Raw genomic sequence first — 54546 nt, forward strand, 5'->3', positions numbered from 1 at the left:
CGACTTGCATGTGTTAAGCACGCCGCCAGCGTTCGTCCTGAGCCAGGATCAAACTCTCCAACAAAAACTTGTTGAACAATCATCCTGACAACAAAATGTTGCCAAAGGAATCCCAACCAGCAAACCTCCAAAGAGGCTGCCAGTCCGGGGTATCAAACAATTTGGCACTGGCTTATCAAGCACCCTGTTGAGTTCTCAAAGAACAACCACACACCATCCAGAAATCCCGCTCAGCAGGATCCCCGTCCGGGGCATTTCGTCCAACCACACCCGCCGCTCTCGCGCCGGGCACTTTTACTACGTTACCTCACCGTCTCTGCCGTGTCAAACCGTGTGTCCCGGTCTGTCACGCTTCGTATGGGTCGGCGCCGGTGAACCCGCGCAGCGGCGAACCGCTGTGCTCGATCATCGGATTTGGCAGGACGGCCGCCGCGGTTTCCCGCTCGCTCGTCCGCATCCCTGCCGGTCGTCAACCTTAGCCGGTCGGTTCCGCTCCGCCAAATCCGCCCTGCGGCGTTTCTGGCGAGCCCCACCCGGCCCGGCTCCGTCGAGGCGTAAACCCCTGCGGCACCGGTGCCATCCGCGATCCGCGGCCTCCAGGACCTTCGTCCCGTTTGCCCCGTTCCGCGCTGGCAGAGAGAAAGTTACGCGGCCTCGGGTTTGATCGTCAAATCGAGGGGTAGCGTCCCCCGTCACATCATCATCGCCGGACTATCTTCCCTGCTCAGCGCGGTCGGCGGGCCCTGAGCCAGCCCCGGACGCCGAGCACGCCGACGGTCGTACCGATGACCAGCGAGGCCGCGATGAGCAGCGCGTGTACCCAGAGGAAGCTGGTCGGGCTGCCCTCGCCGACCGCGCCGGCCGACCACGCCCGCGGGTCGTTCCAGATGGCGACCGCAAACCTCGGCCAGATCACCCAGGTCCAGATCCCGACCCCGACCAGGAACAGCGACCAGCCACGCGACAGCACCATGGCCGGCAGTATGCCAGTGGCTCGTCGCCGCAGGTCAGAAGCGCGAGGACCGGAGCATGCGGGGGTCAGCGAACAACGGAGCGCCGGCCGGTCCGCCCCGCTGAGCGCATACCCGGAGGGGCGCTGGCTCCGCCTCGTACACCCGGTGGTTCTCTCCCGTGCCCCGCTGGCCGCAACCGGCCGGAGAACCTCGGACAGAGGCCGACGGCGGTCGACCCGAAGACGGGCGCGTCGCGGTGAGCTGGAAGCAGCCGTCGACGGTGGGGCTGACGGCGGGCCGGCGCGAAACCGGCCCGCCACGGGTGTGGTCAGAAGCAGGTGACCGCCCCGCCGATCGCCGGGTTCGCTCGATCGTGCTGGTGGACGGTGCCCGCGGGGTCGGTCATCGACCCGCCCCAGATCGCGCAGCCGGCGCCGACGTAGAGGTGGACCGGGCCGGCGGCGTAGCTCCGGTTGCCCTCGTCCACCCGGAAGGTCGTCCACTCCGGGTCCAGGTAGACGCTGGTCCTGGTGAGCGTGCCGACGTACGCGAACTTGAGGGTGACCGTGCAGCCGTACCCGGTGAGCGGGTTGCGCAGGAGGTGGACGGTGCCGAGCCGCGCGCCGGTGGCGGCGTCGCGGATCGGGTCCTGGTCCACGGCGGTGAAGCCGAGCCCGCAGAGCGCCTCCGGGGTGTACGGGTTGACCACGGCGGCCCGAGCGCCGGTGCCGGGCAGCGCCACCAGGGCGGCCGCTGCCGCCGCCGTCGCGATTCGTCGAATGACCCGCTGCATCTGTTTCCCTTTCCCTGTACCGACGGATGCGGGATCAGAATGGTGTGGCCGCCGGCCCGGTCGAATGTGCGCGCGAGCCACTCCGGCTCGGTTCCCGGTGTGCCGGCGGGCCGCGACACCTCCTGCCACCTGGGCCGGAGCCGCCGGACCAATCGGCGGACGCCGAATATGAGGTATCTCGCAGAAAGGGTGCAGAGGAATTCGGAATTGCATTCGTGTTTCCCTCATTCGCCCGTCGGGCACTGTTTCGGTGGCGACACGACGACACCGGAGGTGACACCATGCAGCCGTTCAATCCGCGGCTCTGGCGGGACCCGTCCGCGCTGGCGGGCGGCTACGACCAGACCCGCCCGGACGACGTGCCGCGGCAGCGGTCGGAGGGCGACGCCGGTCCCGACGCGCCCGGCCCGGGCACGCCGATCGACCTCACCGGCTACCGGGTCGAGGCGACCGACGGCCGGATCGGCGCGGTCGACCGGGCCAGTGAGGACGCCGGCGCGGGCTACCTGGTGGTGGACACCGGGCCGTGGATCTTCGGCCGGAAGGTGCTGCTGCCGGTCGGCACGGTGGCACGGGTCGACCACCTGGAGCGCGTCGTACACGTGGACCGGACCCGGGACCAGGTCAAGGAGTCGCCGGCCTTCGACCCGGACGACTTCGACCGCGCCGAGTACCGCGAGCAGGTCGGTGACTACTACGCCGAGAGCTACCGGCGGGACTGAGCAGGCGGGTTCCGGTCTGCGGACGTGGCTGCGGACCGGCTACCGTGTGAGGCATGGTCCGGCCGAGCACCTGCGCCCCGGAGACCCTCGACGGTCTCCCGGCGGCTGCCGCTCCGGTTCTCCCGGCCCGTGTCGATGACGGTCGGGAGCAGATCCTCGACGTCCTCCGTGCCGGTGGGCTGCGGTTCCGCGCCGGCGGGCGATGGCGGCGCTCGCACTGACGAGCCAACCCCACTGATCCGGGCACATCCCGGGTCTTCCCGCGCGCCCGCGCGTCCTCCACCGAAACAGCCACGAGAGGCGTACGACCATGTCCGCAGCACGGATGCTCACCGGTGACCGCCCGACCGGGCGGCTGCACCTGGGCCACTACGTCGGCAGCATCGCCAACCGGGTGAAGCTGCACCAGCGCTACGAGAGTTTCTTCATCATCGCCGACCTGCACATGCTCACCACGCGGAACAGCCGCGAGGACATCGAGCAGGTCTCCCGCAACGCCCGTGAGATGGTCACCGACATCCTCGCCGCCGGCGTCGAGCCGGACCGGGCCACCTTCTACCTCCAGTCGGCGATCCCCGAGGTCGGCGACCTGAACACCCTGTTCCAGAACCTGGTCACCGTGCCCCGCCTGGAACGGGTCCCGTCGCTCAAGGAGATGAGCCGGGACGCCGGCAAGGAGGAGATGCCGTACGGGCTGCTCGGCTATCCAGTCCTCCAGGCCGCCGACATCCTCTGCGTGAAGGGGCAGGTCGTGCCGGTGGGCAAGGACAACGCCGCGCACGTGGAGGTGACCCGGGAGATCGCCCGGCGCTTCAACCACCTCTACGGCGAGGTCTTCCCCGTGCCGGAAATGATCATGTCGGAGACGCCCACCCTGGTCGGCACCGACGGCGCCGGGAAGATGAGCAAGAGCCGGGGGAACGCCATCGCGCTCTCCGACGACGCGGCGACCGTGCGGCGCAAGGTCATGAGGATGTACACCGACCCGAACCGGGTCCGGGCCGACGTGCCGGGCACGGTCGAGGGGAACCCCGTCTTCGCGTACCTCGACGTGTTCCACACCGACCGGGCGAAGGTCGAGGAGCTGAAGGCGCGCTACCGGGCCGGCCGGGTCGGCGACGTCGAGGTCAAGGAGGACCTGGCGGCCGCGCTCAACCGGTTCCTCGACCCGGTCCGGGAGCGGCGGGCCCGGTTCGAGGGGCAGCCCGGCCTCGTCGACGAGCTGATCGTCGAGGGCACCGAGCGGACCCGCGCCGAGGTGCGCCGCACCCTTGTCGAGGTCCGCCGGGCGATGGGCCTGACCAGCGCGTACACCCAGGTGCGGCGGCGGGCCGAGCGCTACCGCAAGGCCGTCGGCACGCCGGCCTGACGTTCCGGGTATGTCGGCCGGCCGGCTCGGGTACGGCCTTGCGCCGCCCCCGGGCCGGCCGGTTAGGCTGCTCGCATGACCAGCTCGCACGCGTTCCCGACGGCGTCCTCCGACGTCCTGTTCGGCGCGCTGCGACGCCGGCGGTCCCGCGACCGCCTGCGCTGAGCATTCCTCACTGCGACCGGCGGATCGAGCCGCCGGTCATCGCCGATCGTCCTCGGTCCGCCCGCATCCCCGTCCGGTGATCCGCGTGTGGCGGATCCGAGCGAGATCGGCGTACCCATGGATCTGGAGAAACTGCTGACCGGCCGGCTGGCGCCGGCGTTCGCGACGGTGGCCGGCGTGCCGGTCGACCCGGTCGTGCGGCGCTCCCAGCGCGCGGACTTCCAGTCCGACGCGGCCCTGGCGCTGGCCCGGCGGCTCGGGCGGCCGCCGCGCGCCGTCGCCACCGAGGTGCTGGAGCGCGCGGAGCTGGCCGACCTGTGCAGCGCGGCGGAGGTGTCCGGTCCCGGTTTCCTCAACCTGACCGTCGCCGACGAGGCCCTGGCCGGGCTGGTCTCCGCCCTGGCCACCGACCCGCGGCTCGGGGTGCCGGCGACCACGGCGCCGGAGACCGTGGTGGTGGACTACTCGGCACCGAACGTGGCGAAGGAGATGCATGTCGGGCACCTGCGCTCGACGGTCATCGGCGACGCGGCGGCCCGGCTGCTGGAGTGGCTGGGGCACCGGGTGCTGCGGGCCAACCACCTGGGCGACTGGGGCACGCCCTTCGGGATGCTCATCGAGCACCTGGCCGACCTGGGCGAAGCCGAGGCCGCGCAGGAGCTGTCCATGGGCGACCTGGACTCGTTCTACAAGGCGGCCCGGGCCAAGTTCGACGCCGACGAGGCGTTCCGCGAGCGGTCCCGGCTGCGCGTGGTGGCGTTGCAGGGCGGCGACCCGGCGACGCTGCGGCTGTGGCGGCTGCTCGTCGAGCAGTCCGAGCGCTACTTCCTGACCGTGTACGACCTGCTGGACGTGACCCTCACCGAGGGGGACTTCCACGGTGAGAGCAGCTACAACGACCTGCTCGGCCCGGTGGTCGAGGAGCTGGACCGGCTCGGCCTGCTGCGGTCCAGCGACGGGGCGGCATGCGTGTTCCCGCCCGGCTCGGTGGGCCGGGACGGTGAGCCGCTGCCGCTGATCGTGCGCAAGTCCGACGGCGGGTACGGCTATCCGGCCACCGACCTGGCGGCCATCCGGCACCGGACCGGCACGCTGGGCGCGACCCGGCTGCTCTACGTGGTCGGGCTGCCGCAGCGGCGGCACTTCGAGATGGTCTACGCCGCCGCCGCGCAGGCCGGTTGGCTGGCCCCACCGGCCCGGGCCGAGCACGTCGGGTTCGGTTCGATCCTCGGGCCGGACGGGCGGATGCTGCGCAGCCGGGCCGGCGGCTCGGTGAAGCTGGTCGGGCTGCTGGAGGAGGCGGTCGCGCGCGCCACGGCGCTGGCGCGCGAACGGAACCCGGAGCTGGGCGAGGCGGAGGCGGCCGAAGTCGGCCGGGCGGTCGGCATCGGCGCGATCAAGTACGCCGACCTGTCCAGCGACCGGCACAAGGACTACGTGCTCGACTGGGAGCGGATGCTGGCGCTGGACGGCAACACGGCGCCCTACCTCCAGTACGCGTACTCGCGGATCCGGTCGATCTTCCGCCGGGCCGGGGTGGCGGCGCGGCCGGAGGCGGGGATCTCGCTGGCCGAGCCGGCCGAGCGGGCGCTCGCCCTGGAGCTGGTCGGCTTCGGTGCGGTCGTCGGCGAGGTCGCGGAGAACCTGGAGTTCCACCACCTGACCGGGTACCTGTCGCGGCTCGCCGCCGCGTTCAGCGCGTTCTACGAGCGTTGCCCGGTGCTGCGGGCCGACGAGCCGGTCCGGGAGAGCCGGCTGGTGCTGTGTGACCTGACCGCGCGGGTGCTCGGGCAGGGCCTGCATCTGCTCGGCATCCGCACGCCCGAGCGGCTGTGACCCGGCGAACGGGATGACCGGGTGCCGCCCCTGGGCGGCACCCGGTCCGGTGCGGTTCAGCTCGGGCGGCGCTGGAGCCGCCGGAACCCGACGCCGGCCAGCAGCCCGGCCAGCAGCAGGTAGAGGGCCGACTCCAGCCACTGGAAGGACCAGTACCGGCTGTCCGGCTGGTACGCGATCGCCACGTGCACGTCGTGCCTCGCCAGGCACACGGCGGTGTCTCCGTACGGTCCCTCGGCCGTGCCGGTCTCCGGGGCGTCGGTGAAGCACCCGTCGAAGACCTCCTCGTCCAGCGGCTCACCGGTCGTCGTGAGCAGCTCGCTGACGTCGGTGACCCAGGCGTCCGGCACGGTCAGGCCCTTGACCACGGGAGCGCCCGTGATGCTGCCCAGGCTGCGGGCCTGGTTGATGGCCTGCGCGGTCATCGGCAGCGTGCGGTGCTCCGGCGGCAGGAGGTGCGGCCGGAGCACGTTCGGCACCAGGAACTGGACGACGACGAAGGTCACGATCGTCAGCGCCATCGCCGGCACGGTCCGGCGCACCAGCAGCCCGATGATCGTCCCGAGCACGAGGGCGAAGGCCGCGTACGCGACCGGCGTGAGGTTCCGGGCGCCGAACAGAATCGTGCTGAACCGGTTGTCGGCCACCCGGTCGACGGGGCTGGCCGCCCACGTCAGCAGCAGGCTGGCGGCGCCGGTCAGCACCATGCCGGCCACCCCCACCAGGGCCAGCTTGACCGCCAGCCAGCGCCGCCGGGTCACGCTCTGGCTCCAGACCAGCCGCTGGGTGCCGGCCTCCAGCTCCCGGGCCACCAGCGGGGCGCCCCAGAACATGCCGGCCAGCCCCGGGACGAGCCCGAGCAGCGCGGCCAGGTAGAGCAGGGTGTTCTCGTAGTCGGCGGTGAACCGGCCCAACTGCGGGCCGCAGTCGGCCGGGCCGGCGCACTGCGCCCGGTAGTCGTCATAGGACTGTCGGATGTCGAACCCCAGGTGGAGAAGGTACGCGGCGATCAGGGCCAGGGTGACGACGCCGACCAGAGCCTGCCCGCGGAACTGCCGCCAGGTCATCCAGATCACCGCACGGCCTCCCCCGTCGGGGCGCCGGCCGCCCGTGTCAGGTAGGCGAGGACCATCTCCTCCAGCGGGACCGGCTCGACGGTCCACGGCGTACGCGGCAGCGCGCCGGCCACCCGTACCACGGCCTGGCTGTTCCGGTCGGTGTGCTGGAGCCGGATGACCTCGACCTCGGCCGGCAGCCGGTCCAGCTCGCCGCGCGGGGCGACCAGCCGGTGGTGCCGGGCCAGCAGGTCCGTCACCCCGCCGGCGACCTGCACCCGCGCGTCGCAGAGCACGACGAGGTGGTCGCAGACCCGTGCCACGTCGCTCAGCAGGTGTGAGGAGAGGATCGCGCTGGCGCCCAGTTCGGCGACGAACTCCATGAGGTTGCGCATGAACCCGTCGCGGGCCAGCGGATCGAGCGCGGCGGCCGGCTCGTCGAAGATCAGCAGCTCGGGGCGCTTCGCCGCGGCGATGGTCAGCGCCAGTTGGGCGCGCTGCCCGCCGGAGAGCCGGCCCGCCTTCTGCCGGGGATCGAGCCCGACCTGGCTGATCCGCCGGTCCGCCAGGGACTGGTCCCAGGACGGGTTCAGCTTCGCGCCCATCCGCAGGTGGTCCGCCACCGTGAACGCGCCGTAGACGGGGGTGTCCTGGGCGACGAACCCGACCCTGGCCAGGTGCGCGGCGTTCGCCGCCGGAGGCGCACCGAGCACCCGCAGGGTCCCCGCCGTCGGCGTGACGAGTCCGCAGGCGAGGTTCAGCAACGTGGACTTACCGGCGCCGTTCGGCCCGACCAGGCCGACGACGCGTCCCCGGGGGACGTCGAGGTCGCAGTCGGCCAGCGCGAGCCGCTTGCCGTACCGCTTCGTCAGGCCCTCGGCCTGGAGTGCGGGACAGGAATTCTCTGGCATGGCTCGATCCTGCGGATCAGGGTCTGCCCCGGCACCGGCCCAAAGGAGGGTCGGCGCGTCCGGCTGCCGTACTTTCGGCCGGTTTCCGGACGTCGTGCTCAGCCGCGGTGGCGCTGGATCCGCCACAGGCCGAAGGCGGCCAGCAGCCCTGCGAGTGCCAGATAGCACGCCGACTCGATCCACTGGAACGACCAGTAGCGGCTGTCGGGCTGGTAGGCGATCCTCACGTGCAGGTTCAGGTCGCCGAGGCAGGCCGCGGTGTCGCCGGCGGGCCGGGTCAGGCAGGTGTCGACCGTCCCGGCATCGACCGGCTGCCCGTCGGCGGTGAGCAGCCGGCTGCTGCCGGTGACCCAGGCGTCGGGTACGCGCAGACCCTTCACCGTGGCGTCGGCGCCCACCCCGCGCGTCTCGCGGAGCGCGTCGGCGGTCATCGCCCGCGTCACGGTGACCGGCGCCATCAGATGTGGCCGGACCACGGTCGGTAACAGGATCTGGAGCAGCGTGAAGGCGAAAACGGTCAACGCCATGGCCGGCACCGTCCGACGCACCAGCAGCCCGACGACCGTGCCGAGGACGACGGCCAGCGCCGCGTACGCGATCGGCGTCAGATTGCGCGCGCCGAACGCCAGCGCGGCGAACCGCTCCCCCGACACCTCGTCGTAGGGGCTCGCCGCCCAGGTCAGCAGCAGGCCGGCGAGGGCCGCCACCGCCATGCCGGCGGACCCGACGACGAGCAGCTTGACCGCCAGCCAGCGGCGCCGGGTGACACTCTGGTTCCAGGCCAGCCGCTGGGTGCCCGTCTCCACCTCCCGGGCGATGAGCGGCGCGCCCCAGAACACGCCCAGCACCGCCGGAACGGCCGCCAGCACCAGGGCGAGGAGAAGCAGCCGGGTGCGCCACTCGCCCTGGAACTGGCTCATCGCGTCCAGGCACCGGTCGGCCACCGCGCAGTGCGACCGGTAACGGTCGTACGCCTGCCGGATGTCCAGGCCGGTGAACAGGAGATACGCCGCCAGCGGCGCCAACGCGGCGACGCCGGCGAGGGCCTGGGTGCGGAACTGCCGCCAACTCATCCAGATCATCGCGGCACCTCGTCAACAGCCATGGGCACATCCTGGAGAGGCGGCCGTCCGCCAACACCGGCCCAAAGCACGGTTCGACGCGCCCCGGACCGTACTTTTGACCGGTTCGGGCGCCCCGGCGGCTGCCTAGCGTGCATCGCATGGACACTTCGGACCGGGCGGCCCGCGGGGCCGGGATGGCCTTCGACCTGGCCTTCGCCCTCACCGCGCTGCTGGGGGCGGCCTTCACCGCGTACATGATCAGCGACAGCTGGGGCGCGGGCTACGCGATCCTCGACACCGCGGTGGCCGCGGTGGTGTCCCTGCTCGCGCTGGCCCGCCGGATCAACCGGGCCTGGACGGCCGTCGGCGGCCTCGTCGTGGTCGCGGCGGCAATCCTCGTCTCGCAGGTCGCCGACCTGCCGCAGGAGCCGGGCCCGATCGCCTCGCTGGCGCTGGCCGTGCTCGTCGGCTCCGCGCTGCGGCACCTGCCGACCCGGTGGGGCTGGGGCATCACGGCCGGCGGCCTCGCCGTGGTCCTCGCCTGCTGGATCACCGGCGGCTTCCGGGCCGTCGCGGTGCTGGGCACCCTGGCCTGGCTAGCCTCCGTGGCCGTCGGCACGTCGATGCGCGGGGTCGACACGGGGCGGCGCGCCGGTGTCGAACGCCGCCGAACGGTTGAGGAGGCCGACCGGCAGTGGGATGCGACGGGGACGTTCTGACCCTGCCACTGCCGGCCGACGAGGAAGGGCGGTCCCGGTCGTCTCCCGGGACCGCCCTTCCTGCTTACCACCGGCGTCCCACCTGAGGTCTGCGATGATCGTGCGAAACATCGACCCGACTGGAGGACCGGCGACGGTGGCTCGCACGCTCTTGTACCTGGTCCGCCACGGTGAGCAGGACCCGGCGCTCGGCCATGCGCCGGACGGCGGCCTCTCCGAACGGGGCCGCTGGCAGGCGGATCGGCTCGGCCGCCGGCTGAAGGGCGTGCCGTTCTCGGCGACGCACCACAGCCCGCTGGCCCGGGCGGCCGAGACCGCCGAAATCCTCGCCGACTATCTGCCGGGGGTCCCTCGGCACGCCTGTGAGCACGCCATGGATCGGACGCCCGTGCCCTCCGCCGAACATCGGAGCGAGTACCCGGAACGCCTCCACTCCTGGCTGGACGGGGTTCCGAGCGAGGAGCGCGACGAGGACGCCGTCGGTCTGCGGGCCGCTGTCGAGCACTTCGGCAACCTCGCCGCCGAGGACCGGCATGAGCTCGTGATCACGCACAACTTCGTGATCGGCTGGTTCGTGCGGCACGTCCTGGACGCGCCGACGTGGCGCTGGATGAGCCTCAACCAGGAGAACTGCGGGCTGACCATCGTGCAGTGGGACACCGAGCGACCTCCCGCCCTGGTCGCCTTCAACGACACCGGGCACCTCTGAGCCGATCCTCGGCCGTCACGGACACGTGGCCCATGGCGCGAGTCGGCCCCTGACCGTCGAATCAACACTGGCAGGGGCCGACCTTCGAGGTCTCCCGCCCGTGGGCGGGGTAGTGCGGTCAATCCTTGGTGGCACGCTCGACCGCGGCGCGGTCGCTCGCCACGATGAGGCCGAGCAGTTCCCTGCCCAGCCCGTCCGGCGCCCGGACGCGACCGCCGCCGGTCGAGATCGCCTGTGGGCAGGTCGCGTCACCCAGCACCACCGTGACGTCGTCGAGGGCGATTCCGACCCGGCCGGGCTTCTGCAGTGTGCACGCCTCGTCGGCGGGCACAGGGTCACGCTAGGCCGCGATCAGTCCCTCCTGGGCGAGATCCTCACCCAGCCGGACGTCACCGGTCAGCAGCGCGCCGAAGCGGACGATCTCGCGGTACCGGCTGGCGACGAAGTCCTCGTAGCCGGCGGGTTCTGCTCTGCGAAGCAAGCCCATACCTGACTAAGGGTCCTGGACCCGCCCGATGGTTCCCCGGTCGAGGTATTCGGCACGCCGCATCCGGCGCTGCTGCGGAGCTGACCGGCACCCCGCCGGGCCGCGAACCGCTGTAGGGTGCGCGCCGTGGGATACCTGGTGAGGCCTTCGGGCCGGCTGAACCTCCCGCAGTCGGACGACGTCGCTGCGGTCGCCGCTGTCCAGGCCGCCATGGCTGTGCGGGACGGCTGGTTCAAGCCGGAGGTGCCTCCGACAGACGACACGTTGGCCGACCTGGCGGAGGCGGCCGGAGCATCGATCGTCCGCGACGCGGAGTGGATCGAGTTCGGTTACGACGACGAGGGCGACCCGAAGTGGTCGGACCAGGCGACCGCCTTCTACGTCGCGATCGCGCCGTTCGTTCGCTCGGGAACCGTCCAGATCGAGGGCGAGGACGGTGCCCGCTGGTCGTACACCTACGCGGACGGGCAGGTCACCCAAGAGGGCTGGAACGGCTGGGATGGATCCATCGAGCCGTTCGGCCAGCAGGTGGATTTCCCCTCCCTGGACCATCCGTAGGCTGCCGCTCGTGATCGGCCGGGCGTCGTCCGGACTGTCGGTCAACCGGGTCAGTGGGCGAGGAAGCTCTCGATTCGCCGGGCGAGAGCGCCAGGCGCTTCGAGCATGGGTAGGTGTCCGCTGTCGAATGACTCGTTCCAGTTCGTGTCGAGGTTGCGCGCGAATCGCTGTTGCAGTCCGACCGGGAACTGAGCGTCCAGGCTGGTGGAGAGGTAGCCACGACGTTCGGGGAAACCACCGCCCGCCGGCGCGTCCCGGTAGAGGCGCACCGACTCGGGGTTGAACTCCGCAACGATGCGATCGGCCGTCGCCGTGTCGACCCGACCGGCCACGCCGCGCCGGATGGCGGCAGCGGGCGGTCGGGTGCCGGCCAGCCGCATCACCAGGCTCAGCACGAGCCGGTTCGGCATCGGCATCGAGGCGACGAAGCTGCGTCCCGGCTCAGGCACGACGGCCGTGACCGCCAGGACCGCACTGACCCGATCAGGCGCGAGGGTGACGATCTCCGCTGCGACAGTTCCGCCGCTGGAGTGCGCGACGACCGCGAAACGCTCCCACGGCGCCGAATCCAGTGCCGCAGTGGCGTACTCGGTGAGCGAAGCGCGGTCGTGGCGCGGTCGTTCCGCGACCGCCGTCCGGTGCGACGGGGCCAGTTCTTCGCGCACCTGATCCCAGATCCAGGCGGGAAGGCCGGCACCGCTCAAGAACAGGATGGGCTCCTGCGACTGTGTCATGCCCCGATCCTGGCGGCACCGGATGTCACCGTTATGGCACCGTTCACGCATGAACCGCACCGACCGGCTCTACGCGATCCGGGAAGACCTCCGCCGTGCCGGACCCCGAGGCCGCACCGCCGAACAACTCGCCGCCACATTCGAGATCAGCGTCCGCACCGTCAAGCGCGACATCTCCGCTCTGCAACAGGGCGGGTTCCCCGTCTGGGCGCGCACGGGCCGGATCGGCGGATACGTGGTCGATCAAGCCGCCACCCTGCCACCGGTGAACTTCACCGCCGCCGAAGCCTCCGCACTCGCGGCGGCGATCGCAGCACACCGTGGACAGCCGTTCGACCGGCAGGCCCGAGCCGCCCTGGTGAAAGTACTGGCGGTGATGGACCCGCAGGCGCGCCGGCACGCGGACGGCTTGACCGAGCGCATCTGGATCGACCAGAGCACCACCGAGGCAGCCGATCCGCGCGGACGCGGCGCGATCGAACATGCCCTTCAGGAGCGCAAGGTCCTGGTGCTGCACTACCGCGATCGTCACGACGCGCCAACCACGCGTCGGGTGGACCCCCAACTGCTCGCGTTCACGGCCGGTCACTGGTTCCTCGTGGCGCGCTGCCACCGCCGGGAGGCGATCCGGTGGTTCCGCCTCGATCGGATCGAGCGTGCGACCCTCACCACGCAGCCTGCCCTCGACATGCCCGTCGAAGAGCTGGGGACACCTCCCTCGACGGCGGCCTCCGTACGAGTACGACTTGCGATGTGATCCCGGCGAGGGCTCGGCGGAAATGAAGGAGCCCCCGAACCTGCCGTTATGGCTGGTCGGGGGCCTTCTCCTGCTTTGTGCGCCCGAAGGGACTCGAACCCCTAACCTTCTGATCCGTAGTCAGATGCTCTATCCATTGAGCTACGGGCGCTTGCTGCTCGGCCAGTCTACACACCGGCTTTCGCGCGGAGACTCCGGGATTCGAACCCGGGAGGGGCTTTAAAACCCCAACCGCATTAGCAGTGCGGCGCCATAGACCAGACTAGGCGAAGTCTCCCTGGTGGCCCGGAGACCACCGCGCCCGAGGATACAGGCCCACACCCACCCGGAGCAAAGCGACTACCGGGAAGGCCCCACGCCCAGCGTTTTCGTCGTGTGCCAGGTCACGCTCGGGTCTACGCTCCATCGATATGCAGGAGCAGCCGCCGAGCGATCCGCCCCGTCGCGAGCCCGCCGCCCAGGCCCGGCGGAGCCGCTCCCCACGTCCGACCTTCACGCCGCCACCCACGCCCGAGCCCGCTCCGGCCGAGGTGGCGGAGGACACACCACCGCGGCCCCGGCGGGCCCGGACCGCGCCGACCGTCCTGTTCCAGCCGCCCGATCCGGCGCAGGCCACCACGCCCATCGCCGTGCCCGCAACGCCGCATCCACGCCCGCCCGCCGAGGTCACGGCCACCGGCCCGGGCACGCCGACCGGAGACGCCGCCGCCACCGACCCGGGTACGCCGGCTGCCACGCCCTCACCGGCGACCGCGCCCGCCGACGAACCCCCGGTAGGGGAGGCCCCGAAGCGGACCCGCCGTGCGCCGGCCGCCAAGAAGGCCGCCCCGGCGAAGAAGGCGGCCCCGACGAAGAAGGCCACCCCGGCGAAGCGAACACCGGCCCGCCGGGCACCCGCCGCCCCAGTCACCGTTCAGCCGGACACCACTGAGCCAGCCCTACCGCCGGGCACCCCCGAGCCCACCCTCCCGCTCGCCGCCACCGCAGGTGTCACGGAGCAGGTCCCAGCCGAGCCCACTCCCGCGCCGGCGCCGGCCGAACCCGCCCGGGAGATCGCGGGTGCGCACGCCGGCCAGCAGGAGGGGCCGGGCTGGTGGGAGGTCACGGCGCGCGTACTCGATCACCCGGGCTTCGCGCCCGAGTTGCTGGCCCTCGCCGCGGTGGACGCCCTCGGGCCGCGCGCCGCCGACTGGGTGCAGCGGACCCGCGACGCCTACCCCGACGCCGACCCCGACGGGCTGGCTCGGCTGGCGACCCGGCGGTTCGTCCGGCTGGCCGGTACGGGCGGTGCACTCGCGGCGGGCGCCGGCCTGTTCGCGCCCGTGGCGGAGCTCACGGCGATGCTCTGGACCCAGGCCAACCTGGTGCTGCACCTGGCCGCCGTCTACGGCCGGGACCCGGCGCATCCGGACCGGGTGGCCGAGCTGCTGGTGCTGACCCAGGTGCATCCGGACGCCGGCACGGCCCGCGCCGCCCTGGACGGGCTGCGCTCGGCCGGCGCTCCGGCGGAGGGTTCGCTGTCCCGGGCGGCCGAGGCGGCCTGGCGACTGGCCACTCCGCTGGTCGCGCAGGCCGCCGGCTGGCTGGGCCTGCGGCTGGCCGCGCGGCTGCTGCCCGGTGCCGCGGCGCTCGCCGCCGCGACCGGCGACGCGACCGCCGCCGAGCGCCTGGCCGCCCGCGCGACCAGCCTCTACCGCCCGCCGCGCCGTTGACCGGTGGCGGCGGGAACGCGCACGGTCAGAGCCAGCCGAACCAGGACTTCGGAAGGAGGGCGTAGCCGACGAAGGCGACCACGTCGAGCAGGGTGTGCGCCACGATGAGCGGCCCGACCCGCCGGGTGCGCAGGTAGAACAGGCCGAAGATCACGCCCATCACGGCGTTGCCGAGGAACGCGCCGAAGCCCTGGTAGAGGTGGTAGGACCCGCGCAGCACGGCACTCGCCGCGAGCACGGCGCCGAGCCGCCACTGAAGCTGCCGCAGCCGGGTGACCAGGTAGCCGACCACGATCACCTCCTCCAGCACGGCGTTCTGCACGGCCGCCAGGATGAGCACCGGCACCGCCCACCAGAGGTGCGGCAGGGCGGCCGGCACCAGGGTGGCGTTGATCCCGAGCTGGGCGGCCGCCCAGAACAGGGCCAGACCGGGCAGGCCGATCAGCGCGGCCAGCCCCGCGCCCCGGGCCAGGTCCGACCCGGGCCGGGTGAGGTCGGCGCCGAGCGCCCGCGCCGGGTCGCCGGGGTCGCGCGCCAGCAGGTGTACGGCGAGCAGCACCGGCAGCAGCGCGAAGAGGATCCCGAGGAGCTGGTACGTCAGGTCGAGGTACGGCCGGGCCGACACGGAGGTGTTCAGCGAGGCGGTCTGCTTCGACAGCCCGCCCGTGGCGGTCAGCTTGGCGACCAGCGAGACCAGGGCGTACACGGCCGACTGGCCGAGGGAGAGGCCGAGCACGAGCAGCGTCTCGGTGCCCAGGGTCCGGCGCGAGACCGGGCGGGTCAGCTCGTCAACCGTCACCGGACCACTGTGCCGCACCCGGGGGCCGGTCGGCACGTCCCGCCGGCCAGGTGAGCCGATCGCACAGTCTGTGCGACCCACCGGCACGCTCCGTGGAGATTCTGTGGGAGCCGATCCGCCCGTCCGGAGAAGGAGCGTGCCCTGTGGCGAACTTCGCGCGGTTGCTGAAGGAGAGCTGGACCCTGGTCGAAGAGGACCGGGAGCGGCTCAGCGGTCACTTCTACGCCCGGCTGTTCCTCCTCGACCCGGCGCTGCGCGGTCTCTTCCCGGTGCAGATGAACGGCCAGGGCGACCGGATCCTGGAGGCGATCGTCACCGCCACCCAGACGCTGGACGACCCGGAGAGCTTCGACGAGTACCTGCGCGCGCTGGGCCGGGACCACCGGAAGTTCCACGTCGAGGCGAGCCACTACGAGACCATGGGCGTCGCCCTGCTCGACGCGCTGCGCAGCACCGCCGGGGACGGCTGGAACCTGGAGTACGACCAGGCGTGGCGGGAGGCGTACGCGAGCATCACCGAGCGGATGCTGGCGGGCGCGGCGGCCGACGACAACCCGCCGTTCTGGCACGCCGAGGTGCTCACCCACGAGCGGCACGGCCCGGACACGGCGGTGCTGACGGTGCGCGCCCTCCAGCATCCGATGACCTGGCAGGCCGGCCAGTACGTGAGTGTCGAGGCGCCCCGGTACCACCCGCGGGTGTGGCGGACGTACTCGGTGGCGAACGCCCCCAACGAGGAGAACGTGCTGGAGTTCCACGTGCGGACGCCGGCCGGGGCGGCGGGTTGGGTCTCCGGGGCGCTGGTCCGCCGGACCAGGCCGGGCGACCTGCTGCGGGTGGCCGCGCCGATGGGGTCGATGACGCTGGACCGGGCCTCGACCCGGGACATCCTCTGCGTGGCGGGCGGGGTCGGGCTGGCGCCCGTCAAGGCCCTGGTGGAGGAGCTGACCCGGGTCAACCGGACCCGCTGGGTGCACGTCTTCTACGGGGCCCGCCGGGCGGCGGAGCTGTACGGGCTGCCCGGCCTGGAGAGGCTGGTGGCCGCTCACCCGTGGCTGTCGGTGACCACGGCGTGCAGCGACGACCCGAACTTCGACGGCGAACTCGGTGACATCTCCGAGGTGGTCACCCGGTACGGGCCGTGGACCACGCACGACTGCTACGTCTCCGGCTCGGCGGCGATGGTCCGGGCGACCCTGCGCGCGCTGGCCGCCGACGACGTCCCGCCGGCCAACATCCGCTACGACACCTTCGGCAACCTGTAGACCTTGCTCCCCCCGAGCCGGGTCGCGTGCCCCTGCTTCCTGGGGCACGCGACCCGGCCCCGTTCACCGGTGCGCGGGCCGGGCCGGCAACCGGCCCGCGCACCGGAGTTCCTGCGGGTCAGTAGCGCCAGGGGGTGCCGCTCTCCCGGTATTCCTCCACCGGCACGAGCGGCACGCCGGGAGTCATCCGGTCGGCGTAGAGGCGACCTTCCAGGTGGTCGATCTCGTGGGCGACCAGCCGCGCCATGGCGTACTCGAAAGACGTGATGACCCGGCTGCCGTCCCACAGGGCGTGCTCGACGTCGATCCGCAGCGGCCGGGGCACCAGGCCGCGGTGGTCGAAGAAGGAGAGGCAGCCCTCGTACTGCTCGTCGGTTTCCCGGGAGCTGTCCACCACCCGAGGGTTGAGCAGCACGACGGGTTCGGCGGCCCGGTCGGCGGGGCGGACCAGCGCGGCGGCCCAGCCGAGCCCGAGCTGCGGCGCCGCGATGCCGACGCCCTTGCTGAACGGGTGCAGCTCGTCGAGGCGGACCAGCAGGCCGGAGAGCCGGTCGACCACCTCCCGGGCCAGGTGCTCCTCGCGCGGCAGGGCGAACTGGCGGGCGGGTTGCCGGAGCAGGTCGTCGCCGCGCTGCACGATGCCGACGGCGCGCATCCGCTCACTGGCCCGGACGCGGACGCCGGGGGCCGGGCCGTCGGGTGGCTCGGCATCAGGGGGCTGGCTGCGGAACCGCCACTGCATCCGGTAGCGGGCGTTCAGCGGCGGGTCGTCGGTCGCCCAGTCGAAGATCGCGCGGCCGCCGTCGTCGCCGCGCTGGATCGGGGTACGCAGCGGTCCCTCCTCGGCGGAGAGGGAGGTCTCGGCGCCCCACACCTTCGGGTCGAGGTCGGCGGGCAGGTCGAGGCGGACGGCGAGGTGCCGGGTGGGCAGGCGTACGGCGCGCTGGAACCAGGGGCCCCACTTGTCCCGCCCGACCCGGTACGCGTACTCGATGGTGACCCGGTCGCCGGGGTAGAGCGGGAAGCGCCCCTCGTCGTTCTCGAAGAGCAGCCAGATCTCCTTGAACGCGTCCCGGTCGTGCTTGGCCCGCCAGTGCATCGGCTCCCGCGCGCCCCCGTCGTCCCGGTAGGCGGTGAGTTGCAGCTCGGCGAAGGTGAGCGGGTGCTCCCGGTGGTGCCGGTTGGAGCGGCCCGGATCGTTGGGGTAGCGGTCGACGGCGACCCGGACCAGGTAGCGGGTGACCGGCTCGGTTCCGGCGTTGTAGAGCTCGCGGCGGATGGCGCAGTGGTAGCCGTCGCCGGTGTGGGTGAGGGTGGCGATCTCGCGCTCGACCACCAGCCCGGTGCCGGGCGGCAGCCACTGGCCGGGTACGGGCAGGTCCCGGTGCGACCCGCTGGACCGGCCGTGCCGCAGCTCGTCGTACTCCCGGAAGCGTTGCCAGATCGCGCCGCTGGCCTCCAGGACGGCCTCGGCGCGGCGCGCGAAATCCTCGGTGGGCCGGTGCCGGCGCCCCTCGACGTGGCTGACGTAGGACGGGTCGAAGCCCATCAGCGTCGCCAACTGCTTCTTGGACAGCCCGCGGCCGGTGCGGTGCCGGGCGAGCTCGGCCGCGAACGAGTCGGCGGCGCGCTCGATGGGTGAGGTCGTCATCGGCTTCCTCGTAGCGGGAAGACCATTTTCACGTTCAGTGGCCGAACGTGTACGGAAACTGCCTCGTATTCGACATTCGCCTTGACAATTCAGCGGTGCCCGTCGATGCTTGCCCGGCCCGCCGCCCCGCTCGGCGGCGTTTTCCGCCCATCCCGCCGGGTAGTACGCGACGGGCGCCGGAGTGAGCGGGACCTCTCTTCCGAGCCCCCGGGACCACTTCCCTCCATCGGGAAGCTGTGGTTAGGCTAGCCTTAGTCCAGGCCGGCGACAGGCGGCGGCCGGCGGGGCGACCAGACAGGGGACGACCAGGTGACTGCGGTGATGCCGGGGCGGGACGTCGCCACCCCGTTCGCCCCGGTCACGGCGACCCTGCGCGCCATGTTCGGCACCGACGACCTGCCCGGGCTCGCGCCCGGCCTGCTGGTCACCGACGGCGCGCCGCACTGGGCCCCGGCCACCCGGCTGGTCGACGGCACCCTGCTCCCCGACTTCCTGCGGGCGGCGGGCCGGCGCTGGGGCGGCACCCCGCACGCCTGCGCCGCGCTGGCCTGGAAGTCCTACAGCTACTGGACGGCCCTGCCGGCCGTGCTCGGCTGGGCCTCGGCCCGGCGGGTGCCGCTGCTCGACCCGGCCGACGTGCTGGTCCACTTCGAGGACCACCACCAGCTGCTGACCCTCGGCCTGCGCAGCTCGACCACGGTCGCGGTGCTGCCCGGCGACCCGCTGGCCCTGGCCGGCGCCCGCGGCGTCCGCGTGGTCGCCGACGAGTCCGCGCTGCTCGACGCGCTGCGTGCCACGCTGCTCGACGCCCACTTCGCCCCGCTGATCGCGGCCATCCAGGGCGAGGTCCGGATCGGCACGCGTACCCTTCTCGGCTCGGTCGCCTCCGGCATCGCGCACGGCATCCTGCGTGCGTCGGACGCGCTCCCCGGCTCCTCCACGGCGACCATCACCACGCTGCTCGACGCGCTCGACCTGAGCGACCTGGTCGAGCTGGTGCCGGGCCCCGCGGGGGAGCCGACCGTGCAGCGGCGCACCTGCTGCCTGGCCTTCACCCTGCCCCGGCCGAAGATCTGCCAGGGCTGCTGCGTCCGCCAGTCCTGACCCGGCCGCCGTCACGCGCCGGTCAGCCGACCAGGGGGCGCACGTCCCAGAGCCAGACCCCGCCGGTGAATGTCGGCGCGATCCCGGTCAGCTCGGTCATCCCCCGGTACAGGGAGCCGGCCTGCCGCAGCCGCGGGTCGAGGACCACCGCGCCCGCCCGCCAGTACCGCAGGTCGTCCACGGCGGCCACCCGGTCCTGCGGCGTGATCGGCGGCACCGCGTCGGTCTTCCGGATGGTGGTGAAGAAGGTGCTGGTGGGGCGGGGCGGGGCGGTGAAGAGGGCGACCCGGCCGGCGCCGGGCCGGGTGTCCGGATAGAGGAAGTAGCCCCGGGCGAGCGGCATGTCCAGCCGGGTCTCGGCGGACCAGCGCAGCGGGACGGCGTACGTGGTGTCGGGGAGCGGGAGCGTGACGATGCTGCGCCCGCCGGCTATGTAGGGCCGCCAGGCGCCGGAGGTGACGAAGGTCGGCGTCGGGTCGACGCGTTCCGAGGGCAGCGGGGTGGGCAGGAGCGGCAGCAGCGCCATGGTGAGCACCGTGGCGGTGGCGAACCGGATCTGGCCCCGGGCGTTCGGGTGCCGCCGGGCCAGCCGCCGGACGTGTTCGGCGCCGAACGCGAGCAGGATGCCGACGATCGGGGTGAGCGCCAGCGACCACCGGGTGGGCACCACCGAGTGCAGGATCGGCAGGTGCTCCAGCGCCGCCCAGGGGCCGGGGATGCCCGTGTCCCGCCCGTCGAAGCGGATCTCCCGGCCGAGCGAGAACAGCACGAAGACCGCGCCGACGGCGGCCAGGCCGAGCACCACGACGTTGCGGCGCAGCCACCAGACCAGTGCGACCGCCAGCACGGCGAGCGGCCAGCCGAAGAACGCGTTCTCCTCGGTGGCGTTCTTGGCCAGCCAGACGCTGCTCCGCGCATCGCCGGCCAGGGACTCGCGGGACCAGGCGACGTAGGAGGCCAGGTCGGTGCGGTAACCCCGGATCAGGGTGGAGAGCCCCTGGTAGGCGCCAGGGCCGAAGAACTGCACGGAGAGCGGGTACGCCAGCAGCACCCCGGAGACCACGGCGGCCACCGCGAGCCCGGCGGCGAAGCGCCGGGTGGCCGCGCGCAGTTCGGGCCGGCCGAGTACGAGTGCCAGCACCACGACGCTCAGGCCGATGGCCGTCATCAGCAGGATCTCCAGGTTGAGGAAAGCCTGCCAGACGATCAGCACGCCGAGCAGCAGGCCGTTGCGCAGCCAGCGGCCCGGCTCGGTGAGACGCAGCGTCCGCCAGACGAGCAGCGGCACCACGAACTGGCTCACGATGTTGGGGTGCGCGTTGGCGTGCGAGACCATCGCCGGCGCGAACGCACAGAAGCCGGCGCCCAGCCAGGCCGGCCCGCGGGCACCGATGAGCACCCGGGAGAGGACGAAATACCAGGCCACTCCGGTGGCGGCCATTCCGAGGGTGAGAAAGAGCAGAAAGGACCAGCGGGGCCCGAACAGGACGGTGACCGGCGTCATTGGCAGCGAAATGGATAATACGGACGTATTCGCCATCAGATTGACGCCGTCCGGCACATTCATCCGGTCCGAGGTGAAGGGATAGGCAAAATCGGTCACGACCCGCGCACCGTGCGCCATCATCCACTCGAACTGCGCCTGATCGGTGCGGTTGTCCCGGATGCCGTTCGCCGGGTCCAGCCAGAGCCGGGCGGTGATCCAGAAGGCGAGCAGCACGAAACTGAGCACGGCGACGACGTCGACCCACCTGCCCCGCCCCGGTCGTCCGCCCTCGTCGGGCCCGTCCCCGGTGTCTCCACCCGCGGCGGCGTCCGATTCAGGAGTAGTCATGACAATTCAGAGCGTAGTCAGGGTATGGCAGGGCCGTGACATGTTTCTGGGTACTGGCGTACTATGTGCCGGGTTCGCCTACCGCCGATCACGTGCCCACCCCCGACCACAATTCGGCCACCCCCGGTGCCCCGATTCCCCCGCCGTCCATCCGGATGGTTCACTCTGTCGGTCCAGGCGCGGGTCAGTCATATCGTGAGGAATCGACGCATGGCAGAAATCACTGGGGATCAGCGCGTCCAGTCGGAGGTGCTCGAAGGCCTGGCGACGGCGGTCAACCACCGTCGCTGGTTCGTCGAGCTCGCCGTGCCCTACCTCGGTGACAACCCCATCGAGATCGGTAGCGGGCTGGGCGACTACGCCCTCGAGTGGTCTCAGCACATTCCCCGCATGACCGCCACCGAGGCGGACCCGGACCGCCTGGTCCGGCTCAAGGAGCGGCTGGCCGAGCACCCGGGCATCGAGGTCCGGCAGATGCTGCTGCCGCACTCGGAGCGCGGCGACTACAGCGCGGCCGTGTCGTACAACGTGCTGGAGCACATCGAGGACCACGTCGGCGCACTGAGCAGCATGCGCGAGCTGGTCCGCCCGGGCGGCGCCGTGATCATCATCGTGCCCGCGTTCCAGTTCGCCATGAGCCCGGCCGACATCGCCACCGGCCACGTCCGGCGCTACACGAAGAAGACCCTGGCCGCGGCGATGACCGGGGCGGGTCTCACCGTGGAGAAGATCCACTATGCGAACGCGCTCGGCCTGATCGGCTACTTCATGGCCACCAAGGTCTTCCGGCTGATGCCGAAGGAAGGGCCCATGGTGAAGGTCTACGACACCCTGGTCCTGCCGGCCACCAAGGCCGCCGAGCAGCGCGTCCGGCCGCCGTTCGGCCAGTCGGTCTTCGCGGTCGCCCGCGTCCCGGCCTGACCGGAGCGGGGCCTCCGCGGGCACGGAGGCCCCGTCAGCTCACTCCTTGATCTGGTACGTCGGCCGGATGACCGCCCGGGCCAGCGTGTGGAAGGCCAGGTTGAAGCCGACGTACGCGGGGCTGGCACCCTTGCCCACGTCGAGCCGCTCCACGTCCACCGCGTGCACCGCGAAGACGTACCGGTGGGGCCGGTCGCCGGGCGGCGGGGCGGCACCGCCGTAGCCGGTGTCGCCGTAGTCGTTGCGGATGCTGAAGGCGCCACCGAGGTCGCTCTCCGCGGCCCCGGTCGGCAGCTCGGTGACCGAGGCGGGCACGTCCACCAGCACCCAGTGCCAGAAGCCGCTGCCGGTCGGCGCGTCGGGGTCGAAGCAGGTGACCACGAAACTCCTGGTCTCGTCCGGGAAGCCCGACCAGGCCAGGTGCGGTGAGACGTTCTCGCCGCCGGCGCTGCCGTGCGCGTACCGGGCGTCCATCGGCTCACCGTTGTGCACGTCGTCGCTGGTCAGGTTGAACGACGGCACCGTCGGCAGCAGCTCGTACGGGTCCGGGGCGATCGGTCGTTCCAGGCTCATCGGGGCGGGTCCTTCCGGTGCGAGCGAGTTGTCCTGGGAACCTTCTTACCCCTCAGGGCCTCGGCACCCAACGTGGAAGGCTCATCTCGGCGCACCAGCCGGAAGCGGAGACGCCCACCGGCTGGCGTTCCTGCCAGCCGGTGGGCGCGACCGCGCTCAGTAGCAGGGCGAGATGGCCCAGAGCGGGTCCCAGTCGACGGAACCCGAGGACGGGCTCTTGGCCAGGACGTGGATCGGAATGCCCTGGGAGCCGAGGAGGTACGGGTTGGGGGCACCACTGCTCTGGTTGTTGCGCCAGTAACCCGTGCCCGTCCAGTTGTAGATGTCGTAGATCTGGCAGGTGTAGAGGAAGAACACCTTCCACGCAGAACCGGCCCAGACCTGGGCGCAGAAGTAGCCGGACGAACAGGTGTAGGTGCCTCCCGGCGCCACGCTCTTGGTGGTGACCGATGGCGAGATCGTGGGCGTCGCGGCGATGCCGATGCCCTGCGGTGCCGCGGGCGTGGTGACGCGAATGCCGCCCGCGTCGAGGCTCGAGGGAGCGGCCATCGCGACCTGCTCGGTGACGACCGGTGCGGATCGGGTGGCCGCGGAAGCCGTGGTGGGGATGCCGGTGGCGGCGACCACCAGCGCCGCGTCGACGGCAGGATGGAGACGGCGGAGGGTGTGGGATTCGAACCCACGAAGACATCGCTGCCTTACCGGTTTTCAAGACCAGCGCCATCGGCCACTAGGCGAACCCTCCCTGCCGCGTCCCCCGACGGGGTACGCGACCGTGCCTAGTCTGCCACGGCCGGTGAAATGGGCGAGCCGCCGTCCCACCCCTGCTGTCAGGATGCTCCCGTGTGGGAGACCCCGGCGGTGGTGTTGATCAGCGGAATCATGGCGGCCGGCAAGTCCACTGTGGCCGAGCTGCTGGCCCGGCGGCTGCCCCGCGCGGTGCACCTGCGCGGCGACGTGTTCCGGCGCATGATCGTGAGCGGGCGGGCGGCGATGACCGCCGACCTCACCGACGAGGCGTGGCGGCAGCTCCGGCTCCGCTACGACCTCGCCGCGTCGGCCGCCGACCGGTACGCCGCCGCGGGCTTCACCGTCGTACTCCAGGACGTGGTGCTCGGAGCGGAGCTGCCGGCGCTGGTCGACCGGGTCCGGCACCGGCCGCTGGCCGTGGTGGTGCTCGCCCCCCGCGCCGACGTGGTCGCCGCCCGCGAGCGGGGGCGGCCCAAGCAGGGGTACGGCGACTGGCCGGTGGCCGACCTGGACGCCGACTTCCGGGCCACCACGCCCCGGATCGGGCTCTGGCTGGACAGCTCGGCGCAGACCCCGGAGGAGACGGTGGACGAGATCCTGGCCCGGGCGTGGACGGCGGGCCGGATCGGGTAAGACTGGGTCATGCACGCGATCACGATCCCGAAACCCGGCGGCCCCGAGGCTCTCGTCTGGGCGGCGGTGCCCGACCCGGAGCCCGGCCCGGGCGAGGTGGTGGTCGAGGTGTGTTCCAGTGCGGTGAACCGGGCCGACCTGCTGCAACGGCAGGGTCAGTACCCGCCGCCGCCGGGCGCGCCGGCGTACCCCGGTCTGGAGTGTGCCGGGGTGGTGGCCGCCGTCGGGCCGGAGGTGACCGGCTGGTCGGTCGGCGACGAGGTCTGCGCGCTGCTGGCCGGCGGCGGGTACGCCGAACGGGTCGCCGTGCCGGCCGGACAGCTGCTGCCGGTGCCGGCAGGGGTGGACCTGGTCGACGCGGCGGCGCTGCCCGAGGTGGCCTGCACGGTCTGGTCGAACGTGGTGCAGCTGGCCCGGTTGGCCGAGGGCGAGACGCTGCTGGTGCACGGCGGCGGCAGCGGGATCGGGACGTTCGCCATCCAGCTCGGGGTGGCGCTCGGCGCGACCGTGGTGGTGACCGCCCGGGCGGCGAAGCACGAGCGGCTGCGCGAGCTGGGTGCCGCGCACACCATCGACTACGCGGAGCAGGACTTCGTCGAGGAGTTGCGCCGCGTCACCGACGGCCGGGGCGCCGACGTGGTCCTGGACATCATGGGCGCCGCCTACCTGCCGGGGAACGTGGCGGCCCTGGCCACCGGCGGCCGGCTCGTGGTGATCGGCATGCAGGGCGGCCGCAAGGGCGAGCTGGACCTCGGGACGCTGCTGGCGAAGCGAGCCTCGGTGCACGCGACCGCGCTACGGTCCCGCCCGCTGGCCGAGAAGGCGGAGATCGTCCGGGGTGTCCGCGAGCAGGTGTGGCCGCTGGTCGAGGCGGGGAAGGTCCGCCCGGTCGTCCACGCCCGGGCGAAGATGGCGGAGGCCGCCGACGCGCACCGGCTGGTGGAGACCAGCGACCACGTGGGCAAGGTGCTGCTGGTCCGCTGACCGGTCAGGCGGCGGCGTCCGGCCCGGGGCGGGGAAGCATGAGCCGGGCGCCGGCGCCCTCGGCGGCGAGCGCGTCGCCCGGGTTGTAGAGGGTGCAACGCTGCAACGACAGGCAGCCGCAGCCGATGCAGCCGTCGAGGTCGTCGCGGAGCTTGCCGAGCAGCCGGATCTTCTCGTCCAGCCGCTCGCGCCAGGCCCGGGAGAGGGCGGCCCAGTCGTCGGGGGTGGGCGTCCGCCCCGACGGCAGCGAGTCCAGCGCCTCCCGGATCTCCTCCAGCGAGACGCCGACCTGCTGCGAGATCCGGATGAACGCCACCCGGCGCAGTTCGGTGCGGGCGTAGCGACGCTGGTTGCCGCCGGTCCGCTCGGCGCGGATCAGCCCGAGCCGCTCGTAGTAGCGCAGCGCGGAGGGAGCGACGCCGCTGCGCTCGGCGAGCTGGCCGATGGTCAGGGTTGCTTCGTGCATCACAGGGCCTTGAGTTGAAGTGCGCTTCAACTCCGAGGCTATCCGCATGACGACGACGACCGCCACCGACCCCGCGGTGCTCGGGGCACTGCTCGACCGGGTACGCGCCGGCCGCGAGTTCGGGCCCAACGTGTACTCGACGCTGGACGTGCTCCAGGTGCTCTACGACCGGGTGCTCCGGGTCACCCCGGCGACCGTGGACGACCCGGACCGTGACCGCTTCCTGCTCTCCAAGGGGCACGCGGTTTCGGGCTACTACGCGCTGCTCGCCGCCAAGGGCTTCATTCCGGTGACCTGGCTCGACGACCAGGGCGGCCCGGAGAGCCGGCTCGGCGACCACCCGGACCGGCTGCTGGTGCCCGGGGTGGAGATCGGTTCCGGATCGCTCGGCCACGGCCTCGGCCTGGGCGTGGGCACCGCGCTCGGCCTGCGGGCCCAGGGCCGCACCGACCCCCGGGTGTACGTGCTGCTCGGCGACGCCGAACTGGACGAGGGCTCGAACCACGAGGCGATCGCGTACGCGGGCGCCACCGGGCTCGGCAATCTGACCGCGATCGTGCTGGACAACGACTCCGCGAGCCACGGCTGGCCGGGTGGCGCGGCCGGCCGGTTCACCGTCAACGGGTGGACCGCCGCGACCGTCGACGGCCGGGACCACGAGGCCCTGTACACCGCCCTGACCGGGCACGACCACCACCGGCCGCACGTCGTCGTCGCGGTCGTCACCGACGGGGAGTGACCATGACCATGCGCGACGTCTTCGTGACCACGGCCGGGGAGGTCCTGGCCGATCCCCGCACCACGGTGGTGCTCGCCGACATCTCGGCCGCCGCGTTCGCCCCGGCCGCCGCGCGCTACCCGGGCCGGGTGGTCAACGTGGGCATCCGGGAGCAGTTGATGGTGGGCGTCGCCGGCGGGCTGGCGCTGACCGGGCAGCGGCCGATCGTGCACAGCTACGCGCCGTTCCTCGTCGAGCGGGCGTACGAGCAGATCAAACTGGATCTCGACCACCAGGGGGTCGGGGCGGTGCTGGTCAGCGTCGGGGCGTCGTACGACCGGGCGGCGGCGGGGCGCACCCACCTGGCGCCGGCCGACGTGGCGCTCATCGACACCCTGCACGACTGGACCGTGCACGTGCCCGGCCACCCCGACGAGGTGCCGGGGCTGCTGCGCGACGTGGTCTGCGGGCAGGGCTCGGCGTACCTGCGGCTGTCGACGCAGACCAACGCGCGGGCGTACCCCGAGGCGGGTGACCTGCGGGTGATGCGGGACGCCGGGCCGGGCGCGCCGCTGCTGGTGGCGGTGGGGCCGCTCCTGGACGCGGCCCTCGCGGCGGTGGCCGACCGGCCGGTCACGGTGGCCTGGACCCACCGGCCACGCCCGTTCGACACGGCCGGGCTGCGGGCGCTCGCCGGCACCGAGGTGATCCTGGTCGAGCCCTACCTGGCGGGCACCTCGGCCCGGGCGGTGGGCGCCGCGCTGGCCGACCGGCCGCACCGGCTGCTCGCCCTCGGGGTGGGCCGATCGGAACTGCGCCGCTACGGCACGCCCGAGGACCACGACCGCTGGCACGGCCTGGACGAGGCCGGCCTGCGCCGCTCGGTCGACGCGTTCCTCACCCCGGCCCGGGCCGCCGCCTGACCGACGAGACGACGGGACCCCGCGACACCGGCCTGGCCGGGGTGCGGGGTCCCGTGTCGTGTGTGTGGCTCAGCGGGCGGCGGGGCCGACCGGGTGGCGCCGGGCGCGCTCGCGAGCCAGGATCCAGATCGCCTCGACGCCGTCCTTCCAGGTGATCTTCTTGCCCTCCTCGCGGCCCCGGGCGCGGTAGCTGATTGGGACCTCGTAGGGGCGGATGCGCTGGCGGAGCAGCTTGCCGGTGACCTCGGCCTCCATGCCGAAGCCGCGCGAGCGGACCTGGAGCGAGCGGTAGAGCTCCAGCGGCATCAGCTTGAAGCAGGTCTCCAGGTCGCCGATGTACGAGTTGTAGAGCACGTTGGCGGCGAGGGTCACGCCCTTGTTGCCCATCACGTACCAGAAGCTGTAGGAGCTGTGGCTGCCGAAGGTCCGGTTGCCGTAGACCACCTTGGCCCGCCCGTCGAGCACCGGCTCGAGCAGCCGCGGGATGTCCTGCGGGTCGTATTCCAGGTCGGCGTCGAGGATGACCATGTACTCGCCCTCGGCGTTGTCGACGGCGGTCTTGATCGCCGCACCCTTGCCGGCGTTGCGCTGGTGGGTGATGACCCGCAGCCGGGCGTCGTCCACCCGGCCGAGCACCTCGCCGGTGCCGTCACGGCTGCCGTCGTCCACGACGACGAGTTCGATCTCGCACGGGTAGTCCACCGCCAATGCCTGCTTGAGGGCATCCGCGATGCGTTCTTCCTCGTTGTAGACCGGCATGAGGATCGAGAGCTTCACGGGTTCTCCACGGTGGCGGCGGTAAGTCGGGGCCTAGCGTAACCCGGCTGGTCGCCGAGGTCACCACAGCCCGCCCGCGGCCTGGCTAAGACACCCCCGGCATCCGGCCTCGGGACCTGCCGGAACGGCACCGGGGCCGGCGGGCTGACGCCGGCCCCGGTACCCCCGGCCTACCGCTGCTTGAGGGGTACGACGACGAGGCGGGCGACGGACGTGTCGCCGTCCTTCGCACCGGCCACGCCGACCGTCGTGCCGACCTTGATGTCGCTGGACTGCACGGTGGCGCGCCGCTCGACCACCCGGATCTTCTCGTCGAAGGCCCAGGTCACGGTGAAGCCGTCGGTCGACTTCACGGTCATCGACTTCGCGTCGATCGCGGTCACCTGGCCGCGCTGCACGGCGACGGTCTTCGTCCCGCCGTCCTTGGTCTGCACCACGACCTCGCCGTGCAGGGTGTTCTTGCGCAGCAGCACGCGGGCGCGGTGCCGCTTGCGCCACTCCTGCCCCTGCTCGCCCCGCGGGCCGGCCTGCTCGCCCGGGCCGCCGGAGGCCGAGGGCGCCGGGGCGGCGACGGGGTCGACGTCCAGCTCGGCGGCGTCGACGCCGAGCGCGGCCAGCGCCTGGCCGTCCGCGCCCAGGGCGGCGGCCACCTCGACGGCGGTCTCCTTCGCCGAGTCCTGCGCGACCTGGGCCGGGCCACATCCGGCGAGCCCGAGCGCGGCCGCGGCGAACAGCGCGGTGACGCCGGTGACGATTCCCTGACGTGCCATCAGTGTTCCTCTCGTCCGTGATGCCGTCAGCATCCCCCGCGCCGGCGAGGGGATCGTCAGGCCGATGTTCGGGTCAGGTAAGGATCACCGGGCAGCCGGACGGCGAAGGCGGCGCCGCCCTCCGGAGCGTGCCCGGCGGTGATCTCGCCGCCGAGCCGCCGGACCAGCCCGGCGGCGAGCGCCAGCCCCAGGCCGCTGCCCACCTTGCGCACCCCCCGGTACCGCTGGTGCAGCGCCCCGCGCTCGAACGCCACGGCCAGGTCGTCGTCGGTGAAGCCGGGTCCGCCGTCCCGGACCTCGACGACGCCGCCCGCGGCCGGGTCCGTGCCGGCCGCCCGCACCGCGAGCACGATCGGCGCTCCCGGGGGTACGACCCGCAGCGCGTTCTCCAGCAGCCCGTCCACCACCTGCCGGATCCGCCCCGGATCGGTGTACGCGGGCACCGGCCCGCCCGGCGCCTCCACCCGGAACGGCACGCCGACCGCCGCACACCGGTCGGACCAGGTGCGCGCCGCGTCGGCGGCGAGCCGGGTCAGGTCGACCGGCCCGGGTTCCAGCGGGAAGTCGGCGGCCTCCAGCCGGGCCAGCGCCAGCAGGTCGCTGACCAGCCGGTCCAGGTGCTCGGCCTCGGCGAGCACGGTCCGCCCGGTGGCCGGCACCGCGTCGGTCTCGATCACCCCGTCGGCCAGCGCCTCGGCGTAGCCGCGGATCGCGGTGAGCGGGGTGCGCAGCTCGTGCGAGACCGAGAGCAGGAACTCGCGCTGCCGCCCCTCGCTGGTGGCCAGCGCGGCGGCCAGCCCGTTCAGCGCGTACGCCAGGTCGGCCACCTCGTCGGGCGGTTCCACCGGCACCCGGACCGCCCGGTCCCCGGCCCGCAGCCGGGCCGCGGCGGTGGCCGCGGACCGGATCGGCCGGGCCAGCCGGCGGGCCAGCAGCAGCCCGGCGGCCGCACCGGCGGCGAGCCCGGCGAGCATCGGCAACCAGAGGCCGAGCAGCACCTGCCGCCACGGTCCCTTCCGGGTCGGCTGGGCCAGCACCACGCCGTCCCCGCCGGGCAGCGCCCGCCCCTCGACCAGGGCCCGCTGGCCGCCGACCAGTCGCCGGCCGGAGAAGTCCCGGCCGGCCGCCACCCGGTTCACGAGCTGCGGGGGCAGGCCGGCGCGGTCGGCCTGGCCGGCCCGGATCAGGAAGACCTCGATCTGCTGCTGGCGGAGCTGGCGGATCAGCCGGTCCCCGGCGTTGTCCCGCTGGCGCACTGCGCGGACGCGCAGCACCTCGGCGGCGAGCCGGGCCTGGGCGGCCAGCGCGGCCTGGTCGCGCCGCTCCGCGCCGCGCACCGCCAGAGGCACCGCGACCAGCGCGGTGACCAGCACCGACACGAGTGCCACCGCGCAGGTGACCAGCACCGCGCGGGCGGTCAGGGTGTGCGCGAACCGCCGGCGGGGCGGGGCCGACGGGCCGGACCCGATGACGGGTAGCGCGACGGTGGGCTGCTCAGGCATCGGCCGCGTATCCGACGCCGCGGTGGGTGCGGATCACGCTCGCCGGGCCCAGCTTGGCCCGGACCTGCGCCACGTGCACGTCGACCGTCCGGGTGCCGGCGTGTGCCGTGTACCCCCAGACGCCGGCCAGCAGTTCCTCCCGCGTGAAGACCCGGCCGGGCCGGGCCATCAGGTGCGCGAGGAGATCGAACTCGGTGGAGGTGAGCTGCACCGGGACGCCGCCGGCGGTGACCGTGCGGCGGGCCGGGTCGAGGGTGACCGCGCCGACCATCCGGGGCTGCTCGGCCGCGCCGGGCACGCCGGCGGTGCGGCGCAGCACCGCCCGGACCCGGGCGACCAGCTCGCGCGGGCTGAACGGCTTCGTCACGTAGTCGTCGGCGCCCAGTTCCAGGCCGACGATCCGGTCCACCTCGTCATCGCGGGCGGTGAGGAAGATGACCGACGTCCAGTCGCCGGCCTCGCGCAGCCGCCGGCAGATCTCGGTGCCGGCCAGGCCGGGCAGCGCGATGTCGAGCACGCAGGCCACCGGGCGCAGCCGCCGTGCGGCGGCCAGCCCCGCGACCCCGTCCCGTTCCAGGTGTACGCCGAACCCGTCCCGGGTCAGATAGAGCCGGACCAGGTCGGCGATGGCCGGCTCGTCCTCCACCACGAGGACGAGCCCGCGCGGTGCGTCGTCGGCGGTCACCGGCCCATGATTACCGACGGGGGCCGCCCGGGCGGCCGGCGGAATGTTCGGGTTCGGTAAGGAGCCGGTCAGCGCACGGTCGCGGGACGGAGCACGGTGGCTCGGGCGCCGGCCGGCGGCTGGCCGATGGTGGCGACCAGCCGCTCTGCGGGCGTCCGGAGCCGGGTGCGGAAGGCGTGGTTGAGCAGGGCGTCGAGTTGCCACACCTGCTTCGGGTGGTGGGTTCGGATGAGGAACCGCTCCCGGACGCCGTCGATCGCGGTGGCCGCCAGCTCCAGGCTGTGCGACCGGGGGTCGGGGCTCCACGTGACGTTGCTCAGCTCGCGCAGCTCGGTGTTGAGGTGCAGGCGCAGCCGGTGCAGCACCCGGGTCTGCCGGGTGACCACCAGGCGGCGGTGGGTGAGCAGCATGAGGTAGTCGCCGCCGATCGGGTGGTCCGGGCGGCTGCACCGGGTGACCAGGATGGTCGCGTCGCCGGAGCCGACGCACCGGCGGAAGACCGGCATGTGCCGGCTGACGGTCTGGGTCGCCAGGCCGGTCTCGGCGGCGGCCGGAAGGAACGTTCGCGAGAACACGTCCATGCAAGATGCAACGAGCAGGTGAGTCGGGGTGATATGGGTCACTCCCGATTTCTGGAACTTCCACCCGTGCAATCGCACCCCGTGTGCGACGTCCGTCCCGCTCAGGCGGGCGGGGCGGTGAACACCTCGCCGAGCCAGCCGGGGACGGCGGCCGCGTACTCGGCCCGGGCCGGGTCGGGGGTGGCCAGGGCACGGCGCCAGGACAGCGACCGGCTCACCGTGGCCACCGTCATGGCCAGGCCGGCGGCCTCCCGCAGGGTGGACCGGTCGTGCCGGTCGGTCCACGCCTCCAGGTAGGCGTCGCGCAGCCGGCCCAGCACCGGGTCGCCCGGCGCCAGCCCGGCACCGTGCGCCACCGAGTTGAGGGTCACGAGCAGGCTGCCGAACGGGTGGGCCACCGAGGCGTCCCCCCAGTCGAAGAAGCGGTAGCCGGCGCCGGTGACGAAGACGTTCCCGTCGTGCAGGTCGTCGTGCTGCACGGTGGCCGGGACGCCGAACTCCGCGAGCCGGCGGCAGGTCGCGGCGAACTCCGGCCGGTACGCCCGCAACCGCGCGTGCAGTTCCGGGGTCAGCCCGTCCGGCTCGCCGAGCAGCAGGGACTCCTCGTCGTCGAGCAGCCCGTCGAGGAGTCCCGGCATCAGCTCGGGCCGCTGGTCGGGCACGCCCGCGGCGAGTAGCCGATCGGCCTGCGGCGCGACCGCGGTCTGCAGGGCAGCGTACGCGGGCAGCACCCGCTCCCAGCGCGTCAGGTCCCCGGCGAGCACGTCGCGCAGGCTCGGACCGCCGTCGGGGAGCAGCGACCAGCCGTGCGCGGGGTCGACGGCCAGGGGATCGAGCACCGTCCCCGGGGCGAGCCGGGCCAGCTCGGCCAGGAGGGCCGCCTCGTAGCGGGTGCCCGGGTTGTTGGCCTTGAACCAGACCGGGCCGGCGTCGGTGGGCACCCGCCAGACCAGCGACCAGGGGCGGACCCGTGGCTCGACCGGGCCGGTCACCCGGCGGCCGTGCGGGCCCAGCGCGTCGCCGATCCAGGCCAGCGCGGCGTCCCGCCACAGCGGATCGGACCAGTCGGGTGTCGTCACGGTCGGGACGCTAGGCGCTGCCCGCGGCGGCGGCCAGCGATTTCAGAGCAGCTCGACGATGGTGGCGTTGGCCATGCCGCCGCCCTCGCACATGGTCTGGAGGCCGTAGCGGATCCCGTTGTCGCGCATGTGCTGGAGCATCGTCGTCATGATCCGGGCGCCGGAACCGCCGAGCGGGTGGCCGAGCGCGATCGCGCCGCCGCGCGGGTTCAGCCGCTCCGGGTCCGCCTCGGTCTCCGCCAGCCAGGCCAGCGGCACCGGGGCGAACGCCTCGTTCACCTCGTACACCCCGATCTCCTCGATGCCCAACCCTGCGCGGCGCAACGCCTTCGCGGTGGCCGGGATGGGCGCGGTGAGCATGGCGACCGGGTCGTCGGCGGCGACCACGGCGGTGTGCACCCGGGCCAGCGGGCGCAGGCCGTGGCGGCTGGCCCACTCGCTGGTGGTGACCGCGAGCGCCGCGGCCCCGTCGGAGATCTGCGACGCGGAGCCGGCGGTGACCACGCCGTCGGCCTTGAACGGGGTGGCCAGCTCGCCCAGCTTGGCCAGCGACGTGTCCCGCCGGATGCCCTCGTCGGCGGTGAACTTGCCGCCGTCGGCCAGCGCCACCGGCGCGAGCTCCGGATCGAACGCCCCGGCGTCCTGCGCGGCGGCGGCCTTCTCGTGGCTGGCCAGCGCGAACTCGTCGAGCTGCGTGCGCGAGAAGCGCCACCGCTGCGCGATCAGCTCGGCGCCGACGCCCTGGTTGAACGGGAGCGGGCTGTCCGCGGCGACGCCCTCGACGCCGCGGTAGCGCTCCAGGATCGCCGGGCTGAACGGCATCCCGCCGGCCACGCTGGAGCCCATCGGTACCCGGGTCATCGACTCGACGCCCCCGGCGACCACCAGGTCGGCCTGGCCGGAGAGCACGGTGGCGGCGGCGAAGTGCAGCGCCTGCTGGCTGGACCCGCACTGCCGGTCGAGCGTGGTGCCGGGGACCGACTCGGGCCAGCCGGCGGCGAGGACCGCGTTGCGGGCCACGTTCCACGACTGCTCGCCGACCTGGGACACGCAGCCCCACACCACGTCGTCGACGTCGACCGGGTCGATGCCGGTCCGCTCGGCGAGGGCGCGCAGCACGTGCGCCGAGAGGTCGACGGGGTGCACGCCGGCGAGGCTGCCCTTGCGCCGCCCGACCGGGGTCCGCACCGCACCGACGATGACCGCGTCACTCATGTCCTACTCCCCGGTAACCTGGCTTGCTCCGATCCTACGTGCTGACCCGGCCGGTCGTCCTCCCCCGATCCGCGGCCTGCCCGGCTGGCATGCTGGGAACGTGACTCCACAGTCGTCCCCGGCCCGGCAGTGGCGGGTGCCGCCGGTGCTGCCGGCGATCAAGGCGCTCGGCGCGCTCGTCCTGGTCGCGCTGGGCCTGCTCTTCGCGGGCGAGGACCGGATCCAGCTGGTGCTCGCGGGCCTGGCCGCGGCCGCGCTGCTCGGCTGGGCGCTGCGCGACCTGGTGGCGCCGGTCCGGCTGGCCGCCGATCCCGAGGGGATCACCGTGATCCACGGCTACGCCCGCCGCCGCCGGCTGCCCTGGGCGGCCGTGGAGGCCATCCGGGTGGAGCGGCGTACCCGGCGCGGGCTCACCGCCGAGACGCTGGAGATCGACGCGGGCGAGTCGCTGCACCTGTTCGGCCGCTACGACCTGGACGCGCCGCCGGAGGAGGTCGCCGCCGCGCTGGAGGCCGCCCGCGCCGCCGCGCGCTGAGCCCGCCGCGCGTTGAGCCCGCCGCGCCCGGTCAGCCGGTCAGCGCGGCCGTGCGGACGAGGATCAGCCCGAGCATCGCCGCCAGCAGGATCGTCCCGCCGGCCACCTGGAAGGCGGTCCGCCGCATCCGCGGGGCGTACGCGAGGACCAGGGCCATGAGCGCGCCGACCACCAGGCCACCGAGGTGCCCGGCCACGGAGATGCCCGGCACGGTGAACGTGAAGATCAGGTTGATCACGAGGATCGGCACGATGGCCGAGGTGTCCCGGCCCAGCCGGCGCATGATCACGAAGATCGCGGCGAAGAGGCCGAAGATTGCCGTCGACGCGCCGACCGCGGGCTGGTTCGGGGCGCTGAACAGGTAGACCGCGACATTGCCGCCCAGCCCGGCGATCAGATAGAGCGCCAGGAACCGCAGCGGGCCGAGCACGGCCTCCAGGGTCCGGCCGAGCACCCAGAGCGCCCACATGTTGAGCAGCAGGTGCACCAGGCCGTAGTGCAGGAACATCGCGGTGACCAGGCGGTACCACTCGCCCTGGGCGACCCCGCCGACGGTGCCGTCGGGGAAGACGGCCTGGCCCAGCACCGCGCCCCAGTTGGTCAGCGGCGTCGAGCCGCCCATGAGGCCGCCGAAGCCGGACCCGCCGGCGGCGGCGTCGCCGCCCCGGTCGGAGGCGATGGACAGGACCATCACCAGCACGTTCAGCGCGATCAGGGTCTTCGTGACGTAGCCCTGGCGGCCGGCCGCACCGCCCCCGAAGGCGGTACGCGCCGGCCGCACGCTGCGGCGTCCCTCGCTGACGCACTCCGGGCACTGGTGGCCGACGGAGGCGTCCCGCATGCACTCCGGGCAGATCGGCCGGTCACAGCGGGTGCACCGGACGTACGTCTCCCGGTCGGGGTGCCGGTAGCAGACCGGAGTGGTCGGCGCCGGCCCGCCGGTGGCGTCGCCTGCCTGCCCGGAGCGCTCAGTCATGCGAGCAAAGGTACCCGCGCGACGCTCAGGCCGGCTTGCGCTCGATCTCGACGCGCTCGATGACCACGTCCTGGAGCGGCCGGTCGCTCGGGCCGGTCGGGGTGTTGGCGATCGAGTCCACGACCTTCGCCGACTGCTCGTCCGCGACCTGACCGAAGATGGTGTGCCGGTTGTTCAGGTGCGGCGTCGGGCCCACCGTGATGAAGAACTGCGAGCCGTTGGTGCCGGGCCCGGCGTTCGCCATCGCCAGCAGGTACGGCCGGTCGAAGCGCAGCTCCGGGTGGAACTCGTCGCCGAACTTGTAGCCCGGGCCACCGCGACCGGTGCCGGTCGGGTCACCCATCTGGATCATGAAGCCGCTGATGACGCGGTGCGAGATGGTGCCGTCGTAGTACGGCCCGCTGCCCGGCTGGCCGGTGCGCGGGTCGATGTACTCCCGGGTGCCCTCGGCCAGTTCCACGAAGTTGCGGACGGTCTTCGGCGCGTGGTTCGGGAAGAGCTCCAACCGGATCGGGCCGGCGTTGGTGTGCAAGGTGGCGTAGACAGCCTCGGCCACGGGTACTCCTCACTCGTTGGTCAGTTCCATGCGGATCCTCCCATGTGCCCGATCTGGCCATGCGGAGGCATCCGAAGGTGGAGGATGACGGAGGAACAACTCCCAGGAGGTGGGACCGTGTTTGGAATCGGGCGGCGCAAGACCCAGGGGCAGCTCGCGAGGACGGAGCTGAACCAGGGCATCGGTCACCTGAGGCAGGCCGCCGCACACGCGGCGAAGGGTGCCGGCGCCACGGTCGGCCCGCGCGTCCAGGCAGCTCGGGGCGCCGTCGGGCCCACCGCGATCGTCGTCCGGGACCGGGCGTCGAGCGGTGTCGCGTCGACGGTCGCCGCGATCGCGCCCCTGCTCATGGCGATGCGGAACGCCCAGGCCGAGGCCGCCGGCAAGGCTCTGACCGGCCGCAAGGCCGCCGCCGCCAAGCAGGCCGCGACGAGCAAGAAGGTGAAGGCGAAGAACATGAAGGCCGCGAAGAAGAAGCAGAAGAGGTCGCGCGGTATGACGACCGGCCTGCTGGTCGCCGGGACCGTCGCCGGCCTGGCCGGCGCGATGGCCATGCGCCGGCGCCGCGAGCAGCAGGAATGGGCCGAGTACGACCCGACCGGCAAGCTGGAGCCGCTGCGGGAGGACGTGGACACCATCGTGGTGGAGACCCCCGACGCAACCGCGAAGGTCACCCAGGCCGGCCCGACCGGCGCCGGCAGCTCGGCGGTGGCCGGCAGCGGCAGCGCCTCGACCGCCACGTCGAGCAGCCAGCCGGTGATCCAGCCGACCGACAAGGTCCCCTCGGTCGCCGAGGGCGCCCGGGACGCCTCCGGTCGCCCGGCCGACGACGTCACCAAGGCCACGCAGAACGGCCGGAGCACCGCGAAGTCCAGCGGCCGCCGCTGACCCGACGGTCACCGGAAAGCGCCGGCGCGCGGGGGTACGCCCCCTCGCGGCCGGCGCTTCCGTCTGGCGGGTCGGTGCCGGCCGCCGGTCAGAGCCAGCCGTTGCGGCGGAACAGCCGGTAGAGCGTGAACGACGAGATGAGCATGAGCGCCCACACGCCCGGGTAGCCGTAGGTCCAGCCCAGCTCCGGCATGTACTTGAAGTTCATGCCGTAGATGCCCGCGATGGCGGTCCACACCGCGCCGATCGCCGCCCAGGCCGCGATCTTGCGCATGTCGTTGTTCTGGTCGACGGTGACCTGGGCCAGCCGCGCCTGGAGGATCGAGTTGAGCAGGTCGTCGTAGGAGTTCACCTGCTCGACGGTGCGGCTGAGGTGGTCCTGCACGTCCCGGAAGTAGCGCCGCACCTCCTGCGGCACCTCCCGGTTCACCTGCGAGGTGAGGGTGAGCAGCGGGCGCTGCAACGGCACCACGGCCCGCTTGAACTCCACCAGCTCCCGCTTCATCTGGTAGATCCGCTGGATCCGCCCGCTGCCCTGCCGGTCGAAGACGTCCGCCTCCAGCACGTCGAGGTCGTCCTCCAGCCGGTCGGCCACCTCCAGGTAGAGGTCCACGACCCGGTCGGTGACCGCGTACGCCACCGCCCAGGGGCCGTGCTCCAGCAGGTCCCGCTTCGCCTCCAGGTCGGCCCGGACCGGCGACAGCCGGCAGGCGTCCCCGTGCCGGACGCTGATCAGGAAGTTCGGCCCGATGAAGAGCATCACCTGGCCGGTCTCCACCACCTCGGAGTTCTCGGTCAGCTCGGTGTGCTCGCAGTAGCGGGCGGTGCGCAGCACCAGGAAGGCGACGTCGCCGAAGCGCTCCAGCTTGGGGCGCTGCTGGGCCTTGACCGCGTCCTCCACGGCCAGCTCGTGCAGGCCGAAGGTGTCCGCGATCGCGGTCATCTCCTCCAGCTCCGGCTCGTGCAGGCCGAGCCAGACGAAACCGTTCCGCTCCTCGCGGGCGGCGGCCAGCGCCTCGGCGTAGTGCCACTCGCCGGGCCGGCGCTCGCCGTCGACGTAGAGACCGCAGTCCACGATCCCGCTCCGGCCGGGGTCGGCCGGCTGGGCCGTACGCGGGGAACCGTCGGCGTTGAGGATGCGCGACATGGCGCGTACCGGGGCCGCCCAGGCCCGTGGTCTGGGTGCCCGGTCGCCGTTCTGGCCGGCGGTGCGGTCGCGTGCCACCCGGTCCGTCATCTCGCCCCCTCTCCACGAAGCTGCGGCTTGCAGGTTACGCCGATCGGGACGGTGCGCAGCGCGGGCGAGCGCGGGGCGGGCGGCCGGGCTGCGACCCGGGTCACGCCCGCCGGGAGGCGGATGGCGGCGCCGGGCGGGCCGGCCGCGTCAGGGGGGTGAGGGGCGACACGGCCCACCCGGCACCCATTGGGGGCGGGAGTTGTGCTGTGCGCGCCGACGGCCCGGACGGGGGCAGCCCGTGGCTCCCCGGTCGGCGGACCGGTCACCGAGGAAAGGTGAGCGGCGCTCGCAGCATTGTGGGCCGCCGGCCGGCCCAGCGGGAGAGCCGGACCGGCCGGTAACGCCATTTTGTCGGAAACCCGACAGAAGACTAGCCGCGAACGGCCGCCATCGCTTCGGCCAGCCGCCGGACCCCCTCGTCGATCCGGTCGGCCGTCACCGCGGAGAAGGCCAGCCGGAGCGCGTGCCGGCCGCCCTCGATCATGAAGTCGCTGCCCTTGACCACCGCGACGCCGCGCTCGGCGGCCGCCGGGGCGAGCCGGTCCACGTCCACGTCCTCGGGCAGCTCGACCCAGAGGAAGTAGCCGCCGTCCGGCTCCACGAACCGGGCCTCGGGGATGTGCCGGCGCAGCGACTCGGCCAGCACCACGGCGCGCTCGCCGAGCGCGGTGCGCACCGTGTGGATCGACCGCTCGATCTCACCGGAGACGCAGAACTGGTGCACGATCGCCTCGGAGACCATGCCCGGCGAGATGTAGAGGTTGGTGGCCCGCTTGGCGATCGTCGCGATCACGTCCGCGGGGCCGACCAGATAACCGACCCGGACGCCCGGGCAGACCGTCTTCGTGAAGCTGGAGGCGTGCACCACGACGCCCCGGCTGTCCATCGACAGCATCGAGGGCAGCGGCTCACCCCGGAAGCGGATATCCGCGTACGGGTCGTCCTCGAAGATCGTGAAGCCGTACTCGGCGGCCAGGTCGAGCAGCTCGCGACGCTTCTCCAGGGAGAGGGTCACGCCGGCCGGGTTCTGGTAGTTCGGGATGACGTGGGCCAGGCGCGGCCGGACCCCCGACTCCAGCAGCTTGCGCAGCTCGGCGGTGTCCAGACCGTCCGGCTGGATCGTCACGCCGTGGATCTCGCTGCCCATCTGCTGGAGGTTGAGCAGCGTCCGGTCGTACGTCGGGCGCTCGACCACCACGGCGTCGCCGCGGCGGATCAGGTGGTCGAAGAGGAATGCGTCGGCCTGGAGCGAGCCGTTGGTGATCAGCACCTGGTCGGCCTCGACGCCGTGCTTCTCCGCGATCCACTTCCGCAGGGGCGGGTAACCCACGGAGGTGCCGTACGCCGTGATCCCGGCGGGGTCGGCGTCGAAGGCGCGGACGGCGGCGGCCTTGAGCCCCTCGACATCGACGATGTCCAACGAGGGAGCGCCACGGGCGAAGGAGATCAGCTGCTCGGCGGTCATGCGCACGAGCCTAGGGCCTCGTCCCGCGGGTCCGACCGCCATACACGCGAAGTTCAACATGCGGGCGGCCGGTCCGTCCACCAGGGCCGGCGCGGATCCGAGCCGAGCTCGCGGCTGTCTACCATCCGACCGGAAGCTGGCGCCGGGACCACCGGTCGCCGAAGGATTGCGGGTCGCGGCAGACCCGGGGAGACAGGTGGTGAGGCTCGTGACCGAGGACGAGGCCGGACGGCTCGACGACCAGCAGTTCGCGCAGTGGCTGGCCGGCCGTGCGGGCGAGGCGCTCACCGCGCTGCGGGACCGGCAGGGCTTCGCCGACCCCAAGGCGCTCAAGGACGCCGGCGACCGGGCGTCGCACGAGCTGATGACCGAGGCGCTGGCCCGCTGGCGGCCGTCGGACGCGGTGCTCTCCGAGGAGGAGGCCGACGCGCGCCGGGCCTGGGCGGACGGCGAGCGGGCGCCCCGGCACGACGCCGACCGGGTCTGGATCATCGACCCGCTGGACGGCACCCGGGAGTTCTCCGAGGCCGGCCGGGACGACTGGGCCGTGCACGTGGCGCTGTGGCAGCGCTCTGCCGCGCCGGACGGCGCGCTGGTCGCCGGCGCCGTCGGCATGCCGGCCCGGACCACGGTGGACGGTGACCAGCTCATCCTCGGCACCACCTGCCCGACCCCGAAGGCGGTCGACGGGCCGATCCGGATCGCGGTGAGCCGCAGCCGCCCGCCGGCGTTCGTCGGCGAGCTGGTCGAGCTGCTCGGGGCGCAGGCCGTTCCCATGGGCTCCGCCGGGGTCAAGGTGTGCGCCGTGGTGACCGGCGAGGTCGACGCGTACGTCCACGCGGGCGGCCAGTACGAATGGGACAGCGCCGCCCCGGTGGCGGTGGCCCTGGGCGCCGGGATGCACGCGTCGCGCATCGACGGGTCGCCCCTGCGCTACAACCGGGCCGACCCGCGCCTGCCCGACCTGCTGGTCTGCCGCCCCGAACTGGCCGACCGGTTGCTCGACGCGATCGCGCGCACCGGGGTCGAGATGCCCGCTTCGGCCGTCACCGACACCCCGGGTGGGGCGTTCGGCTGAGTGTTGCGGTACGCACGGCCCAGGTGAACGGAGGCTATCGTCGGTCGGAATGCACGTCCGACCTGAGCCCCGAGAGACGGGCCGCCGCCAGCCAGGGAGGGTCATGCCGGCCGAGCGAGACCAGCACAACGCCTTCGGGCAGCCGACCGGCCTCTGGCCGGGGCAGGACGTTCCGCGCCAGCAGGGCGGGCCGGCCCTGCCCTGGCCCGAGGCCGCACCGCCGGTGCCACCGGCCGAGGCCCGCTCCGGCCTGCCCTGGCCGGAGAGCGGGCCGGACGCCGACCACGCCGACCCGGACCCGCGGTGGGCCGGCGCCGACCAGGGACACACCTGGCCGGCGCGGCAGGCCGGCCCGGCCGGGCACCCCGACCCGCCCACGACGGGGGACCCCCACCGGGCGCCCTACGGCACGGAGGGCGAACCGGCCGCGTACGGCGGCACCCACGACTGGGCGCCGCAGGCTGCGGACGCCGGCTGGCCGCCCCAGGGCGGAGACGCCGGCTGGGGCCCGCACGCCGAAGGCGCCGGAGGCTGGGGACCGCAGGACGGCCCGGCGGACCTGATGCCGCACGCCGGCCCCGGCGACTGGGGGCCGCCGGCCGGCCCCGGCCCGGAGGCCGGTTGGGCCGAGGACAGGCCGACCGCCACCGCCACGCTGCCCGGGCCGCCGCCTGACGGCGTCCGGGCCGAACCGCGTGTTCGCCCGGGCACCGGTGGCGCCGGCCAGCCCCCGCCTCCGCCGGTCGCGCCGACCGCGACGCCGCCCGGGGGTTCCCGCCGGCGCTGGCGGGTCGCCATCGCCGCCGCCCTCGTGCTCGCCGTCGCGGGCGGGGGCGTCGCCGTGGCGACCCTCCGTCCCGACGAGACCCGGCAGGCCGGCGAGGCGCCGCGGACGGGCGGACCGGCGCAGTCGGCCGGCCCGAGCACCGCGGCCTCGCCCGGTGCCGCCACCCCGAGCGCCGAACAGGGCCTCGGCGGCAAGCCCTCCGTGTCGCCCTCGGCCTCCACCGCCGTCCCGGGCTTCGCCGGCACGCGGCTGACCCTGCCCGGAGCGTCGATCGGCGTGCAGAACGGGGAGACCTTCGGGCAGGCGCTGAACCGCTCCGACCGGACCTTCGGCAAGCTGCGGATGGCCCGCGTCTTCTTCCCCGGCCTGCCGCCGGCCTGGAACGGCAGCCGGGCCGACGTCGTGGACCGGACCGTGGTGGTCTCCTTCAAGGCCTCCCCGCAGGAGATCAACTCCGGCAAGTACGACTCCCGGCTCGCCTCCTGGTTCGCCTCGATCCCGCGCGAGCACAACGTGTACTGGTCGTACTTCCACGAGCCCGAGGACGACGTCGAGCGCGGCGCGTTCACCACGGCGGCGTACCGGACGGCCTGGAAGCGGGTCGCCGGGCTGGCGAACCGGGCGAACAACCCCAAGCTGATCAACACGCTGATCCTGATGTGCTGGACGCTCGACCCCAAGTCCGGGCGCAGCTTCGACTCCTTCTACCCGGGCGGCGACGTGATCGAGACGCTCGGGTGGGACTGTTACAACTGGGGCGCCAAGTGGAAGCGGTACGCCCCGCCGCAGGAGATCTACGGCGAGATGATCAGCAAGTCCAAGGCGCTCGGCAAGCCGTGGGGCGTCGCGGAGACCGGCAGTGACCTGGTGCCGGGCGACTCGGGCAGCGGGCGGGCGACCTGGATCCGCTCGATGACCGGCTACCTCAACGGCCAGCGGCCGGAGTTCGTCGCGTACTACAACCAGGTGGTCAGTCAGGGTGACTTCCGGCTGCTCGACCAGCCGAGCATCCAGGCGTGGAAATCCTTCTGCGTGGCCTGATCGCGGGCACGGAAACGGGCGGGCGACCGGTTGGTCGCCCGCCCGTCGCGTGTACGCCTCAGATGCCCCGGCCCCGCTTGTGCAGGGTGCGCAGCACCCGGTCGGCCTGCACGGCACGGCTCGCCACCGCCAGCGCCAGGTAGGCGCGCGGCTCCCGCGGGTTGCGGGCCAGGGTGCGCCGGGCCCAGCGCACGGCGTCCCGCCGGTTGCCCATGGCCGCCTGGGCGAAGGCGATCTGTCCGGCCACCCGCGCCTCGCCGTGCGGCACCGTGGCGAACTCCGGGTAGCGGCGCAGCAGCCACTGCAACGCGGTCGAGATGGTCTCCCAGCGCTGCGCGAAGTACGACCGCTTGTGCCAGCGCACCAGCACGTACGGGCTCTCCACGTTGACCAGCGGGGCGTACCGGGCGGCCCGGAGCAGGAACTCGTAGTCCTCCGCGTAGCTGCCCGGGATCTGCTCGTCGACCAGCCCGATAGCGTCGAGCAGCGCGGCCCGGCGGATCAGGAACGTCGACGGGTGCAGCTCGGTGAGCCGGTCGCGGAGCAGCGCCTCCAGCGACACCCGGGACCGGTCCAGGGAGCGGTCCACCGTGTGGTCGTCGTAGCTGACCCGGATGCCGCAGCTGACCAGCGCCCCGTCCGGGTGCACGTCGAGCGCGCCGAGCTGGGCGGCGAGCTTGCCCGGCAGCCACTCGTCGTCGTCGTCGCAGAACGCGACCAGGTCGCCGGTGGACGCCTCGATGCCGGTGTTGCGCGCCCCGGCCAGCCCCGGGCTGCGGGTGTTGGTGATGACGCGGACCCGCCGGTCGCCCCGGTCCAGCTCCAGCGAGCGGTCCGGCTCGGACTGGTCGTAGACCACGATGGCCTCGATCAGGCCGGGGTGCGCCTGGCTGAGGATCGCGTCGAGCGCCGCACGCAGCAGCTCCGGACGGTCCCGCGTCGGTACGACGACCGAGATGCTCGGCCCACTCATGCTTTCTCCACGGACTCGTCGGATCCCCGCTGGCCCAGGTAGCCGTAGCGGACTCGGAAGGGGAGCGTGGCCAGGCTGACCACGGCCCGGCTGCGGCGCGGCAGGCGGTTCCGCCACGCCTCGTCCCGCCGCACGGTCAACGGCCCACCGCTGAACCGCAGCGGGTTGCCGGCAACGCTGTGCGCCCGGAAGGGTGCGGTGGGCGGCGACGGCTCCAGGTCGGGGCGCGGTGTCGGACGCGCCGAGCCGGAGTCGTCGGACGTGAGGATGCGCAGCGCCTCGGGATCGTCCGGCAGGCCGGCGAACTCCCGCAGCCGGCGGACCGTGCCGGCCGGGTCGGCGGTGAAGTCCTCGTAGCGCAGCCGGAGCACCTGCGCCCGGGCGGCGAGCAGGTGGAACGCGGCGTTCTGCGCGGTCCACAGCTTGCTCACCTCGAACGGCGAGAAGGTCGGCATGAAGTCCTCGCCGTCGACCACCTCCGGCCGGCGCACCTGCTTGCCCCAGGAGTACGCCACCGCCCGGCTGTCCCGCACCAGGTGCAGCACCCGCAGATCGAGCCCTTCGGCCCAGCTCAGGGCGAAGGCGAGCGAGGCGTGCTTGCTGGAGTCGACCACCACCCGGGCGCCGGTCTCCGCGAGGGCCGCCCGGTAGATGCGGGTGTAGAGATCGGCGTAGCGGCGGACGTCGGCGAGCTGCTCCGGGGAGAGCGAGTTCTTCGCCAGCCGGGGGATGTGCCGGGTCCGGTCGACCCGGTCCTTGAGCGCCAGCACGTCGTCCCGGTCGACTGCGGACCAGCCGCCGAACGCGTGCTCGCCCACGCGCTGCCAGAACGGGCAGGCACTGAAGCGCTCGCCGCAGCCGCACCGCTCGTCGGCGCCGAGCGCCCGCTCCCAGAGGTGCACGACCTCACCCACCGCGCACACGTCGGCACTCTGGGCCAGCAGCAGCTCCAGCAGGGTCGAACCGCTGCGGCCGAGGCCGCCGACGAAGAGGACGCGGGGTTCGGTCGGCTCCGGGGCGCTCACCCGCGCCGCCCGCCGGCGCGCTGGCGGACCCGGCGGGCCACCAGGTCGTCGATCACCGCGCCGACCCGGGCCACCGCCTCGGCGCGCGGATCGGGCCGGCCCGGGTCGGCGGCCAGGACGAACCGGGCCGGGTCGGCCAGCCCCTCGTCGAGGGCGGCGACCAGGGCGGCCTCGGACTCGCAGAGCCGGACCATGCCGGCCGCGCCCAGCCGGCGGGAGAAGAGCTGCTGGTGGTTGTCGACGTGCTCGTCGTGGGTCGGGTCCCGCGGCACCACGATCGGCAGGTGACCGGTGCGCCGGGCCTCGGTGATGGTGGCCGGACCGCCGTGGCTCACCACGAGCGTCGCCTCGGCCATCGCCCGCTGCAGTTCCTCGTGGCCGAGGAACGGGGTGGCCTCGGGCAGTGCCGGCGGGCGGCTGTGGCCGTACTGGAGGACGAGCCGGACGCCGGGCCGGTCGGCGTGCCACCGCTCCAGCCAGCCCACCAGCCGGTCGAACCGGTGCACGTCGGTGCCGACGACGACCAGCACGTAGGGCGCGGGCCGGCCGTCGCGCTGCCGGGGCAACTGAGCGGTCACAGCAGGTTCCCCACGACGGTCGCCTCCGGGTACATGCGGCGCTGCTCCTCCCACTGCACGAGCATCGCGGAGAGGAAGGGGCGGCAGAGCCGGGCGGTCAGCGTCGCGCTGTCGATCCGGTCGTAGACCTCGATGTAGACCGTCGGGATCCGGCGCAGCCGGGCTGCGACCACGAACGGCAGGGCGACCCCGGCGCCGGTGGTGACCACGGCGTCGACCCGCCGCCGGCGGATCACCTTCAGCGCGAGGAAGGCGTTACGGACCAGGTTGGGCACGTTCCGGGTGGTGGGGTGGTGCGCCCAGACCACGTCCTCGCCGTCGAGCAGCGAGCGGGCGTCCGGGGTGTCGAAGGTGACCCACGCCCGACGCCGCTCCCGGTACCACGGCTCCAGCGCCAGGAGCTGGGCGAGATGCCCGCCACTGGAGCCGACCAGCAGGACCTGCCCCGAGTCGTCGATTGACCCGCTCACCAGAATGTTCCTCCCCGTACGCCGCGACCGCGTCCGGATTTTCGCGAATGGCCCTCGGACGCGTCATGACAACCTACTGGCGCGGGGGTGGGCAACTGAAGGGGCCGTTGGACGGATCCCCACCGGCCGGTCGGGTCACCCCGGGAATCCTGTGCACGGGATCGACCGGGACGCGCGGCGACCGAGGTCAGCCGGGATACGGCCGCCGCGACGGGCCGGGCCGCCCGCGACGGCCGGTCATGTGTCAGGATTCCGTCACCGCTCCGCAACGAGGACCGGCGGCGACGCTGATCCCGGGGAAAGGTCGGGCCCGACACCGGGAAACCCGCCGAATGGCCAGCGCCGATCGGCCATATCTACGCGGGCTGCCTACACCTGGGCAGGCTTACCGGAACCCGAGCAGACTTTCCCTCATCGTTCGGATCGGGGACACTCAAGGTCACGGTCAGGTCCAGCTGTGCCGTGGACTGCCCGGCTCGGTCGAAAGGGAGCGACAGACTCTGATGCCCTCACCCCATTTGGCCGAGAGCGACTCCGACGGTCTTGCCCTGATGGCCTACCTGGGCTGGCTGCGCCGCCGTTGGTGGATCCTGCTCCTCGCCGCGGTCCTCGGCCTGGCCGGCGGCCTGGCGGTGAGCCAGCTCCAGCAGGCGCGCTACACGTCGAGCACCTCGCTGCTGGTGCGCCCGCTCAGCGCCAGCGCGGAGAGCAACCCCAACGCCAAGGTGAACCTCGACACCGAGGCGCAGGTGGTGCGCTCGCTGGTCGTGGCCGAGCGGGCCAAGGGCCTCATGAAGGTCGACACCGGGGGCGACCAGCTGGTGAAGTCGGTGACGGTCATGGTCCCGCCGAACAGCCAGATCCTCCAGGTCGCCTACGAGGCGGACAGCCCGGCCCAGGCGCAGTCCGGGTCGCACGCCTTCGCGCAGGCCTACCTGGACCTGCGCAAGGCCACCGCGCAGAAGGCGCTGGAGAACGAGACCACCGCGCTCAAGCAGCAGATCACCGACGTGAACAAGCAGCTCAGCGCGGTCGCCGGGCGGATCGCCGCGGCACCGGCGAACAGCCCCGAGCGGGAGCGCGCCGAGGCCGACCGCAACGTGCTGACCAACCAGCTCACCTCGCTGAACAACCGGCTCAGCCCGCTGCTCTCCACCGACAGCGACCCGGGCGAGATCATCTCGGACGCCCGGCTGCCGGAGAGCCCCAGCTCGCCGAACCGGACCTTGAACCTGGCCAGCGGCATGGGCGCCGGCCTGCTGCTCGGCATCGTGCTGGCGCTGGTGCTGGACCGGCTCGACACCCGCATCCGCCGCGGCCGGGACATCTCCGACCGGGTCGGCCTGCCGCTGCTGCTGGAGCTGCCGGCGCGCACCCCGTCGCTGGCGGTGCTGCCGGCCACCCACAAGATCTCCCGCGAGCTGGGCCGGCTGCGCAACGTGCTGCTCTCCGCGGTGCCCGAGCCGGCGCAGGCCGGCCGGGGGCGCCAGCTGCTGCTCTGCGACGGCTCGGCCGGCAGCGCCGCCGGGTTCGTCGCGGCCAACCTGGCCGCCTCGTACGCCCGCACGGGCCAGCAGGTCGCCCTGATCACCACCAAGCCGGACTCGACGCTGAGCGGCATCACCGGCGTGGCCGAGGGGCGGCACAGCCTGGCCTCGGTGCTCCGCCGGGACGTGCCGGCGCTCAAGGCGCTGGCCCCGCTCCCGGGTCTCGGCCAGCTCCGGGTGCTCGTTCCGGGCGACCTGGACGCCGATGTCGAGCTGCCGGTCGCCGGCCTGCTGGAGATCCTGCGCGAGCTGTCCGCGCGCTTCGACCACGTCATCATCGAGACCGCCCAGCCGACCCTCGCCGTGGAGGCCCAGGCCCTCGGCCGGTACGTCGACGCGGTGATCGTGGTGGCCGAGTCCGGGCGGACCCGCAGCGGCGAGATCACCGCGGCGCTTCAGCAGTTCGAGCAGGTCAACGCCCCGGTGATCGGCGCCGTGCTGGCCCCGCGCCTGCCCGCGCCGGCCCCCGGCGCCGCGCGCCCGGCGGCCCCGGCCAACCGGCCCAAGCCCCGGCCGGGCCCCGGCCCGTCCGCCGAGTCCACCATGGTGCTGCCGCGGATGCACCCGTCCGCGTCCGGCGCCTCCGCCGGGTCGGCGAAGCCGTCCGCGCCCGGCAAGGCGTCGGTCAAGCCGCCGGTGCCGGGCAAGCCCCTCCCGGTCAACGGCAGCGGTGGCACCTACCGGTCCCGAGGCGAGGGCGACGGCCGCAGCTACGCACTCGACTCGGGCGAGGACCTGGGGTGAACCGCCGGCAGATGCTCCGCGCCGCCCTCGCCCCGGCCCTCGTGGTCGGCTTCGGCACGGCCTGCAGCGAGCCCCAGCCCGAGGCGGGCAGCGTGGACGTGGTCGATCCGGGCACCGCCCCGGCGACGCCCGCGCCGAGCCCGACCCCGAGCCTGCCCGCCGGGCCGCTGACCGGTGCTCCGGTGAGCGCGGCGCCGCTGGCCGGCCGCCAGGCGGTCGCCGTGCCGCTGCGGGTCAGCCCCTCGACCACCCCGGCCGGGCTGGATGCGGCCGACCTGGTCTACGCCGAGTTCGCCGAGTCGGACACGCTGCACCTGACCGCGGTGTTCCACTCCCACGACGCCGCCAAGGTCGGCCCGGTCGCCGAGATCCGCCCGGTCGACATCCGGTCGGTCGCCGTGCTGCGCCCGGTCGTCGGCTACGCCGGCGGCCCCACCGGCTTCCTCACCCAGTTCGAGAAGTCGGGGCTGGCCGGGGTCACCCCGGACGACGGCGACGCCTTCGACGACGGCTACACCTCGACGGCCGCGCTGCTCAAGGCCGCGCCGAAGGGTGGCCAGCCGCCGACGCCGGCCCTCGACCACGCCACCGACGGCGCCGCGCTGGCCGCGCGGGACCTCGTCCCGGCCACCGAACTGTCGGTCGCCGTCTCCGGCGGGCCGCCCATGGTCTGGCGGTACGACCAGCAGAAGTCGCGCTGGGTGGGCAAGGTGGGCACCGCCACGGTGACCGCCGCCTCGGTGATCGTGCTGACCATGGAATACCGGACGCTCGACGTCCGGAACCCGTCGCCGCGGTCACTGCCGTCGGCGAACGTCTTCGGTGAGGGCGCGGTGGTCGCGGTCTCCGGGCCGTCCAGCGCGAAGGGCCGGTGGCGCAAGCCGGGCCTGGGGATGGTCTGCACCCTCGCCGACAGCGGCGGTGACCTCCTGCACCCGCAGCCCGGCAACGCCTGGGTGATCTACGCGCCGACCACCGCCAAGGTCACCGTGAAATGAGCACCGTCACCCCGCCCCGCCCGGCGCGCGGGTCGGCCCCGGTCGACGCGGCGGTCCCGCCGCCCGCCGGGACCCGGCTCGCGCCGGCCGCGGTGCGGCCGAAGGGCTGGTCACTGCGGTTGCCCACGGCGTGGCCGCTGATCGCGCTCTTCGTGCTCTACCCGGTGTGGTGGGCGCTCGGGGTGTCCAGCTTCGTCTTCGTCATCTTCGCGGTGCCGATGGTCGTGCAGATGGTCCGCCGGGGCCCGGTCCGGGTGCCACCGGGCTTCGGGATCTGGCTCATCCTGCTGCTGTGGGTGGTCCTCTCCGCCGCCATGCTCGGCCTCACCGCGCCGAACACGCTGCCGCCGGGCGGCGGCAGCCGGTACATCGGCTGGGCCATCCGGCTGGCGAACTACGTCAGCATGACCGTGGTCATGCTCTACGTCTACAACCTGGGCGAGCGGGAGCTGTCCCGGCGCCGGATGGTCCGGCTCTTCGGGTTCATGGGCGTGGTCGTCGTGATCGGCGGCTGGCTCGGCTCGCTCTTCCCGACCCTCGGGTTCGTCGCGCCGTTGCGGTTCATCCTGCCCCACTCGATCGCCAGCCAGCCCTTCGTCGCCTCGCTCATGGACGTCAAGTTCGCCCAGGTCCAGCAGGTGATCGAGGGCGAGGCCAGCTCGCCGCGGCCGTCCGCGCCGTTCGCCTACACGAACTCGTGGGGCGAGAACACGGCCATCCTGCTCATCTGGCTGATCGTCGGCTGGGTGGTGCTGGGCAAGCCGCTGCGCCGGGTGGCCGGCGTGGCGATCGCGCTGGCCGCGATCTTCCCGATCATCTACTCGCTCAACCGCGGCCTCTGGATCGGCCTCGGCATCTCCGCGGTCTACGTGGCGATCCGGCTCGCCCTGCGCGGCCGGATGGTGGTGCTCGGCGGGCTCGCCCTGGCGATCGGGCTGATCGGGGTGCTGATCGTCGCCACACCGCTGGGCCGCACCTTCGACGAGCGGTTGCAGAACGGGCACAGCGACGACATCCGCACCACCCTCTCCGAGGGCGCGGTCGCCGCGGCCAACCACTCGCCGGTCCTCGGCTACGGCGGCAACCGGGCGCTGATCGGCAGCAACCGGTCGATCGCCATCGGCAAGTCCGACGACTGCAAGCAGTGCGGCAACCGGGAGCTGGGCAGCAACGGCCAGCTCTGGGCGATGCTCGTCGGCCAGGGCTACGTCGGCGCCATCGCGTACAACGGCTTCTTCCTCTTCTGCCTCTGGCGCTATCGGCGTGACCACAGCGCTATCGGGATCGCCGGCAGTCTCGTGCTCATCCTCATGCTCTTCTTCCAGTTCACCTACGGGGCACTGGAAGCCACCCTCGCCTACGGCCTGATCTCGGTCGCCCTGCTCGCCCGCAACGACCGGCTCCGCCGGGCGCTCGCGCCGGCGTCGCCCCGGGGCACCGTGGCCGGGCTACGGGCCCGACTGGAAGCAGCCGGTGACCGCTGATGGTTTTCCGCGTACCCCCGGACGGCGACGGCCGCTCGGCCTACCTCGGTGAGCTGGCCGGGTTGATCTGGCCCGAGCCGGCGGAACCCGCCCTGCGCCGGGGTGGCGCCGGTTGGGTGGTGGTGCCCTCGGCGTCCCGCCCCCGGCTGCTGGTGCCCACCGGCTCCGGCCGCGCCGCGGCGAGCGCCGTCCGGCACTCCACGGAGGCGGTCGGCCGCAAGGCGAAGCTGGTCCGGCAGGGGCTGGCCACCGCGTTCCGGCTCGGGCTGGGGCCGCTGGTGTTCCGCGACCGGCTGGTGGTGACCGGCGGCGGGCTGGACGCGTACCTGGCCGAGGTGCTGGGCGAGCGGGCGCTGGTCAGCCTGCACATCGGGCCGGCGCGGGCGAACCGCAAGCCGGTGCTGCAGCTGCTCGCCCCGGACGGCCGGGCCCTCGGGTACGCGAAGCTCGGCGTCGACCCGCTGACCCGCGCGCTGGTCGACGCGGAGGCCGCCGCGCTGCGCCGGCTGGCCGACCTGCCGCTCGGCCCGGTCACCGTGGCGGGCGTACGCCACCACGGCGACTGGCACGGGCACGCGCTGCTGGTGCAGGAGGCGCTGCCGGTGCGGCTGCCCCGGGCCACCCCGGCCGCCGCCGAGGCGGCCGACCGGGCGGCCATGGTGGCGGTCGCCGGCTGTCTGGGCGTACGCCGGCGGCCCTGGGCCGGAAGTGACCACGCGGCCCGGCTGGCCGACGCGGTGGACGCGCTCGGCGCACGCCCGGAGGCCGGGCGGTTGCGCGCGGCGCTCAAGACGGTCGCGGACCTGGACCCCACGGTCGCGTTCGGCGCCTGGCACGGCGACTGGAACGGCGGCAACAGCGCGGTGCTGGCCGACGGCCGGGTGCTGGTCTGGGACTGGGAGCGGTTCGAGGCGGACGTACCGGTCGGCTACGACGCGCTGCACCGGGCGGTGCAGACCGCGATCGGCAACGACGGGGTGGAGCCGGCCGAGGCCGCGCGGGCGCTGATCGCCGAAGCGGGCCGGAGCCTGGCGCCGTTCGACGCCGACGGCCGGGGCGCCGACCTGGTCGCCGTGCTCTACCTGGTGGAGCTGGCGGCACGCTATCTGCGGGACCGGCAGGCGGAGGCGGGTGCGCGACTGGGGCACGTCGACACCTGGCTGCTGCCCGCCGTAGAGGAGCACCTGGCCCGCCGGGCCCGGTGAGAGTGAGGAGTGGGGACGTGACGCTGGCCAAGGAGCAGGCGCTCCGCGCGGTGAAGTCGGTGAGCCGGACGGTCGGTCGGTTGACCGCCGGGTCGCGGATGGTGCCGGGATTCCTGATCGTGGGGGCGCAGCGCTGCGGCACCACCTCGCTGTTCAAGACGCTCTCGCAGCACCCCGGGGTGTTGCCGCCCGCCTACCACAAGGGCGTGCACTACTTCGACATGGACTACCACCGGGGGATGAGCTGGTACCTCGGGCACTTCCCCACCACCGGCAAGGCCGACGCGGTGAAGGCGCAGGTCGGCGTACGCGGGATCACCGGCGAATCGAGCCCCTACTACATGTTCCACCCGCTGGCCGGGCAGCGGATCGCCAAGGACCTGCCCTCGGTGAAGCTGCTTGTGCTGCTCCGCGACCCGGTGGAGCGGGCCTACTCCGCGCACTCGCACGAGCTGGCCCGGGGCTACGAGACCGAGCCGGACTTCGAGCGGGCGCTGGCGCTGGAGGAGGAGCGGACGGCCGGCGAGCGGGAGCGGATGACCGCCGACCCGACGTACGCGAGCCACCACCTCCAGCACAACGCGTACCTGGCCCGCGGGCGCTACATCGAGCAGGTGGAGCGGCTGGAGGCGCTGGTCGGCCGCGAGCGGCTGCACGTGATCGACAGCGACGACTTCTTCGCCGATCCGCGGCCGTCCTTCGACGCGGTCTGCGACTTCCTCGGCCTGCCCCGGTGGGCGGACATCGCCTTCGGCAAGCACAACTCGCGGTCCCGGTCGCCGATGTCGGCCGAGCTGCGGGCCCGGCTGGAGAACCACTTCGCCCCGTACGACGAGCGGCTGGCCACCTGGTGGGGACGCGTGCCGTCGTGGCGGCGGTGACCCGGGCGGACGCCGGCGGCACCCCCACGCTGACCGCACCGCCCGGCGGGGCGGGCGCGGGCGCGGGCCTGGGTGGCGCGGCCCGGCAGGGCTTCGCCAACCTGGTCGGGGTCGGCCTGGCCGCGGTGGCCGGCTTCGGGCTGAACATCGTCATCGCCCGGGGCTGGTCGGTCCGCGAGGCCGGCATGTTCTTCGCCGCCACCAGCGCCTTCATGATCGCCGCGTCGGCGGCCCGGCTCGGCACCGACGTGGGGACCGTCTACTTCGTCAGCCGGCAGCGGACCCTCGACCAGCGGGACCGGATCCGCGGCACGATCCTGGCCGGGCTGCTGCCGGTGCTGGTGGTCGGCGCGCTGCTCGGCCTGGTCGGCTGGCTGGCCGCACCGGCGCTGGCCGAGGCGACCATGCCGGAGGCCGGACCGGGCGCGGTGACCGCGCTGCGCATCCTGCTGGCCTTCGTGCCGCTGGCCGCGCTGAACGACTACGCGCTGGCCGCCTGCCGTGGCTTCGGCCAGATGCGGCCGCTGCTCACCGTGGAACGGCTCGGCAGGACCCTGGTGCAGTTCCTGGCCGTGGCGGTGGCCGCCTGGCTCGGCCTCTCCGCCACCGTCGCCCTGCCGCTGGCCTGGGTGGTGCCCTACCTGCTCGCCGCGGTGGTCGGGCTGGCCTGGCTGGGCCGGCTGGTCGGCCGTGCCGGCCGGCACGTGACCCGGCCGGTGCCGGCGGGCGAGCTAGTCGGGCCGTTCTGGCGGTTCACCGGGCCGCGCGCGGTCAGCAGCCTGGCCGCGATCGTGGTGCAGCGGATGGACATCGTGCTGCTCAGCGCGCTGCGCGGGCCGGCCGACGCCGCGATCTACACGGCGGCGACCCGGTTCCTGGCGCTCGGCCAGCTGTCCAGCGTCGCGCTCTCCAGCTCGGTGCAGCACCGGCTGGCCGCCGCCTTCGCCCGCGACGACCGGGCCGAGGCACGCCAGCTCTACCAGGCCGCGACCGGGTGGCTGGTGCTGCTCTCCTGGCCGGCCTACCTGGTCTTCGCGGCGTTCGCCACGCCGATGCTGGCGCTGTTCGGCTCCGGCTACGGCGGCGGTCACCGGGTGGTGGTGCTGCTCGCGCTGACCATGCTGGTGGCCACCGGCTGCGGCATGGTCGACATGGTTCTGAACATGGCCGGCCGGACCGCCTGGACGTTCTACAACGCGATGGCCGGCACGGTGCTCAACGTGGTCGCCAACCTCCTGCTCATCCCGCGGTACGGCATCGTCGGCGCGGCCCTGGCCTGGACCGTCTCCATCCTGGTGACCAACCTGGTGCCGTTGGCCCAGCTCTGGTGGTCGATGCGGCTGCACCCGTTCGGGGCCGGCACCCGGGCCGCGATGGCGCTGGCCGTCGCCGCGTTCGGCCTGCCGCTCGGGGCGGCCCGCCTGCTCGACGCCCCGACCCCGGTGGTCGCCCTCGTGGCGGCCGGCGGCGCGGTGGCGTACCTGGCCGGCGCCTGGCGCTGGCGGGCCACCCTGCACCTCGACGCGCTGCGCTCGCTGCGGCGGGGCCGCAACCGCGCCGGCGCGAACCCGGCCGCCCAGTCCTGACCCGTTCCTGCGTACCGATGGGACCCCGATGACCAGCAGCACGCCCCGCGCCCCGCACTCCGGCCTGTCGACCGTGAAGGCCGCGAAGCTCGCCGCCGTCGGCCTGCTGGCCGACCGGAAGGAACGCCGGGAACTGGAGCGGCCGGTGGAGGCCGCCAACCGCAAGCTGACCCTGAAGGTCGAGCGGCCGATCTTCATCCTCGGCGCGCCCCGTTCGGGCACCACGTTCCTGGGCAGCTGCGTGGGCGCGCTGCCGGACGTGTCGTACCACTTCGAGCCCCGGCTCACCAAGGCGGTGGCCCGCTGCGTGTACGAGGGCAGCTGGACCCCGCAGCGGGCGGCCCGCTACTTCCGCGGCTACTACGGGGCGCTGCTCGCCGCCTCGGGCCACGGCGGCCTGCGGTTCGCCGAGAAGGACCCGGAGAACTGCTTCATCGTGCCGTTCCTGACCGAGGTCTTCCCGGACGCGGTCTTCCTCCACGTCTACCGGGACGGCCGCGACGTGGCGGTGTCGCACGCCGAGCAGCCGTGGCTGAACGCGGCCTCGACGGGCACCGGGAAGAGCGGCCGGGGCGGCACGCCGTGGGGCGCGGCGCCCCGGTTCTGGGTGGAGCCGGAGCGGCGCGAGGAGTTCAGCCGCGTCTCCGACCTGGGCCGGTCGGCGTGGATGTGGCGCCGCTTCACCAGCAGCGCGCTGGCCCAGCTCGCCCAGGTGCCC

55 protein-coding genes, 3 tRNA genes and 1 rRNA gene (1 of these 59 only partly in view) are annotated in these 54546 nt (G+C 73.4%); 26 read left to right on the forward strand and 33 right to left on the reverse strand.

Features of this window, described 5'->3' with window-relative positions; all coding sequences use genetic code 11:
* The 3 genes from ABZW14_RS20905 to ABZW14_RS20915 form a co-directional block, all read right to left on the reverse strand.
* Positions 1 to 64: ribosomal RNA gene (locus ABZW14_RS20905) — 16S ribosomal RNA — on the reverse strand; the annotation flags it as partial.
* A gap of 660 nt (positions 65 to 724) precedes the next feature.
* Entirely contained in the window at positions 725 to 973 is a 249-nt protein-coding gene (locus ABZW14_RS20910) for a hypothetical protein (protein WP_355348855.1), read from the reverse strand.
* A 308-nt stretch (positions 974 to 1281) separates the two neighbouring features.
* Positions 1282 to 1746 (reverse strand): hypothetical protein, encoded by a 465-nt coding sequence (locus ABZW14_RS20915; protein ID WP_355348858.1) that lies wholly within the window; start codon positions 1744 to 1746, stop codon positions 1282 to 1284.
* A gap of 281 nt (positions 1747 to 2027) precedes the next feature.
* Here ABZW14_RS20915 and ABZW14_RS20920 point away from each other — a divergent pair, with 281 nt between their 5' ends.
* The 3 genes from ABZW14_RS20920 (at position 2028) to argS (ending at position 5838) form a co-directional block, all read left to right on the forward strand.
* Positions 2028 to 2468: a PRC-barrel domain-containing protein gene (locus tag ABZW14_RS20920; RefSeq protein WP_355348861.1), complete on the forward strand. Its 441-nt coding sequence runs from the start codon at positions 2028 to 2030 to the stop codon at positions 2466 to 2468.
* Between the two features lie 310 nt (positions 2469 to 2778).
* Positions 2779 to 3837, forward strand: coding sequence for a tryptophan--tRNA ligase (gene trpS, locus ABZW14_RS20925; protein WP_355348864.1), 1059 nt, complete (start codon positions 2779 to 2781; stop codon positions 3835 to 3837).
* A 282-nt stretch (positions 3838 to 4119) separates the two neighbouring features.
* Positions 4120 to 5838, forward strand: coding sequence for an arginine--tRNA ligase (argS, locus tag ABZW14_RS20930; RefSeq protein ID WP_355349242.1), 1719 nt, complete (start codon positions 4120 to 4122; stop codon positions 5836 to 5838).
* A gap of 56 nt (positions 5839 to 5894) precedes the next feature.
* Here argS and ABZW14_RS20935 read toward each other — a convergent pair whose 3' ends face one another.
* The 3 genes from ABZW14_RS20935 to ABZW14_RS20945 form a co-directional block, all read right to left on the reverse strand.
* Positions 5895 to 6905, reverse strand: a complete 1011-nt coding sequence (locus tag ABZW14_RS20935; protein ID WP_355349245.1) for an ABC transporter permease subunit — start codon at positions 6903 to 6905, stop codon at positions 5895 to 5897.
* A gap of 5 nt (positions 6906 to 6910) precedes the next feature.
* Positions 6911 to 7804, reverse strand: coding sequence for an ABC transporter ATP-binding protein (locus ABZW14_RS20940; RefSeq protein WP_355348867.1), 894 nt, complete (start codon positions 7802 to 7804; stop codon positions 6911 to 6913).
* A 98-nt stretch (positions 7805 to 7902) separates the two neighbouring features.
* Positions 7903 to 8886, reverse strand: a complete 984-nt coding sequence (locus ABZW14_RS20945) for an ABC transporter permease subunit (RefSeq protein WP_355348870.1) — start codon at positions 8884 to 8886, stop codon at positions 7903 to 7905.
* A gap of 140 nt (positions 8887 to 9026) precedes the next feature.
* On the opposite strand from ABZW14_RS20945, the gene ABZW14_RS20950 reads away from it, so the two are divergent.
* Both ABZW14_RS20950 and ABZW14_RS20955 read left to right on the forward strand, forming a co-directional pair.
* Positions 9027 to 9587 (forward strand): hypothetical protein, encoded by a 561-nt coding sequence (locus tag ABZW14_RS20950; protein ID WP_355348873.1) that lies wholly within the window; start codon positions 9027 to 9029, stop codon positions 9585 to 9587.
* A gap of 136 nt (positions 9588 to 9723) precedes the next feature.
* Positions 9724 to 10296, forward strand: a complete 573-nt coding sequence (locus tag ABZW14_RS20955; protein WP_355348875.1) for a histidine phosphatase family protein — start codon at positions 9724 to 9726, stop codon at positions 10294 to 10296.
* A 118-nt stretch (positions 10297 to 10414) separates the two neighbouring features.
* On the opposite strand, the gene ABZW14_RS20960 is transcribed toward ABZW14_RS20955, so the two are convergent.
* Positions 10415 to 10627: a hypothetical protein gene (locus ABZW14_RS20960; RefSeq protein WP_355348878.1), complete on the reverse strand. Its 213-nt coding sequence runs from the start codon at positions 10625 to 10627 to the stop codon at positions 10415 to 10417.
* Positions 10628 to 10636: 9 nt separating this feature from the next.
* On the reverse strand, positions 10637 to 10777 hold the full coding sequence (locus ABZW14_RS20965; protein ID WP_355348881.1) for a hypothetical protein: 141 nt from the start codon (positions 10775 to 10777) through the stop codon (positions 10637 to 10639).
* Between the two features lie 132 nt (positions 10778 to 10909).
* Between ABZW14_RS20965 and ABZW14_RS20970 the strand changes: the two genes are divergently transcribed.
* Positions 10910 to 11341 (forward strand): hypothetical protein, encoded by a 432-nt coding sequence (locus tag ABZW14_RS20970; protein WP_355348884.1) that lies wholly within the window; start codon positions 10910 to 10912, stop codon positions 11339 to 11341.
* Positions 11342 to 11391: 50 nt separating this feature from the next.
* Here ABZW14_RS20970 and ABZW14_RS20975 read toward each other — a convergent pair whose 3' ends face one another.
* Positions 11392 to 12075, reverse strand: coding sequence for an alpha/beta hydrolase (locus ABZW14_RS20975; RefSeq protein WP_355348887.1), 684 nt, complete (start codon positions 12073 to 12075; stop codon positions 11392 to 11394).
* Positions 12076 to 12124: 49 nt separating this feature from the next.
* Here ABZW14_RS20975 and ABZW14_RS20980 point away from each other — a divergent pair, with 49 nt between their 5' ends.
* Complete coding sequence (locus tag ABZW14_RS20980; protein WP_355348890.1) at positions 12125 to 12832, forward strand: WYL domain-containing protein; 708 nt, start codon at positions 12125 to 12127, stop codon at positions 12830 to 12832.
* A 78-nt stretch (positions 12833 to 12910) separates the two neighbouring features.
* Here the strand turns inward: ABZW14_RS20980 and ABZW14_RS20985 are convergent.
* Positions 12911 to 12983: transfer RNA gene (locus ABZW14_RS20985), tRNA-Arg, on the reverse strand.
* 35 nt (positions 12984 to 13018) lie between these two features.
* Positions 13019 to 13109, reverse strand: a tRNA-Ser gene (locus ABZW14_RS20990).
* 133 nt (positions 13110 to 13242) lie between these two features.
* On the opposite strand from ABZW14_RS20990, the gene ABZW14_RS20995 reads away from it, so the two are divergent.
* The gene (locus ABZW14_RS20995) at positions 13243 to 14544 is read left to right on the forward strand and encodes a hypothetical protein (protein ID WP_355348893.1); all 1302 of its coding nucleotides are present in this window, start codon (positions 13243 to 13245) and stop codon (positions 14542 to 14544) included.
* Between the two features lie 25 nt (positions 14545 to 14569).
* Here ABZW14_RS20995 and ABZW14_RS21000 read toward each other — a convergent pair whose 3' ends face one another.
* Complete coding sequence (locus ABZW14_RS21000; protein WP_355348896.1) at positions 14570 to 15343, reverse strand: CPBP family intramembrane glutamic endopeptidase; 774 nt, start codon at positions 15341 to 15343, stop codon at positions 14570 to 14572.
* Positions 15344 to 15486: 143 nt separating this feature from the next.
* Here ABZW14_RS21000 and ABZW14_RS21005 point away from each other — a divergent pair, with 143 nt between their 5' ends.
* On the forward strand, positions 15487 to 16608 hold the full coding sequence (locus tag ABZW14_RS21005; RefSeq protein ID WP_355348899.1) for a globin domain-containing protein: 1122 nt from the start codon (positions 15487 to 15489) through the stop codon (positions 16606 to 16608).
* A 118-nt stretch (positions 16609 to 16726) separates the two neighbouring features.
* Here ABZW14_RS21005 and ABZW14_RS21010 read toward each other — a convergent pair whose 3' ends face one another.
* Complete coding sequence (locus tag ABZW14_RS21010; RefSeq protein ID WP_355348902.1) at positions 16727 to 18259, reverse strand: peptide deformylase; 1533 nt, start codon at positions 18257 to 18259, stop codon at positions 16727 to 16729.
* A 321-nt stretch (positions 18260 to 18580) separates the two neighbouring features.
* On the opposite strand from ABZW14_RS21010, the gene ABZW14_RS21015 reads away from it, so the two are divergent.
* A complete protein-coding gene (locus tag ABZW14_RS21015; RefSeq protein WP_355349248.1) occupies positions 18581 to 19363 on the forward strand; it encodes a hypothetical protein in 783 nt (260 codons plus the stop codon).
* Between the two features lie 22 nt (positions 19364 to 19385).
* Here the strand turns inward: ABZW14_RS21015 and ABZW14_RS21020 are convergent, their stop codons facing one another.
* Positions 19386 to 21197 (reverse strand): hypothetical protein, encoded by a 1812-nt coding sequence (locus ABZW14_RS21020; RefSeq protein ID WP_355348905.1) that lies wholly within the window; start codon positions 21195 to 21197, stop codon positions 19386 to 19388.
* A gap of 210 nt (positions 21198 to 21407) precedes the next feature.
* Here ABZW14_RS21020 and ABZW14_RS21025 point away from each other — a divergent pair, with 210 nt between their 5' ends.
* Positions 21408 to 22118, forward strand: coding sequence for a methyltransferase domain-containing protein (locus ABZW14_RS21025; RefSeq protein ID WP_355348908.1), 711 nt, complete (start codon positions 21408 to 21410; stop codon positions 22116 to 22118).
* 39 nt (positions 22119 to 22157) lie between these two features.
* Here the strand turns inward: ABZW14_RS21025 and ABZW14_RS21030 are convergent, their stop codons facing one another.
* The 3 genes from ABZW14_RS21030 to ABZW14_RS21040 form a co-directional block, all read right to left on the reverse strand.
* On the reverse strand, positions 22158 to 22691 hold the full coding sequence (locus ABZW14_RS21030) for a YbhB/YbcL family Raf kinase inhibitor-like protein (RefSeq protein ID WP_355348911.1): 534 nt from the start codon (positions 22689 to 22691) through the stop codon (positions 22158 to 22160).
* Between the two features lie 156 nt (positions 22692 to 22847).
* A complete protein-coding gene (locus tag ABZW14_RS21035) occupies positions 22848 to 23318 on the reverse strand; it encodes a hypothetical protein (RefSeq protein WP_355348914.1) in 471 nt (156 codons plus the stop codon).
* A gap of 31 nt (positions 23319 to 23349) precedes the next feature.
* Positions 23350 to 23436 (reverse strand) — tRNA-Ser (locus tag ABZW14_RS21040).
* A gap of 98 nt (positions 23437 to 23534) precedes the next feature.
* On the opposite strand from ABZW14_RS21040, the gene ABZW14_RS21045 reads away from it, so the two are divergent.
* Complete coding sequence (locus ABZW14_RS21045; protein WP_355348917.1) at positions 23535 to 24074, forward strand: AAA family ATPase; 540 nt, start codon at positions 23535 to 23537, stop codon at positions 24072 to 24074.
* A gap of 9 nt (positions 24075 to 24083) precedes the next feature.
* Complete coding sequence (locus ABZW14_RS21050; RefSeq protein WP_355348920.1) at positions 24084 to 25058, forward strand: NAD(P)H-quinone oxidoreductase; 975 nt, start codon at positions 24084 to 24086, stop codon at positions 25056 to 25058.
* 4 nt (positions 25059 to 25062) lie between these two features.
* Here ABZW14_RS21050 and soxR read toward each other — a convergent pair whose 3' ends face one another.
* Complete coding sequence (gene soxR / locus ABZW14_RS21055) at positions 25063 to 25524, reverse strand: redox-sensitive transcriptional activator SoxR (protein ID WP_355348923.1); 462 nt, start codon at positions 25522 to 25524, stop codon at positions 25063 to 25065.
* A 46-nt stretch (positions 25525 to 25570) separates the two neighbouring features.
* On the opposite strand from soxR, the gene ABZW14_RS21060 reads away from it, so the two are divergent.
* Positions 25571 to 26263, forward strand: coding sequence for a transketolase (locus ABZW14_RS21060; protein WP_355348926.1), 693 nt, complete (start codon positions 25571 to 25573; stop codon positions 26261 to 26263).
* 8 nt (positions 26264 to 26271) lie between these two features.
* Positions 26272 to 27165 carry a transketolase gene (locus ABZW14_RS21065; protein ID WP_355349251.1) on the forward strand — a complete coding sequence of 298 codons (894 nt, stop codon included), beginning with the start codon at positions 26272 to 26274 and terminating at the stop codon, positions 27163 to 27165.
* 69 nt (positions 27166 to 27234) lie between these two features.
* Here the strand turns inward: ABZW14_RS21065 and ABZW14_RS21070 are convergent, their stop codons facing one another.
* The 7 genes from ABZW14_RS21070 to ABZW14_RS21100 form a co-directional block, all read right to left on the reverse strand.
* A complete protein-coding gene (locus ABZW14_RS21070; RefSeq protein WP_355348929.1) occupies positions 27235 to 27942 on the reverse strand; it encodes a glycosyltransferase family 2 protein in 708 nt (235 codons plus the stop codon).
* Positions 27943 to 28112: 170 nt separating this feature from the next.
* Positions 28113 to 28712 (reverse strand): hypothetical protein, encoded by a 600-nt coding sequence (locus tag ABZW14_RS21075; RefSeq protein ID WP_355348932.1) that lies wholly within the window; start codon positions 28710 to 28712, stop codon positions 28113 to 28115.
* Between the two features lie 56 nt (positions 28713 to 28768).
* On the reverse strand, positions 28769 to 30214 hold the full coding sequence (locus ABZW14_RS21080; RefSeq protein WP_355348935.1) for a HAMP domain-containing sensor histidine kinase: 1446 nt from the start codon (positions 30212 to 30214) through the stop codon (positions 28769 to 28771).
* A complete protein-coding gene (locus ABZW14_RS21085; protein ID WP_355348937.1) occupies positions 30207 to 30899 on the reverse strand; it encodes a response regulator transcription factor in 693 nt (230 codons plus the stop codon). Before ABZW14_RS21085 ends, ABZW14_RS21080 begins: the two co-directional genes overlap by 8 nt.
* Before the next feature lie 68 nt (positions 30900 to 30967).
* Positions 30968 to 31480: a hypothetical protein gene (locus ABZW14_RS21090; RefSeq protein WP_355348940.1), complete on the reverse strand. Its 513-nt coding sequence runs from the start codon at positions 31478 to 31480 to the stop codon at positions 30968 to 30970.
* Positions 31481 to 31581: 101 nt separating this feature from the next.
* A complete protein-coding gene (locus ABZW14_RS21095) occupies positions 31582 to 32559 on the reverse strand; it encodes a phosphotransferase (RefSeq protein WP_355348943.1) in 978 nt (325 codons plus the stop codon).
* 42 nt (positions 32560 to 32601) lie between these two features.
* A complete protein-coding gene (locus tag ABZW14_RS21100; RefSeq protein WP_355348946.1) occupies positions 32602 to 33774 on the reverse strand; it encodes an acetyl-CoA C-acyltransferase in 1173 nt (390 codons plus the stop codon).
* 100 nt (positions 33775 to 33874) lie between these two features.
* Between ABZW14_RS21100 and ABZW14_RS21105 the strand changes: the two genes are divergently transcribed.
* Positions 33875 to 34309 carry a PH domain-containing protein gene (locus ABZW14_RS21105; RefSeq protein ID WP_355348949.1) on the forward strand — a complete coding sequence of 145 codons (435 nt, stop codon included), beginning with the start codon at positions 33875 to 33877 and terminating at the stop codon, positions 34307 to 34309.
* A 31-nt stretch (positions 34310 to 34340) separates the two neighbouring features.
* On the opposite strand, the gene ABZW14_RS21110 is transcribed toward ABZW14_RS21105, so the two are convergent.
* Both ABZW14_RS21110 and ABZW14_RS21115 read right to left on the reverse strand, forming a co-directional pair.
* The gene (locus ABZW14_RS21110; RefSeq protein ID WP_355348952.1) at positions 34341 to 35285 is read right to left on the reverse strand and encodes a rhomboid family intramembrane serine protease; all 945 of its coding nucleotides are present in this window, start codon (positions 35283 to 35285) and stop codon (positions 34341 to 34343) included.
* 25 nt (positions 35286 to 35310) lie between these two features.
* Positions 35311 to 35841: a peptidylprolyl isomerase gene (locus ABZW14_RS21115; RefSeq protein ID WP_091265360.1), complete on the reverse strand. Its 531-nt coding sequence runs from the start codon at positions 35839 to 35841 to the stop codon at positions 35311 to 35313.
* A gap of 84 nt (positions 35842 to 35925) precedes the next feature.
* Here ABZW14_RS21115 and ABZW14_RS21120 point away from each other — a divergent pair, with 84 nt between their 5' ends.
* Entirely contained in the window at positions 35926 to 36729 is an 804-nt protein-coding gene (locus ABZW14_RS21120) for a hypothetical protein (RefSeq protein ID WP_355348955.1), read from the forward strand.
* A gap of 88 nt (positions 36730 to 36817) precedes the next feature.
* Here the strand turns inward: ABZW14_RS21120 and corA are convergent, their stop codons facing one another.
* Positions 36818 to 37966 carry a magnesium/cobalt transporter CorA gene (gene corA, locus ABZW14_RS21125; RefSeq protein WP_355348958.1) on the reverse strand — a complete coding sequence of 383 codons (1149 nt, stop codon included), beginning with the start codon at positions 37964 to 37966 and terminating at the stop codon, positions 36818 to 36820.
* A 370-nt stretch (positions 37967 to 38336) separates the two neighbouring features.
* Complete coding sequence (locus tag ABZW14_RS21130) at positions 38337 to 39431, reverse strand: PLP-dependent aminotransferase family protein (RefSeq protein ID WP_355348961.1); 1095 nt, start codon at positions 39429 to 39431, stop codon at positions 38337 to 38339.
* Between the two features lie 199 nt (positions 39432 to 39630).
* Here ABZW14_RS21130 and ABZW14_RS21135 point away from each other — a divergent pair, with 199 nt between their 5' ends.
* Together ABZW14_RS21135 and ABZW14_RS21140 are read left to right on the forward strand one after the other, a co-directional pair.
* Positions 39631 to 40509 carry a 3'(2'),5'-bisphosphate nucleotidase CysQ gene (locus ABZW14_RS21135; RefSeq protein ID WP_355348964.1) on the forward strand — a complete coding sequence of 293 codons (879 nt, stop codon included), beginning with the start codon at positions 39631 to 39633 and terminating at the stop codon, positions 40507 to 40509.
* Between the two features lie 103 nt (positions 40510 to 40612).
* Positions 40613 to 42337: a hypothetical protein gene (locus tag ABZW14_RS21140; RefSeq protein WP_355348967.1), complete on the forward strand. Its 1725-nt coding sequence runs from the start codon at positions 40613 to 40615 to the stop codon at positions 42335 to 42337.
* A 58-nt stretch (positions 42338 to 42395) separates the two neighbouring features.
* Here ABZW14_RS21140 and ABZW14_RS21145 read toward each other — a convergent pair whose 3' ends face one another.
* Genes ABZW14_RS21145 through ABZW14_RS21160 form a run of 4 tightly spaced genes read right to left on the reverse strand, consistent with a single transcriptional unit; the run spans position 42396 to position 45386 of the window.
* Positions 42396 to 43310, reverse strand: coding sequence for a glycosyltransferase family 2 protein (locus ABZW14_RS21145; protein WP_355348970.1), 915 nt, complete (start codon positions 43308 to 43310; stop codon positions 42396 to 42398).
* Complete coding sequence (locus ABZW14_RS21150; RefSeq protein WP_355348973.1) at positions 43307 to 44335, reverse strand: sulfotransferase; 1029 nt, start codon at positions 44333 to 44335, stop codon at positions 43307 to 43309. The genes ABZW14_RS21145 and ABZW14_RS21150 overlap by 4 nt, the downstream gene beginning before the upstream one ends.
* A complete protein-coding gene (locus ABZW14_RS21155; RefSeq protein ID WP_355348976.1) occupies positions 44332 to 44913 on the reverse strand; it encodes a glycosyltransferase in 582 nt (193 codons plus the stop codon). Before ABZW14_RS21155 ends, ABZW14_RS21150 begins: the two co-directional genes overlap by 4 nt.
* Positions 44910 to 45386 carry a UDP-N-acetylglucosamine--LPS N-acetylglucosamine transferase gene (locus ABZW14_RS21160; RefSeq protein ID WP_355349254.1) on the reverse strand — a complete coding sequence of 159 codons (477 nt, stop codon included), beginning with the start codon at positions 45384 to 45386 and terminating at the stop codon, positions 44910 to 44912. Before ABZW14_RS21160 ends, ABZW14_RS21155 begins: the two co-directional genes overlap by 4 nt.
* Positions 45387 to 45886: 500 nt before the next feature.
* On the opposite strand from ABZW14_RS21160, the gene ABZW14_RS21165 reads away from it, so the two are divergent.
* The 7 genes in view from ABZW14_RS21165 to ABZW14_RS21195 are tightly spaced (at most 28 nt apart) and all read left to right on the forward strand, a layout consistent with a single transcriptional unit that may run on beyond the window.
* A complete protein-coding gene (locus ABZW14_RS21165; protein WP_355348979.1) occupies positions 45887 to 47674 on the forward strand; it encodes a Wzz/FepE/Etk N-terminal domain-containing protein in 1788 nt (595 codons plus the stop codon).
* Entirely contained in the window at positions 47671 to 48672 is a 1002-nt protein-coding gene (locus ABZW14_RS21170; protein WP_355348982.1) for a DUF3048 domain-containing protein, read from the forward strand. The genes ABZW14_RS21165 and ABZW14_RS21170 overlap by 4 nt, the downstream gene beginning before the upstream one ends.
* Positions 48669 to 50156 (forward strand): O-antigen ligase family protein, encoded by a 1488-nt coding sequence (locus ABZW14_RS21175; RefSeq protein ID WP_355348985.1) that lies wholly within the window; start codon positions 48669 to 48671, stop codon positions 50154 to 50156. The genes ABZW14_RS21170 and ABZW14_RS21175 overlap by 4 nt, the downstream gene beginning before the upstream one ends.
* Positions 50156 to 51361, forward strand: coding sequence for a hypothetical protein (locus ABZW14_RS21180; protein ID WP_355348988.1), 1206 nt, complete (start codon positions 50156 to 50158; stop codon positions 51359 to 51361). The genes ABZW14_RS21175 and ABZW14_RS21180 overlap by 1 nt, the downstream gene beginning before the upstream one ends.
* 17 nt (positions 51362 to 51378) lie before the next feature.
* Positions 51379 to 52242: a sulfotransferase gene (locus tag ABZW14_RS21185; protein WP_355348991.1), complete on the forward strand. Its 864-nt coding sequence runs from the start codon at positions 51379 to 51381 to the stop codon at positions 52240 to 52242.
* Positions 52212 to 53828, forward strand: coding sequence for a polysaccharide biosynthesis C-terminal domain-containing protein (locus ABZW14_RS21190; protein ID WP_355348994.1), 1617 nt, complete (start codon positions 52212 to 52214; stop codon positions 53826 to 53828). Before ABZW14_RS21185 ends, ABZW14_RS21190 begins: the two co-directional genes overlap by 31 nt.
* A 28-nt stretch (positions 53829 to 53856) precedes the next feature.
* Positions 53857 to 54546: the 5' portion of a sulfotransferase gene (locus tag ABZW14_RS21195; RefSeq protein ID WP_355348997.1), read on the forward strand. It continues 243 nt past the right edge of the window; 690 of the gene's 933 nt are visible here — the first part of the coding sequence; the start codon lies at positions 53857 to 53859; the stop codon falls past the right edge of the window.

This window comes from Micromonospora sp. NPDC004551, assembly GCF_040609975.1.
GTDB lineage: Bacteria > Actinomycetota > Actinomycetes > Mycobacteriales > Micromonosporaceae > Micromonospora.

What these genes read in the sequence shown, in the direction of transcription:
- ABZW14_RS20910 (WP_355348855.1), bottom strand. Translation starts at nt 973, where the DNA reads ATGGTGCTGTCGCGTGGCTGGTCGCTGTTCCTGGTCGGGGTCGGGATC.
- ABZW14_RS20915 (WP_355348858.1), bottom strand. Translation starts at nt 1,746, where the DNA reads ATGCAGCGGGTCATTCGACGAATCGCGACGGCGGCGGCAGCGGCCGCC.
- ABZW14_RS20920 (WP_355348861.1), top strand. Translation starts at nt 2,028, where the DNA reads ATGCAGCCGTTCAATCCGCGGCTCTGGCGGGACCCGTCCGCGCTGGCG.
- trpS (WP_355348864.1), top strand. Translation starts at nt 2,779, where the DNA reads ATGTCCGCAGCACGGATGCTCACCGGTGACCGCCCGACCGGGCGGCTG.
- argS (WP_355349242.1), top strand. Translation starts at nt 4,120, where the DNA reads ATGGATCTGGAGAAACTGCTGACCGGCCGGCTGGCGCCGGCGTTCGCG.
- ABZW14_RS20935 (WP_355349245.1), bottom strand. Translation starts at nt 6,905, where the DNA reads ATGACCTGGCGGCAGTTCCGCGGGCAGGCTCTGGTCGGCGTCGTCACC.
- ABZW14_RS20940 (WP_355348867.1), bottom strand. Translation starts at nt 7,804, where the DNA reads ATGCCAGAGAATTCCTGTCCCGCACTCCAGGCCGAGGGCCTGACGAAG.
- ABZW14_RS20945 (WP_355348870.1), bottom strand. Translation starts at nt 8,886, where the DNA reads ATGATCTGGATGAGTTGGCGGCAGTTCCGCACCCAGGCCCTCGCCGGC.
- ABZW14_RS20950 (WP_355348873.1), top strand. Translation starts at nt 9,027, where the DNA reads ATGGACACTTCGGACCGGGCGGCCCGCGGGGCCGGGATGGCCTTCGAC.
- ABZW14_RS20975 (WP_355348887.1), bottom strand. Translation starts at nt 12,075, where the DNA reads ATGACACAGTCGCAGGAGCCCATCCTGTTCTTGAGCGGTGCCGGCCTT.
- ABZW14_RS20980 (WP_355348890.1), top strand. Translation starts at nt 12,125, where the DNA reads ATGAACCGCACCGACCGGCTCTACGCGATCCGGGAAGACCTCCGCCGT.
- ABZW14_RS20995 (WP_355348893.1), top strand. Translation starts at nt 13,243, where the DNA reads ATGCAGGAGCAGCCGCCGAGCGATCCGCCCCGTCGCGAGCCCGCCGCC.
- ABZW14_RS21010 (WP_355348902.1), bottom strand. Translation starts at nt 18,259, where the DNA reads ATGACGACCTCACCCATCGAGCGCGCCGCCGACTCGTTCGCGGCCGAG.
- ABZW14_RS21015 (WP_355349248.1), top strand. Translation starts at nt 18,581, where the DNA reads ATGCCGGGGCGGGACGTCGCCACCCCGTTCGCCCCGGTCACGGCGACC.
- ABZW14_RS21020 (WP_355348905.1), bottom strand. Translation starts at nt 21,197, where the DNA reads ATGACTACTCCTGAATCGGACGCCGCCGCGGGTGGAGACACCGGGGAC.
- ABZW14_RS21025 (WP_355348908.1), top strand. Translation starts at nt 21,408, where the DNA reads ATGGCAGAAATCACTGGGGATCAGCGCGTCCAGTCGGAGGTGCTCGAA.
- ABZW14_RS21030 (WP_355348911.1), bottom strand. Translation starts at nt 22,691, where the DNA reads ATGAGCCTGGAACGACCGATCGCCCCGGACCCGTACGAGCTGCTGCCG.
- ABZW14_RS21050 (WP_355348920.1), top strand. Translation starts at nt 24,084, where the DNA reads ATGCACGCGATCACGATCCCGAAACCCGGCGGCCCCGAGGCTCTCGTC.
- soxR (WP_355348923.1), bottom strand. Translation starts at nt 25,524, where the DNA reads ATGCACGAAGCAACCCTGACCATCGGCCAGCTCGCCGAGCGCAGCGGC.
- ABZW14_RS21060 (WP_355348926.1), top strand. Translation starts at nt 25,571, where the DNA reads ATGACGACGACGACCGCCACCGACCCCGCGGTGCTCGGGGCACTGCTC.
- ABZW14_RS21065 (WP_355349251.1), top strand. Translation starts at nt 26,272, where the DNA reads ATGCGCGACGTCTTCGTGACCACGGCCGGGGAGGTCCTGGCCGATCCC.
- ABZW14_RS21075 (WP_355348932.1), bottom strand. Translation starts at nt 28,712, where the DNA reads ATGGCACGTCAGGGAATCGTCACCGGCGTCACCGCGCTGTTCGCCGCG.
- ABZW14_RS21080 (WP_355348935.1), bottom strand. Translation starts at nt 30,214, where the DNA reads ATGCCTGAGCAGCCCACCGTCGCGCTACCCGTCATCGGGTCCGGCCCG.
- ABZW14_RS21090 (WP_355348940.1), bottom strand. Translation starts at nt 31,480, where the DNA reads ATGGACGTGTTCTCGCGAACGTTCCTTCCGGCCGCCGCCGAGACCGGC.
- ABZW14_RS21100 (WP_355348946.1), bottom strand. Translation starts at nt 33,774, where the DNA reads ATGAGTGACGCGGTCATCGTCGGTGCGGTGCGGACCCCGGTCGGGCGG.
- ABZW14_RS21110 (WP_355348952.1), bottom strand. Translation starts at nt 35,285, where the DNA reads ATGACTGAGCGCTCCGGGCAGGCAGGCGACGCCACCGGCGGGCCGGCG.
- ABZW14_RS21120 (WP_355348955.1), top strand. Translation starts at nt 35,926, where the DNA reads ATGACGGAGGAACAACTCCCAGGAGGTGGGACCGTGTTTGGAATCGGG.
- corA (WP_355348958.1), bottom strand. Translation starts at nt 37,966, where the DNA reads ATGACGGACCGGGTGGCACGCGACCGCACCGCCGGCCAGAACGGCGAC.
- ABZW14_RS21130 (WP_355348961.1), bottom strand. Translation starts at nt 39,431, where the DNA reads ATGACCGCCGAGCAGCTGATCTCCTTCGCCCGTGGCGCTCCCTCGTTG.
- ABZW14_RS21140 (WP_355348967.1), top strand. Translation starts at nt 40,613, where the DNA reads ATGCCGGCCGAGCGAGACCAGCACAACGCCTTCGGGCAGCCGACCGGC.
- ABZW14_RS21145 (WP_355348970.1), bottom strand. Translation starts at nt 43,310, where the DNA reads ATGAGTGGGCCGAGCATCTCGGTCGTCGTACCGACGCGGGACCGTCCG.
- ABZW14_RS21165 (WP_355348979.1), top strand. Translation starts at nt 45,887, where the DNA reads ATGCCCTCACCCCATTTGGCCGAGAGCGACTCCGACGGTCTTGCCCTG.
- ABZW14_RS21175 (WP_355348985.1), top strand. Translation starts at nt 48,669, where the DNA reads ATGAGCACCGTCACCCCGCCCCGCCCGGCGCGCGGGTCGGCCCCGGTC.
- ABZW14_RS21180 (WP_355348988.1), top strand. Translation starts at nt 50,156, where the DNA reads ATGGTTTTCCGCGTACCCCCGGACGGCGACGGCCGCTCGGCCTACCTC.